Origin of the sequence: Nonomuraea sp. NPDC049624 (genome assembly GCF_040675255.1) — a bacterium.
GTDB lineage: Bacteria > Actinomycetota > Actinomycetes > Streptosporangiales > Streptosporangiaceae > Nonomuraea.
Map to the genome: position 1 here is coordinate 1,075,198 of NZ_JBFAOR010000001.1, position 56,510 is coordinate 1,131,707.

A 56,510-nucleotide genomic window follows, 5' to 3' on the forward strand; every position below is an offset into this window, starting at 1 on the left:
CGAGGGAGTGCCGGCGTCTGGAGGAGCGGCGGGAGCGCAGCGACCAGAGCGGGGGAAGGCGGCGGCGTTTGGCGACCGAGCCGCCGAACGCAGTGAGGCCATGAGCAGGGAGTGAGGCCATGGACTCAGAAGTAGCGCCAGCGCAGGACGTTCGGGTAGAAGAGCTCCAGGCCGGGGGTCTCCGCGATGGCCTGCTCGGCCACCTCGGGGGCGAACTCGATGCGCAGCACGGCCTCCAGGTCGGCCCGGCGCTCGAAGGTCATCGTGAGGTCGAGCGGCCGCCGCTGCCAGCCCTGGCGGACCCAGAACGCCTCCACCTCGCGCGCCGAGTACGTCGGCACCGTGCGGGAGAACCAGCGGCCGAACGGGCCGCGGGTGGCGTCGAGGTCGATGACGAACGCGGCGCCGCCGCGGCGGACGACGCGGGACAGCTCGCGCAGGCCGGGCTCGCAGCCGGGGCCGAAGAAGTAGGCCCAGCGGGCCATGGCCACGTCGACGCTGGCGTCGGCCAGCGGGAGGTCCTGGGCGGCGGCGGCGTGCACCGAGACGTTGGGCAGGTTCGCGCAGCGGCGGCGGGCCAGGCCGGCCAGGTCGCCGTGGGGCTCGACGCCGATCACGGAGGCCGCGTCGGCGGCCAGGACGGGCAGGTGGAAGCCGGTGCCGCAGCCGATGTCGAGCACGGTCGCGCCGGCCCAGGGACGCAGCTCGCGCATCGCGGCGTCGGCCGCGCCCTGGGGGTCCACGGCGCGGTTCTCCAGCTCGTAGACCTGGGGAGCGTTCCAGATGTTCGGGCTGGGGATCGCGCCTCTGGCTATCCGTGGCATGGCCCCAACCGTAGCGGGGTTCTGGGGAGCGTCTTTGGGGTGGGATGGGGGGTTGGGTAGGGCTATCTGGTGGGGCTCACGCGCCAGAGGCGCTTCTCCGGCTTAGGCTGGCAACGTGGCTGATGTCATCCGCGTGCCCAATGCGAAGATCGCATTGTCCACCGCCTCGGTATATCCAGAACGCACTCCCGACGCGTTCGAACTGGCCGCGCGCCTGGGCTACGACGGTGTCGAGATCATGGTCGGCGCCGATCCGGTGAGCCAGGACATCGACGTGATCGAGCGGCTGTCCGAGCACTATCAGGTGCCCGTCCTGGCGATCCACGCGCCCTGCCTGCTCGTGACGCAGCGGGTGTGGGGCAGAGACCCCTGGGCCAAGCTGGTCAGGGCGCAGAAGGCCGCTGAGCGCCTCGGCGCCTCGACCGTCGTGGTGCACCCGCCGTTCCGCTGGCAGCGCGACTACGCCCGCGACTTCGAGAACGGCCTGGCCCGCATGCGTGACGAGACCGATGTCACGTTCGCGGTCGAGAACATGTTCCCGCTGCGCGCCAGGGGCAACGACGTGGTGCCGTACTCGCCCGACTGGAACCCGATCGACTACGACTTCCCGCAGGTCACCCTCGACCTGTCGCACACCGCGGTGTCCGGCTCCGACGCCATGGAGATGGCCACCAAGCTCGGCGACCGGCTCGCCCACCTCCACCTGGCCGACGGCATGGGCGTGACCAACAAGGACGAGCACCTGGTCCCCGGCAGGGGCAACCAGCCGTGCGCCCAGATCCTGGAACGCCTGGCGAACTCCGGCTACGGCGGCCTGGTGGTGCTGGAGATCAACACCCGCAAGGCGGCCAGCCGCACCGAGCGCGTCGACGACCTGGCCGAGGCGCTCGCCTTCGCCCGTCTGCACCTGGCGGCGGCCCGATGAACGTGGGGCCGACCAGGAACGTGGGGCCGACCAGAGACCTCGCGCGGGTCTTCGACAGCGTGGCCGACGCCTACGACGCGGGCCGCCCGTCCTATCCCGACGAGATGTACCGCGTGCTCACCGAGGTGACCGGGATCGAGCTCGACGGCGCCACCACGATCGACGTGGGCGCGGGCACGGGCATCCTGACGCACGCGCTGCGGGCTCGCGGCTCCCGGGTGATCGCGGTCGATCCGGGGGCGGAGATGCTGGCCCGGCTGGTCACGCGGATCGACGGCGAGCCGCCCGCGGTCGCCGCGGTGATCGCCGACGGCAACGCGCTGCCGCTGGCCGACGGGGTGGCCGACCTGGTGACGTACGCCCAGTCGTGGCACTGGCTCGATCCGGTCGTCTCGATCGCTGAGGCCAGGCGGGTGCTGCGGCCCGGCGGCGCGATCGCGGGCTGCTGGAACCTGCACCACGCGGCGCAGGCCGAGTGGCTGGCCGCCTACGAGGCGCGGCTGGCCGAGGCGGTGCCCACGTACTGGGGGCCGGCGGTCGAGGAGTGGTCGGTGCCGCCGATCGCCGCGGCCTTCGAGGTGGTCCAGGAGCGCTGGATCCCGTGGACGCGGCTGGTCGGCATCGAGGACTTCCTGCTCGACCTGCGCTCCCACTCGTACATGGCGGCGCTGTCGCCGGAGGCGGCCGACGAGCTGGTCGGGCGGCAGCGCGGGGAGCTCAGGAAGGCTTTCCCGGAGGGCGTGCTGTCGGTGCCGATGCGGGTGTACCTGGCGGTGGGCCGGTGACCGGCGGGGCGCGGCCATGAGCAACGTACGACGCCGGCCCGGCCGCAGGCCCGGGTCGGCCGACACGCGCGGCGAGATCCTGACGGCGGCGCGGCGGGTGTTCGCCGAGAAGGGCTTCGACAAGGCCACCGTGCGCGGGATCGCGCGGGAGGCCAAGGTCGACCCGGCTCTGGTCCACCACTACTTCGAGACCAAGGAGGGCATGTTCGCGGCGGCCATGCAGTTGCCGATCACCCCCGACGAGGTCGTCCCGCTGTTGCTGGACGGCCCGCGCGAGGAGATCGGCGAGCGGCTGGTGCGGATGATCCTGCGGGTGACCGCCGAGCCGGCGACCCGCGAGCCGATGATCGCCCTGATGCGCTCGGCGCTCACGAACGAGCAGGCGGCGGCGATGTTCCGCGAGTTCATCACCAACGCGCTGCTCTTCCAGGTGGCCGACCGCCTTGGTGTTCCGCACCTACGCATCGAGGCGGCTTTTGGCCAGATGTACGGCGTGATCATGGGTCGCTACGTGATCCAATTGGAGCCGCTGGCCAGCGCCGATCCGGAGGAACTGGTCGAGCTGATCGCGCCGACCATACAGAGGTACTTCACGGCGTAGAGCATTGTTCTGTATAGGGCACTGACCATAGGGTATGGATGTCATCCCGGGAAGTTACTGGCCGGTAAGCTTCCTGGAAACACGTGTCCGTATGCTGGCAGCCATCGTCGTCTGTGGGAGGACCCCGTGCTCTGGGTAGCGATCATCGGGCTGGTCATGACCGTCCTGGCGGTGGCCGTCGCCGGCCGCAGGGTGTTGTTCCTGTTCAAGCTGGCGACCTCCGGGCCACCAGCGCCCGAACGCGTCGAGTACGCCAAGGAGCACGCCGCCGACGAGCTCAAGGCCCAGCTCGTCGAGGTCTTCGGCCAGAAGAAGCTGCTGAAGTGGACGCCGTCCGGCACGGCCCACTTCTTCGTCATGTGGGCGTTCTTCATCCTGCTGACCGTCTACATCGAGGCGTACGGCGCGATCATCCAGGGCGCGATCACCGGCGAGCCCGACTTCCACATCCCGCTCATCGGCACCTGGGGCGTGCTCGGCTTCCTCCAGGACTTCATCGCGGTCGCGTGTCTGCTCGGCCTGGTCGCCTTCGCGATCATCCGGGTCAAGAACTCGCCCAAGACGCTGGGCCGCAAGTCGCGTTTCTCCGGCTCGCACCTCGGCGGCGCGTGGCTCGTCCTGTTCATGATCTTCAACATCATCTGGACGCTGTTCCTGGCCCGCGGCGCCTCGGCGGCCAACGGCAACTTCCCCTACTCCTCCGGCGCGTTCGTCTCCCTGGCGCTCGGCGACGCGCTGCCGGCCAGCCCGCTGCTGGAGGAGATCGCGCTGCTCCTGCACATCGGCTTCATGCTGGTGTTCCTGGTCATCGTGGTGAACTCCAAGCACCTGCACATCTTCACCGCGCCGCTCAACGTGCTGTTCTCCCGGCGTCCCAACGGGCTCGGCGCCGCGTCGGAGCTGCGCGTCGACGGCAAGCTCGTCGACTTCGAGGACGAGGAGCTCGACGCCGAGCGCCTGGGCCGCGGCAAGATCGGCGACACCACCTGGAAGGGCTTCCTCGACTTCTACTCCTGCACCGAGTGCGGCCGCTGTCAGTCGCAGTGCCCGGCCTGGAACACCGACAAGCCGCTCTCGCCCAAGATGCTCATCCTCGACCAGCGCGACCACGCCTTCAAGGTGGCCCCGTACCTGATGGCCGCGAGCACCGAGCACGCCGACACCGACGTGCTCGCGCTGCTGGAGAAGCCGCTCGTCGGCGAGGACGGCGTCATCCACCCCGACGTGCTGTGGTCGTGCACCAACTGCGGCGCCTGCGTCGAGCAGTGCCCGGTGGACATCGAGCACATCGACCACATCCTCGACATGCGCCGCTACCAGGTCATGGTGGAGTCGTCGTTCCCGTCCGAGGCGGGGGTGATGGTGAAGAACCTGGAGAACAAGGGCAACCCGTGGGGCATGTCCGAGATGAAGCGGGCCGACTGGATCGAGGAGCTCGACTTCGAGGTCGAGCTGGTCGAGGAGAAGATGCCCGAGGACGCTGAGTACCTGTTCTGGGTGGGCTGCGCCGGCGCCCTGGAGGACCGCGCCAAGAAGACCACCAAGGCGGTCGCCGAGCTGCTGCACATCGCGGGCGTGAAGTTCGCGGTGCTCGGCCCGATGGAGGCGTGCACCGGCGACCCGGCCCGCCGTCTGGGCATGGAGTACCTGTTCAACATGCTCGCCCAGCAGAACATCGAGACGCTCAACGAGGCCGGCGTCAAGAAGATCGTCGCGACCTGCCCCCACTGCTTCAACACGCTGGCCAACGAGTACCCGCAGCTCGGCGGCACCTACGAGGTCGTGCACCACACGCAGCTGCTGTCGAAACTGGTGGACGAGGGCCTGCTCACCCCGGTCACGCCGATCGAGGAGAAGATCACTTACCACGACCCGTGCTTCCTCGGCCGCCACAACAAGGTCTACTCCCAGCCCCGCGACATCATGTCGAAGGTGCCCGGCGTCCAGACCCAGGAGATGCACCGCCACAAGGACCGCGGCTTCTGCTGCGGCGCGGGCGGCGCGCGCATGTGGATGGAGGAGCGCATCGGCAAGCGCATCAACACCGAGCGGGTCGACGAGGCGCTCACCACGAATCCCGACACCGTCTCGACCGCGTGCCCGTTCTGCATGGTGATGCTCGGCGACGCGATCAACGAGAAGAAGAACAACGGCGAGGCCAAGGAATCGCTGGAAGTCGTGGACGTCGCGCAGCTGTTGATCAAATCGGTCAAGGGCGCTTCCTGACCACGAAAAGTCGGACTCCTCTACAGGCTCTGTAGAGGAGTTCCGCACGTCACGGGCCTCCTCGCTGGAAATCTCCCATCCACATAACGGGAAAATCACGGTAACCTCAACGTCGCATGGCCTTATTCGACGGGGAGGGGGCTAGTGATGCGCGTCGTGGTCACGGACGCCGAAGTCACCCTGGCCGACGTGCTCTCCCTGCGACTCGCCATCGATGAGCCCCTGCGTGACGGCACCGAGCTCGTGCTGCGCCATCGCGCCACGGGGGTCGAGCGCGACGTGCGCCTGGGCCGCACCGGAAGCCGGACGCGGGAGGCCACGCTGGCCGTCTCGCTGGCGCCGCTGGAGCTGACCGCCGGCCGCTGGGACGCCTACCTGCGGCACGAGGGCAGCCGCAGCAGGCTGCGCAGCGTCGACCCGGGGTTCTCGCTCGACCACCTCGACGCGTACGCGCTGTGCCGGCGGACGCTGGCCTACCGGTCGTACCGGACGCGGAACGGGTTTCTGGCCCTGAAGATAGCCGACGCCGCGCCGGTGGCCGAGGTGCGGGCGATCTGGTTCAGGGAGGGCCGGTTCGAGGTGACGGGGCTGCTGGCGTACACCGGGCTGGAGGACGACGACGCGCGCCGCGAGGCCACGCTCACCCTCGACCGCAGGCCGACCAGGGAACGGGTGTCGGCCAACGCCACCGTCCAGGGGGTGCGCTTCCACGCGGCGGTGTCGCTGGTGAACGTGGTCGAGGCCGACCCCGACACGGCCGGCACCTGGGAGCCCGCGCTGGAGGTCGAGGGCGTGCCCACGCCGCTGCGGCTCGGCGCCTGGCTCGACGACGTCGACGGCAAACGAAGACGGCTGCACTATCCCTCGGCCGAGATCGACGGCGTGCCCGTCCGGCCCTGTTACACCGCCGACGACGAGCTGCGCATCGAGGTGGGCGGATGAAGGTCAGCCTGGTCCTCGCCTCGGCGTACGGCATGCGCGGCGACGTGCGCGCGACGCTCAACCTCGCCACCGCCCTGTCCGAGCGGCACGAGGTCGAGGTCATCAGCGTCCGGCGGCAGAAGGAGAAGCCGTTCTTCCCCGTCGGCTCCAAGGTGGCCATGCGCAGCCTGGTCGACGCCCGTCCGGGGGTGCGCCACCTGCTGCCGCGCGGCCAGATGCGCACCGAGATGGCGCTCTGGCGGCTGCTGCGCGGGCTCAGGTCCGACGTGCTGATCACCACCCGGCCGGGCATCGGCGTCCAGGTGGCGCGGCATGCTCCACGTGAAACCATCAAGATCGCCAGGGAGTGGGGGCGGCCCGCCGTCCCCGGGCCCGTGCAGCGGCTCTATCCGCGCCTCGACGCCGTCGTGACGGCCACGGAGTCGGCCCAGGAGGAGTGGGGCAGGCTGCTCGGCGACGGGTCCGCCGTCCACTCCGTGCCGGACGCGCTGCCGGGCGGCCCGTGGCCGCGGTCGCGGATGGACAACCGGATCGTGGCGGCCGGGGGCCGGTGGGTGTCGGTCAAGGCGTACGACCGGCTGATCAGGGCGTTCGCGATCGTGGCGGACAAGCGTCCCGACTGGCGGCTGCGGCTCTACGGCGGCGGCCCGGAGGAGCGGCGGCTGCGGTCCCTGGTGAACGAGCTCGACCTGCACAACCACGTCTACTTCATGGGCGTCACGCCCGACCTGGCGGGGGAGTTCGCCAAGGCGTCGATCGTGGCCAACCCCTCCCGCAGCGAAGACCTGGGCATGACCGTGCTGGAGGCCATGGGGTGCGGGGTGCCGGTGGTGGCCTTCGAGGGCGCCCGGGGGCCCAGGGAGTTCGTGGCGACCGGCTACAACGGCGTGCTGGTGCCCGAGAGCGAGAGCGAGGCGCAGCACTTCGCGGGCGCGCTGCTCGCGCTCATCGACGACGAGCGCCGCCGGCGCTCGCTCGCGGCCGGAGCCCTCGACACCGCCGTCCGTCATTCGGCCGAGGAAGTCGCCGAACAGTGGGAGAAGCTGCTGTCAGATCTCCGCTAGCTCATACGGGTTACGGGTACCGTAGAAGCATGCATGGGTACAGCGGAGACAAGCAGGCATATCTGACGCGCCTCCGGCGAATCGAGGGCCAGATCAGGGGCCTGCAGCGCATGGTCGACGACGATGCCTACTGCATCGACGTGCTCACCCAGGTCTCCGCGGCCACGCGGGCCCTTCAGGCCGTGGCGCTCGGGCTGCTGGAGGAGCACATCTCCCACTGCGTCGCCGACGCGATCAACACGGGCGGCCCGGAGGCCGAGGCGAAGGTGAAGGAGGCGTCGGCCGCCATCGCCCGCCTGGTCAAGTCGTAGGGGGTCGCCTCCTCCATACGTAGGAGAGGCACACCCTCGATTGACTAGTTACCTGTAATAGCCGGGAACCACTGTCCCGGACCCCACAGGAGCCCGGGACAGGTAATTTTCGATGGTCTTCAGCGACTCGCCGAAGTCCGCAATCCGAGCGCGTCGTCGAGTTCGTCCAAGGTCAGCCGCCGCTCGCTGACAGCCACGGCCGTGAGCACCTCGGCGTAGAGCGCAATCTCGTCCAACGCGACACGGTCGTGGACCCGAGAGTCCAGGTCGTCGTGCCCCACCGCGTCGTCCTTCCTTCCGCAGCCCACACCCTCTACGAGGTTACGGCGAGGGCCCTTCCGGCGACATGGCCCATCGGAGTCATTCCTTTCGGCGTCACGGGGGCCCCACAGGGATCATTTCCCGAAGTCGAGATCACAATTCAGCGAATTGCCCGGTGACTGAAGTGATAGAGGGATATAGGCGGAGTAAGGGTGAAATAGCGGTAATAGCGCGTTACGGGTGGCCGATGTGGTGGTCGTCGCGTTCGTGGATCAGCTCACGGACCAGCGCGCTCTGGCCGGCCAGGCCGTGCTGCGGCACCTTGGCGCCGGTCAGCCGGCCCCACGCCAGGCAGGTGGCGTACGCGGCGCCCAGCACGGCCGCCTTGCTCTCCCGGTCGGGCGGCGTCACCACCGCCGGCTGCGGCACGGGCGCCCCGCCCGGACGCACGGCGAAGCCCTCCGGCTCGGTGCGCTCGGCGGCCGACGTGCCCGTCAGCCCGGCACGCTCCAACTCCACGTACGCCCGCCGCAACCGGTGGTTCAGCCGCTCGGGCAACATCCTCCTGGAGTCCGACAGGTCGGCCAGGTACGCCGCCGCCGCCCCGGACGCGTCCTTCACGAAGCCCAGCGCCTCGACCAGGTCGTACACCGAGTGGGCGAAGTACGCGTCGGGATCGGTCTCGGGCAGCAGGGCCAGGGCCAGCCGCGGCGGGCAGCGGTCGAGCCAGGCCCGGCGCACCGCGTCGTCGCCCCGCGCGGCCGTGGCGTCGTCGCGGCCGGGCCGGCGCAGCACCGGCTCCACCATCGTGAGCAGCGCCAGCGCCCGCGGCCTGAACCGGATGTCGGACAGCAGCACCTGGGCGGTGTCGGCGATCAGCGCGGCCAGCCGGAGCGCGGCCCGCGGACGGCCGGCGCGGGTGCGCTCGGACACCAGCGTGACCAGGTCGAGCAGCGGCGGCGCGGGCAGCCAGCGCACCCATTCGTCGCCGGGCAGCGAGCGGCGCAGGTACTCGCCGAACAGGGTGATCAGACGTTCGTTGCCGTCGAAGGCCGGCGCGTACGCGCACCACATGATCGTCCCCCAGACGGCGGCGACCGTGCTCGGCACGTCGGCGGCGAAGATCTCCCCGAAGGCGGTCAGCGGGTAGTCCAGCTCCGACTTGCGCCCGGCGCCGCGGACCATCTCCGCGATCTGCTCGGTCACCACCGGCAGCACGTCGGGGCCGATGAACGCCTGGGTCGAGCCGGGCTCGGCGGCGAAGTCGGGCCCGGTGGGCACCACCTGGTCCGGCAGCGCGGCCGTGGCGTGCCCCACCTTGCGCGCCCGTTCGCCCCTGGGCGGCGGCGCGGGGTGCCAGCGGCCGTCGCCGGGGTCGTGCAGGTGCCAGCGCGCGTACGCGCCGTAGAGCCAGCGGTCGCCGTCCTGGGTCACCAGGACCCTGGCCGCCAGGACGTGCGCGCGGTCGGGCACGGACAGGCCCTGCCAGCGCGGGTCCGCGACCATCGCGCGGACCTCCGCCTCTGCCGAGGTGAACGCATCCCAGGGGCGCACGGCCGTCATCGTACTGGGCCGCCCGACGGCACCCGTCGGCATTTCACGGCAGAATGTCCGCTATGAGGGCAAAGGTGGCAGGGATGTTGGCAGTGGCGGGTGTGGTGAGCGGCTGCGGGACCGCCGCGGCGCCCACTCCCACCGGTCCCGGCGTGCTCACCGTCCAGAACGCCCAGGCGCCCGCGCCCGGCGGCGAGGTCGGATCGGCCTCCAGCGAGTTCGCCGACGCCGCGGAGCTGGCCGTGTGGAGCAAGCTGAGCGACACCGAGAAGGACGTCGACAGGATCGCCAAGCTCGACGTGAACAAGACCGCCAAGGGCGCACTCTACCTGGAGCCGAAGACCTCCACCTGGTACGACGGCTTCCGCGGCCCCTTCGTCTACCAGGAACTGGCCGGGGACATCGTCATGCACGCCCGGGTCAAGGTCACCGGCAAGAAGGGCGGCAGGCCCGCGCGCAAGTTCTCGCTCGGCGGGCTCATGGCCCGCCAGCCCGGCACGTACGACAAGCCCGCGTGGATGTCCGTCACCACCGGCACCGCCGACGCGGCCGGGCAGGTGGAGGCCAAGTTCACCCAGGACGGCAGCTCCAAGCCGCTGGAGATGGCGGTCAAGGACGGCTGGGTGGACCTCGTCCTGGCCAGGCTCGGCCGGGTCGCCGTCGCGCTTTACAAGGAGGACGGCGGCGCCTGGAAGGTGGCCAGACGCTGGCCCTCGAACCTGCCCGAGGTGCTGCAATGGGGTGTCACCGCCTACACCGACTGGGACAGCTACGGCGCGCTGAAGAAGGACGCCGCCAAGGCCAACGCCAAGCAGATCAAGGGGGTGCCCGACCTCAAGCTGACCGTCGACTTCGTCCGCTTCCTCCGCCCCGAGCTGCCGGAGTACGCCGACCCGCTCAACACCGCCTCGGTGTCGGACCAGGTCCTGATCAAACTGCTGACGCCTGCCGGTGCCTGACCGCCTTGGCTATGTAGTTGTCCGGCGTGCGGGCGAAGGAGGCCCGGTCGTCGTCGGTGAGCTCGCGCACGATCCTGCCGGGCACGCCGGCGACCAGCACCCCGGACGGGATCTTCTTGCCCGGCCCCACCAGCGCTCCCGCGGCGACCAGCGTGCCCGCGCCCACCCGGGCGCCGCCGAGCACGATCGCGCCGATGCCGACCAGCGCGCCGGTCTCGACGTGCGCGCCGTGGACCATGGCCTTGTGGCCCAGGCTGACCCGGTCCTCCAGGATCGCCGGCTGGCCGGCGTCGGCGTGCAGGCAGCACAGATCCTGTACGTTGCACTCCTCGCCGATCTCGATCCGCTCGTCGTCCCCGCGGAGGACGGAGCCGTACCAGATGCTGGAGGCCCGGCCCACCCGCACACTTCCGACCACGACGGCGCCGGGCGCGATGTACGCCTCCGGGTGGAGGTCCGGCACTGCCCCGTCGTCCAACGCTGCTATGTACATTCGTCCAATCGTAATTCCCGCCCCAGGTGTGGCGTTCCGGTTGCGGACGTGGGCAGATGGCAGGAAAGTCGTTTCCTGACGTCTCGTCGTCAGACCCTCACAACCCGCAGTTTTCCCCCGCCTCACGCAAACCCTTAGGTAACCCCCATGACAAACCAGCACGAGAGCATTCCCGATCTGATGCAAGAGGACACCTTCGAAGTCGTGATGCGCGGCTACAACCGCCGTCAGGTGCACGACTACATGATCCGTACCCGGAACCAGATCCGGGATCTGGAAGAGCGGCTGGCGCGGGCGATCGACCAGGCGGAGCAGGGCCGGGTCGAGCTGGCGGAGGCCAGGCGGCGGATGGTCGAGGCGCCCCAGAGCTACGAGGACCTCAGCCCGAGGCTCGCGCAGATCCTGAAGCTGGGCGAGGAGGAGGCCGCGGCCAAGCGCGCCGACGCGGAGGCCGAGGCGACCGCCGTGCGGGAGAGCGCCAGGGCCGAGGCCGAGCGGCTGGTGACGACGTCGCGCGAGACGTCCGACAAGATGCTGACCTCGGCGCAGGCGGAGGCCGAGCGGCGGGTGGCCGAGGCCACGCAGGCGGCCGAGCGCATGCTGGCCCAGGCCGGCGCGGACGCCGAGGAGCAGCTCGGGTCGGCCCGCAGCGAGGCCGAGGGCCTGCTGCGCGACGCGCACGCCGAGGCCGAGCGGCTGGTCGGCGGGGCGCAGGCCGAGGCGGAGCGCATGATGGCGGCCGCCCACGCGCAGGCCGAGCAGCTGGTGGCGGGGGCGCACGCGGAGGCCGAGTCGATGCTGGCGGCGGCGCGTCAGCGCACGGCCACGCTCGACGAGCACGCAGGGCGCCGGGTGGAGTACCTGACCAACACCCACACCGAGGTCGTGCGGCGGCTGACCGAGATCGGCTCGGTGCTCGGCGACCTCATGCGCACCGAGGCGGCGGCCGGGCAGCTCGTGCCGGAGTCGGCGCTGCCGCCCGCGCCGGTCGCCGCCCAGCAGCCGGCGGCCGTCCCGGCGCCCGCGCCGGAGCCCGCCATCGAGGCCGCGCCGGCCCCGCAGCCGGTCCCGCAGCAGTCCGTGCAGGACGACGTGCGGGTCATCGTCGAGGAGGACGAGGAGAAGCCGAGGGAGGGCGTCTCCGACGACACCGACGTGCACATCCTGCGGCTGGGCGAGTACCACAGCTAGCGGGTGAAGGGGCGGGGAGCGGAAGCCCCCGCCCCCGATAGGGTCGGAGACTTCCGCGTTCGTGGCCCCGTTGGGGGCCCGGTGCCGGGGCCGCCGAGACGCTGGACCCGGCACCGGGCTGCTCGCGTGCGAGCCGCGGAACGCTCCACGGCCCGCAGTCAGGGAGGAGCGGGGCCGGCCCACCAGCGGGGCTGCCGGCCGGTCCGTTCCTCCTGGTCCCGGAGCTGGTCGCGCAGGCCGTCCGGGTCGTCCGCGTCGATGGTCATCGCACATCCGGCCGCGCGCTGCGCCGCGTCGAGCGGATGGTGCCGCGTGGCCCACCAGCGGCCCGCGTCGCTCCGCCAGATGGTCCACCTGGGGTACTCCCGGGCGATCTCGGCAAGATGCCGGTCAACGGACATCCGCGCACCTCTCCCGGGCCCCAGGCGAAGGTTCCATCTCCTGAACGGTTCCATCTCCTTAGAAGATGAGGGACCTCTCTAGAGAAATCAATGATCGTGATGGACAGGTCAACCTATCGCTTGACAGATCGGGTTGAACTAGGCGTCGAAGTCGTACTGGAGTACGTATGCCGCCGAGTCCAGGACCATCTCGTTGAGCTCGACGGGTCTGCCGCCCGCCGTGTACGCGGTGCGGGCGATGACGATGACGGGGGTTCCGCCGGGCAGGTCGAGCAGCCCGGTCTCGCGGGGGCCGGGCATGCGGGCCCGCACCTCCTCGGTGAAGTGGGCCGGGGGCAGGCCCAGGTCGCCGAGTCTGGCGTAGACGCCGCCCGGCCCGGTGTCGGGCAGGGTGATGGCGCTGCCCTGGACCAGGCGGGCGGGGAAGGAGGAGGTCGCCAGCTGCACGGGCCGCCCGTCCACGGAGTAGCGGCGCCGACGCACCCACACCTCGCCGCTCTCCAGGACGCCCGCCACCTCCTCCGACGCCCGCTCCAGCACCACCTCCACCTGGTCCACGGTGAAGGGACGGCCACGGGTGTCGGCGTCCCAGATGGCACGGCCCTGACCCCACTGCTCTCGTGACAGGCGGCGCGAGCCGTGTCTGCGGATCGGTTTGAACAGGCGCACGTAGACCCCCGAACCTCGTTTGGGCACCGCCAGCCCTTCGTTGATCAGTACGGCAAGCGCCTGCCTGGCGGTGGCGCGTGCGACTGCGTAGTCGGCCATGAGCGCGTTCTCGCCCGGTAGGCGGTCCCCGTCGCGCAGTTCGCCGGACAGGATCCGGGCGCGGAGGCCGTCGGCGATGCGGCGATAAATAGGGGGCTCGTGGGGTACCGGGGATTCAGACACGTTTCGATCACCCTCTGTCACCAACCAGGTTGTGGCGTCTCCAGAGAACTTGCCCCGTCTTGTCCACGATCGCACAGATACAGAGGTTGGTCCCGAGCTTCTTTTGAGCTGATCGTGCCTGTGTGATGAATGCGAGGACGTTTATGCAGACCGTTACCGTGGAACGGTCCCGGCCGCTATCCGGGGGGCCCACCAGCGGCGAGTAACCGAGGCGGCGAGCACCGCGCCCGCGGTGTTCATGATCACGTCGTCCACGGAGGAGAACCGGCCCAGTCTCAGGGCGTACTGGAGGAACTCGACCGTGACCGAAAAGGCCGCCGCCACGGCCGCAACCCGGCCGTAGGAGGCCATCGCGGCGGTCCGTACGGGCAGCAGGGCGCCCAGCGCGGCGAACACCAGCAGATTGCCCCCGACCTGCACCGCGACCGTCTCCCACGGGGCCCCGGCGAGATCGGCGAGGTCCATGAACGGGACGAGACCGACGCCCGCCCGGCCGGTGGACGGCGTGAGGATCATCCACACCCACGGCGCGGTCCCGACGACGACGCCGACGTCGGCGAGCGAGGTGCGCAGCGGCGCCGGATGCCCGGCGCGGGCCCGGCGGCGGGCGAGCAGGATGATCGCCAGGACGGCCACGGGAAGCGCTAAAACCCCAGCGATAATGATATTTCCCCACAATTCCCATGTGCGCGCCATTTGGTCATCATCCTGGGCGGCCGAGGGGTACCGGAAGGTGTCTGTACGGACAGGTCCGCCAGGGCCCGGCTGAGGGGTGGCTCACTGTCACCGCCACCACCGGGGCCTGACGGGCCGGCGCGGTTCCCGCCCCCGCCGGACTGTTGTCTCAGCGTCGCCCGACGATCTATACCGGGAGTGAGGCTAGAGGAGGCTGCTGTGCTGACCCATTTCATCGGCGGGCTGCCGGTGGCGGCTGGCCATGCGTTCCCGGTCCACGACCCGGTGACGGGCGGGGTGATCAGGCAGGTGCACGAGGCCGACCCGGAGGTGGTCGACCGGGCGGTGCGCGCGGCCAGGGAGGCGGCGCGCGACTGGGCGGGGCTGCCGGTGGCCGAGCGGGCCGGATGGCTGCGCCGCCTCGCCGAGGGCATCGAGGTCCGCTTCGACGACCTCGTCACGGCCGAGATCGCCGACACCGGCAAGCCGCTCGGCCAGACCCGCACGCTCGACGTGCCGCGCGGCATCGCGAACTTCCGCGCGTTCGCCGAGATCGCCTCCCAGCGCCCCGACGACGCCTTCCACCTCGCCGGCGTGCTCAGCTACACCGTGCGCAGGCCGCTCGGCGTGGTCGCCGTGATCGTGCCGTGGAACCTGCCGTTCCTGCTCATGACGTGGAAGCTGGCCCCCGCCCTCGTCGCCGGCAACACCGTGGTCGTCAAGCCGTCGGAGCACACGCCCGGCTCGGCCGCGGTCTTCGCCGAGATCTGCGCCGAGGCCGGCCTGCCCCCGGGCGTGGTCAACATCATCTTCGGGCACGGCCCGGCGGGCCAGCTCCTCGTCGAGCACCCGGGCGTGGACGGCGTGACGTTCACCGGCTCGACCGCGACCGGGACGCAGATCATGAAGACCGCCGCCGACCGGGTCAAGCCGATCTCGTTCGAGCTGGGCGGCAAGAACGCCGGCCTGGTCTTCGAGGACTGCGACCTGGGCCGGGCCGTCGAGGGCACGGTGAAGTCGGTCTTCACCAACGGCGGCCAGGTGTGCCTGTGCACCGAGCGGCTCTACGTCGAGCGCACGATCTTCGAGGACTTCTGCGGCCGGCTGGCGGCGCGCGCCCAGGAGGTCGAGCTCCAGCCGATGATCTCGGCCGGGCACCGGGAGAAGGTGCTGTCCTACTACGCCCTGGCCCGCTCGGAGGGGGCCAAGGTGCTCGCGGGAGGCGGCGTCCCGACGTTCGGTGACCACCGCGATTCCGGATATTTCGTGGAACCGACGGTAATGACAGGGTTGTCGGAGTGGTCCCGTTTCAATCGAGAGGAGATCTTCGGTCCCGTGTGCCACGTGGCTCCTTTCGACAGCGAGGCCGAGGCGATCGACCTGGCCAACGGCAGCGAGTACGGCCTGGCCGCCACCCTCTGGACCACCAACCTCGACCGCGCCCATCGCGTGGCCCAGCGCCTGGAGGCGGGGCTGGTCTGGGTCAACACCTGGTACCTGCGCGACCTGCGCACCCCGTTCGGCGGCGTGAAGCTGTCGGGCATCGGCAGGGAGGGCGGCACGCAGTCGCTCGACTTCTACTCCGAGCCCACCACGATCACCATCAAACTGGAGCAACCCGATGCATGACGAATGGTCCCTGGCCGTCGACACCCGGGGACAGGCCGCCGAGCGGCTGGTCGAGGCCGCGCGTACCGGCAAGCCCTGCGCGCCGCTCAGGGACCTCATCACCACGGTGGCCGACGCCTACGAAGTGCAGGAGATCAACACCCGGCGGGCGCTGGCGGAGGGCCGGCGGCCGGTCGGCCGGAAGATCGGCGCCACCAACCCGTTGCTGCAGCGGAAGTTCGGCATCGACCACCCCGACCACGGCATGCTCTTCGCCGACATGGCCGAGCTCGACGGCCGGCCCATCAAGGCGGAGCGGTTCCTGCAGCCGCGCGCCGAGGCCGAGGTCGCGCTGGTGTTCGGCAAGGACCTGACCGAGGGGCCGTTCACGCTGGTGGACGTGCTCAGGGCGGTGGAGTTCGCGCTGCCCGCCATCGAGATCGCCGACTCGCGCATCGCCGACTGGGACATCACGATCACCGACACGGTCGCCGACAACGCCTCCTCCGGCGCGTACGTGCTCGGCGCCACGCCGAAGCGGCTGACCGACCTCGACCTCGGCGCGGCGGCGATGACCATGACCCGCGACGGCGAGGAGGTCTCGGCCGGGTCCGGAGCCGCGTGCATGGGCAACCCGCTGAACGCCGCCCTCTGGCTGGCCGGCGCGCTGGCCGCCACCGGCCACCCGCTGCGCGCCGGGGACGTCGTCCTGACCGGCGCGCTCGGCCCGGTCGTGCCGGTCGAGGCCGGGAACGTGTTCGAGGCCAGGATCGAGGGGCTCGGATCGGTGCGGGCGGTGTTCGGCACGTGAGCCGCGAGGCCATCCGCGTCCCCGGCAAGGCCGTGCCCCGGGGGCGGTTCCCGCACGTCAAGCGCGCGGGCGACTTCCTGTACGTCTCCGGCACCAGCTCCCGCAGGCCCGACGGCAGCTTCGCGGGCGCCCGCGCGGACCGGTTCGGCGTCACCGACCTGGACATCCGCGCCCAGACGCGGGCGGTCATCGAGAACATCGGCGACCTGCTCATGGCCGCCGGAGGCTCGCTCGCGGATCTCGTACAGATCACCACGTACCTGGTAAACATGAACGACTTCAAGGGCTACAACGAGGTGTACGCCGAATTCTTCGACGAGGACGGTCCGACCAGGACCACGGTGGCGGTGCACCAGCTCCCGCACCCGCACCTGCTCATCGAGATGCAGGCCGTCGCCTACCATCCACAGGAGCGACCATGATTCCCCCCATTGACTTCACCAAGTGGATCGACGAGCACGCCCACCTGCTCAAGCCGCCGGTCGGCAACAAGGTGGTCTTCGAGGGGGCCGGCGACTTCATCGTGATGGTGGTCGGCGGGCCCAACTCCAGGACCGACTTCCACGTCGATCCGTACGAGGAGCTGTTCTACCAGGTGCGCGGCAACATGCACGTGAACGTGGTGACCGAGAACGGCCCGGAGACCGTGCACGTCAGGGAGGGGCAGATGTGGCTGCTGCCGGCGCGCATGCCGCACTCGCCGCAGCGCCCGGAGGCCGGGTCCGTCGGGCTGGTGGTGGAGCGCATCAGGCCCGAGGGCGAGCTGGAGAAGTTCCAGTGGTACTGCGCGGAGTGCGGCGCCAAGGTCCACGAGGTCGAGCTCCAGGTGCGCGACATCGTCAAGGACCTGCCGCCGGTCTTCGAGGCGTTCTACGGCGACGAGAAGGCCCGCACGTGTGACCGGTGCGGCGCGCTGCACCCCGGCAAGGGCTAGCTGGCCACCGACGCCCGCGCGCCGCGCGTGCCCGGGGCGTCGGGCGAGGGCTGAAGGGGGCTCCCATGCGCGTTGCCGTGCTGGGGCTGGTCGCGCTGATGGTCGCCGGCTGCGGCGGCGCGGTGCCCCTCGCCGCGGAGGACGAGCCCGTACGGGTCGGCGCGATCATCTCGCAGACCGGCGTGTACGCCGCCCTCGGCGACGACATGGAGACCGCCATGCGGCTCTACCTGGACGACCACCACGGCCTGCTCGGCGGCCGGCCGGCCCGGCTGGTCGTGGCCGACGACGCCGGCAGCCCGGAGATCGGCGCGGAGCAGGCCAGGAAGCTGATCGACGGCGGGGCCGACGTGCTCACCGGCCTGCTCGCCTCGCCGGTGGCCGTCTCGGTGGTCAAGGAGGCGGCCGGCACCCCGGTGGTGATCGCGAACGCGGGCGCCGACCAGCTCGGCGGGCCCGGCGTCTTCCGGGTGTCCTACACCAACCGCGCCCACGGCTACGCGGCCGGCCGGTACGCCGCCGAGCACTACGCCGGCCAGGACGTGGTGCTCATGGCCCCCGACTACTCCGCGGGCGCCGAGACCCTGACCGGCTTCGCCGAGGGATACGGCGCCGGGCCGCTCAAGCGCATCCTGACGCCGTTCGGCGGGCAGGCCGACCTGGAGCCGTACCTGGCGCGCATACCGCGCGAGGCGCGGCTTCTGTACGCCTTCTACGCGGGCGGGGAGGCGGTCGCGTTCGTCAAGGCGTTCAGGCGGTTCGGCTACGATGCCAGGATCAAGCTGCTGGCCTGCCAGAACCTGGCCGACGAGGACGTCCTGCGCGCGGTCGGCCGGGACGCCGAGGGCATGGTCAGCATCGGGCTCTGGTCGCCCGCGCTGCGGAACCCGGCCAACGCCGCGTTCGTGGCGGGGTGGCGGGCGCGTACCGGGCGGAACCCGTCCGCGGTCGCGCTGCAGAGCTGGGACGCGATGCGGCTGATCGATCGGGCGGCGGCCGCGGGCGGCGACCTGACGAGGGCGCTGGCCGGGGTGCGGGAGCTGGACGGCCCGCGGGGGTCGCTCCGCCTGGACTCGGCGCACAATCCGGTGCAGAACTGGTACGTCCGCCAGTACCAGAATGGTGTAAACCGGATAATCGCCACCATCTCGCCCTCGTAAGGAGCACAACCGGTGCTGGACCGCGACGCCTGCCTCGCCCTCGACGCCGACGATCCGCTGCGGCCGTTCAGGGACGAGTTCGCCCTGCCCGAAGGGGTCGTCTACCTCGTGGGCAACTCGCTCGGCGCGATGCCCCGCCGCGCCGCGGAACGGGTGCGCCGCACGGTCGAGGACGAGTGGGGCGGCCAGCTGGTCGGGGGCTGGAACGCGGCCGGCTGGTACGACCAGCCGCTGACCGCCGGCGACCGGCTCGCGCCGCTGATCGGGGCCGGCCCCGGCCAGGTCGTCGTGGGCAACACCACCACGATCGCCGCCTACCAGGCGCTGGCCGCCGCCGTACGGCTGCGCCCCGGCCGCAAGGTGATCGTCTCCGACCCGCGGAACTTCCCCACCGACCACTACATCGCCCAGGGCCTGGCCCGGCTGCTCGGCGACTACGAGGTGCGCGACTACGCCGAGGGCCGCTTCGACGACGCGGCCGTGGTGCTGCTGTCGGAGGTGGACTACCGCACCGGCGCCCGGCGGCATGTACCCTCGGTGACCGCCCAGGTCCAGGCGGCCGGGGCGCTCATGGTCTGGGACGTGTGCCACAGCGTGGGCGCCATGGAGGTGGACGTGTCGCAGGCCGACTTCGCGGTCGGGTGCACGTACAAGTACCTCAACGCCGGACCCGGCGCGCCCGCCTTCCTCTACGTCAACCCGCGCCACCACGCCACCGCCGAGAACGTGCTGTCCGGCTGGCACGGCCACGCCGAGCCGTTCGCCTTCGAGACCGGCTACCGCCCGGCCGAGGGCATCCGGCGCTTCGCGGTCAGCACGCCGCACGTGGTGTCCTTCGCCGCGCTGGAGGCGGCGCTGGACATCTGGGAGCGGGTGCCGATGGCGCAGGTCCGGGCCAAGAGCGTCGCCCTGACCTCGCTCTTCGTCGACCTGGTCGGCGACGCGCTCAAGCTGGTCTCGCCCGCCGAGCCGGACGCGCGCGGCAGCCAGGTCTGCTTCCACCACCCCGACGGCTACCCGGTCATGCGGGCCCTCATCGACCGGGGGGTGCACGGCGACTTCCGCGCGCCCGACGTCCTGAGGTTCGGCTTCGCGCCGCTCTACATCGGCTACGCCGACGTCCACGACGCGGCCACCACGCTGCTGGAGGTGCTGGACAAGGAGCTGTGGCGGGACGAGCGGTACGCCCGGCGGCTCGCGGTCACCTGATCGGGCGAGTCCCCTCCCTCCTGGGAGCGAGCTGGAACATCGCTGTCGTCGGCGATCCGCCGCCAGGGGGTCCCCGGCCAGGATTGTCCCATCGAAAGCCGATGTGACCTGGAGAGATCCCCATGAAGCGCACCCGTCTGGCCGCCGCCGTCCTGGCCCTGTCCGCTCTGTCCGCCCTGACCGTGGGCGCCCCCGCCCTCGCCCATGCGGAGGTGGGCGCCCACAGCGCCGCCGACGCCGTCCAGGTGCCGCCGATCAACGAGGCGGCGCTGAGGAAGAGCATCGCCGGGCTGCCCGCGGCCGACGCCACCGCGGCCGAGGTCAGGGTCAGCGGCTCGGCCGGCTCCTGGCACGGCGTCTCCGGCGTCACCGATCTGCGCGGGAAGCACCCGGCCAGGGAGGGGGCCAGGTTCCGGGCGGGCAGCGTGACCAAGGTGCTGACCACGGCGGTGGTGCTCCAGCTCGTGGCCGAGGGCAGGGTCTCCCTCGACCGCACGGTCCAGGACTACCTGCCGGGGCTGCTGCCCGCCGACTACCCGCCGGTCAAGCTGGCCCAGGTGCTCAACCACACCAGCGGCCTGCCCGCGCCGAAGTCGGAGGGCGGCTTCGAGCGGGTCTACGCCGACCGCTTCAAGACGATCACCCCGCGGGAGTACGTCCGCCAGGCCGTGCTCAACCCGATCGAGTTCACCCCCGGGACCAGGCAGCACTACCTCAACATCAACACCTTCGTCGAGGGCCTGGTGATCGAGAAGGTCACCGGCAGGTCGTACGAGCAGGAGGTCGGCGCCCGGATCCTGCGCCCGCTCGGCATGAACCAGAGCTACTTCCCCGGCAGGTCCGTCAAGATCCACGGTCGGCACAACCAGGGTTACCAGGTCGTCCCCAAGGGCTTCCCCGACTCCTTCCCCTACGGCGGCGCGTACGTCGTGGACGTCACCGAGATGGAGGTCACCTCCACCTGGGCCTCGGGCGACCTCATCACCACCACCGCCGACCTGGAGAAGTTCACCAAGGCGCTGTTCGGCGGCGAACTCGTGCCCGCCGAGCAGCTGAAGCCGATGTTCGCGGTGCCGAAGGTGACCATGTACGGCACCGACGGCGAGCCGGCCCACTACACCTCGGGGCTGACCGAGCTGACGCTGCCCGGCGGCATCGTCGCGTACGGCAAGACCGGCGCCCGCTACGGCAGCTCCGCCGGCATCGGCGCCACCCAGGACCTGAGCCGCGTCGTGGTCTTCTCGGTCAACTCCACCGACGCCAAGGCCCAGGGCCAGAACGAACGCGGCCTCGGCATCGCACTGGCGGCCTTCGCGAAGTAGGTCAGGGGCCTCATGGTGGCTTTGGTCACAGAGGTCCCTTATCGCCTCTCCTGGCGTGTTTCGGCGAACTGATCCAGATATCATGACCTCTGCCCACAAGGCACTGACGATGTTCGCCCGCGTGACCGTGCGACCTCCGCACACCCGGCGGGTCGGGCGGGAGCGCGCCCCCAGCTCCGGGAGACCCCCGCCATGCTGCTGACCTTCGCGGTCACGACGCTGATCATGATCATGATCCCCGGCCCCGACGCGGCCCTGATCATGCGCAACTCCCTCGCCCACGGCCGCGTGGCCGGCCTGCTGACCATGCTCGGCGGCCTGCTGGGCCTGTCCGTGCACGCCGCGGCCGCCGCGGTCGGCCTGTCGGCGCTGCTGGCCGCCTCGCCCACCGCCTTCACCGTGGTGCGCGCCCTCGGCATCTGCTACCTGCTCTGGCTCGGGGTGCACGCCCTGCTGTCGAGCCGGAACCGGGCCAAGGCCGTGGAGGGCGCCGCGCCCCCGACCGGCTCGCCGCTCGTGCACGTGCGCAGGGGGCTGCTGTCGAACCTGCTCAACCCCAAGGTGCTGCTGCTCTTCGTGACCTGGCTGCCGCAGTTCCTGCCCGGCCACGGCGACACCCTTGGACGGGCCCTGCTGCTGTCCGGGATCATCGCCGTGCTCTACGTGCTTTGGTTCAGCCTCTACAACGTGATCATCGACCGGGTGAGCGCGCTGCTGCGCAGGCCGCGGGTGCGGGCCAGGGTCGAGCGGGTGACCGGCGTGCTGCTGGTCGCCTTCGCGCTACGGCTGGCCGTCCAGTAGCTTGACCGCCCGTTTCGGGGCGATGGTCCGGTAGCTCTCCTCGACCCAGTCGAGCAGCACGTCGGTCTCGGGCAGCGCCGACAGGAACGGCACGGTCACCCAGCCGGCCCTGCCCAGGCCGTACCCGCTGGGGGCCGCGCCCTCGACGGTCAGCGCGTGGCCGTGCGCCTCCGACAGCAGCTTCACGCCGAACGTCGGGGCCCACTTCTCCGTCTGCTCGTCCAGGCCGAGGAACAGGAAGACCTTCTTGTTGACCTTGATGACCGTCTCGCCCCACGGATGGTCCTCGTGGGTCTCGGGCAGCCCCAGCGCGAAGGCCCGCAGTTCCGCACGTACGGTGTGCCAGTCGTCCATGTATGGACGGTACCGAAGGCGGCCCCGCGCGGTCACCGCGGCGGTCGCCGGAACTCCGTGAGCCTGGCCTCGATGGCGTCCCTGATCCGGTCCCTGGCCTCCATCCGGGGGACGCCCGACATGAGCAGGCGGTCGTAGTCGGTGTCGAGGTGCCGGACCGACGCGATCACCGCCAGCGTGATGGCGTTCTCGTCGAGCGCCCTGGCCGCCGCCGTCCGGCCCACCCGGCCGCTGCCGCGCCGGCCGGCGTGCTCGGCGATCTCGCGGGCCCGCTCGGCCGGGCAGCCAGGGAACAGCCGGGCGATCTCGGCCGCCATCGCCGCCTGGAAGGCGACGTCCTGCTCGGCCCTGCGCACCTGGTCGCGCTCGCGGCGGCGCAGCCGCGCGTCCTCGTCGGCCAGGCAGCGCTCCTCGGCCGCGGCCAGCGCGCCCTCCTCGACCAGCACGCCCTGGCGCTGGTAGACCTTGCGCCGCCGGTTGTACCGGACGACCACCGCCGACAGCCCGCTCTCCTGCTTGGCCCGCCGGCTGAGCGCCGCGTTCCCCGCCGGCAGGAACACCAGGTGGTCCAGGTCGGCGCAGCTCAGGCAGTGGGGCCGGTCGTCCTCCATGATCAGGTACGGTCCGGTGTCGCCGCAGGACGCGCACGTCCACGGGTCCTCCGAGACCACCGCCACCAGGTCGGGGGCCTTGCTCTGCCGCTGGGTGAGCCGCCGCACCCGGGCCTCGCTCAGGTCGGGCGAGAGCCAGTGGACGCGGAAGGCGTCCTGCCCGTGGCCGGAGGTGAAACGCAGGTCGCGCCGGTCGCGGGTGCCGGCCACGTACGGCGTCTCCACCGGCCGCAGCCCCTTGGCCAGGGCCCATTCCCGCAGCAGCCCGGCCGTGACGAGCAGCCGCTCCTCGTCGACCGCGGCCAGCTCGGCCAGCGTGCCGGCGCGGCCCTGCCGCCAGAGGTCCACGTGCCGGGACCGCAGCCAGCGCAACCCCGTCACGACGTCGATGAACGTCACGTAGTGACGGGTGGTCAACGCGATCTCGGCTGCTTCTGCGACCCTGCGGGCCAGGTTGGGCTTGCTCACGCGGTCCAGTCTCCCGCGCCCTTTGTCGTGAGATGGCGAGACCCGCAGCTTTCCTTTTGGCTATTGCGGCAAGTAACCCCTTCGGATCTGGCATCTTGGGGGAAATCGTGCGCCTGCTCTGGCCTGCCGTACTCATGCTGGCCACCTCGTGTGGCGTCGCCGAGGACGGCTCGCAGCCCGTCGTGACGGGCGCGTTCGGCAGCAAGCCCGTCGTCGCCATACCTCGGGGGAAGCCGGGGCGCACGCCGCGGATCACGGTGCTCTCCATGGGCAACGGCCGGCGTACGGTCCCGGGGGACGTCGTGCTCGCCGACGTGGACATCCGGCGATGGTCGGGCAACCAGCCGTATCTCAGCACCTACGACGGCAACCAGCCCACCACGGTCGTCTTCGACGGCAGGCAGGTCTCCGAGACCTGGCGGGCCTCGCTCATCGGCAGGCCGGCCGGCAGCCGGGTGATGCTGGTCAGCCCGGCGTCGGAGGCCATGGGCCCGAACGTGCCGCTGACCGGCGTCTCGCCGGCCGACACGCTGGTGGTGGTCTTCGACATCCTCGGCGGCTACCCGCCCGACGCGCGGCTCGTCGGGCGGGCCCTGCCGGCGATCCCGCCCGACCTGCGGCCGGACTCCCCGCCCCGGACCCTCATCGACGGTTCGGGACGGGACGTCACGGCGGGTTCCAAAGTGGTCATCCAGTACGTGGCCGCGTCCTGGCCGTCCCGCACGGTGGTGGACTCCTCCTACCGGAAGGGCGGTCCCAGCGCCTTCACGCTCAGGCCCGGCTCGGTGCCGCCCGCCTGGCTGGAGGCGCTGGTCGGCAGCCGGGTCGGCAGCCGGCTGGCCGTGGGGTCCCCGGGGGACAGGCCCATGCTGTACGTGATCGACGTCCTCGACACGATCACGCCGGCCTGAGCCGCCTCAGCCGCAGTGCTCGAACGGGCTGTCGTAGGCCGAGGCGCCGGCCTTGCCGCCCCACTTGACGCACGTGTTCGCGGCGGCGGCGTAGACCGGACCGGCGTAGTAGCCGTAGTTGCCGGAGTCGGTCTTCCTGGTACTGCCCTGCACCTCCAGGTAGGCGGTCGTCGCGGTCGCCGTGCCGAGCGACTTCGCCTTCATGGTGACCACGCAGTTGTTGCCGTTGGAGCCGTTGTAGAGCAGGTAGACGGTCCCGTCGGTGCCGAGCCCGGCCGAGTCGATCACGTCGTAGCCGGCGCCGCAGGCTTCCTGCGGCGTGTACGGGTTGCTGGACCCGCCGCAGTTCTTGGAGCTCAGCGTCTGCACCGGGTAGCCGAAGGTGACGCCGTTGAAGACGGCCTTCTGGATGTTCGACGGGTAGCTGGTGCCCAGCCGCACCTCGTAGTGCAGGTGAGGGCTGATGTTGTTGCCCGGCTTGCTGGTGTTGCCGACCGTGCCGATCTGCTGGCCCTGCGAGACCGACTGGCCGGCGCTGACCAGCCGGGTGTTCAGGTGGGCGTAATAGGTGGACCAGCCGCCGCCGTGGTCGATCTTGACGAGGTTGCCGTAGCCGTTGGTCGAGCCCTGGTGCGCCGAGATCGCCACCGTTCCCGAGGCGGCGGCCACGACCGGGTCGCCGAGGTCGGCGTCGGCGGTGCTGCCCCTGTTGAAGTCGATCTCCCACGACTGGTGGGCGCTGCTCGCGCTGGAGTTGCCGGTCCAGGTCTGGCCGCAGGGGAACGGCATCTGGAAGTTCGTCGCGAGGAGCTGCGCCTGGGCGGACTCCGGCTCCGGGTCGGCGAAGGCGGGGGTCGTCGTACCGAGGCCGAGTAACAAAGCCAGGCCGGCGACCATTGATCGGCTGAGCTTCATGGGGTGATCCTTTCCAGTGGGATCTGTGACACCAGAGTCCGCATTGGCCGCACAAGAATCATCCAGAACCGATACAAAGAGCTGTCAGATCTCCCGTAAAGGGGCTGATGCTGTCATGACGGTCACCTTCCACGTCCTCGGCCCGCTGGAGATCCGCTCCGCCGGCCGCCCCCTACGGATCTCCGGCGGCAAACCCCGCATGCTGCTGGCCACGTTGTTGCTGGAGGCGGGGCAGGTGGTCGGCGCCGACCGGCTCGCCGAGGTGCTCTGGCCGGGGCGTCCGCCGCGTTCGGCGCTGGCCAACGTGCGCACCTACGTCAGCTCGCTGCGGTCCCAGCTCGGCCCGGTCGGCCTGCGCGCCGCCGGGGCCGGCTACACGATCGACGTCGCCGACGGCGCGCTCGACCTGCGCCTGTTCGAGGAGCTGACGCGGCGCGGCGAGTACGGCGAGGCCCTCGCGCTCTGGCGCGGCGCGCCGCTGAGCGACCTGCCGGGCAGCCCGGTGTGGGACCGCCGGATCGAGCACCTCCACCGGCTGCGGCTGCGGGCCGCCGAGTCGCTGATCGAACGGCGCCTCAAGGCCGGCGACCACGACGGCGCCGCCGACGAGCTGCGCGGCCTGCTGGTCGAGCACCCCTACCGGGAGGACCTGTGGGGCCGGCTGCTGCTCGCCCTGCACCGCGGGGGCCGCAAGGCCGAGGCCCTGCGCACGTACGCGGCGGTCCGCGACCAGCTCGTGGACGAGCTCGGCGTCGAGCCGGGGGCCGAGCTGCGCGGGGCGTACGAGCTGATCCTGGCCGACGAGGGCCGGGCGGCGCCGGCCGTGCCCCGGCAGCTCCCGCCCGACCTGCCGGACTTCATCGGCCGGGCCGCGCCCCTGGCCGCGCTGGCCGGGACGTTCTCGGTCGCGGTGATCTCCGGCCCGCCCGGCGTGGGGAAGTCGGCCCTGGCCGTGCACGCCGCCCATCGCCTGCGCCCGGCCTTCCCCGCCGGGCAGCTCTACCTGGAGCTGGGCGGCAGGGCGCCGGGCGAGCTGCTGGCCGAGGCGTTGCGGGCGCTCGGGGTGACCGGCGCGCCGCCGACGCCCGGCGAGCGGTCGGCGCTGCTGCGGTCGCTGCTGGCCGAACGCCCGATGCTGGTCCTGCTGGACGACGCCCGCGACGCCGCCCAGGTACGCCCGCTGCTCCCCGGCAACGACAGCGCCGTGATCGTGACCAGCAGGCGGCGGATCACCGAGCTGCCCGGCGCGCTGCGCGTCGAGCTCGGCGAGCTGTCGCCGGAGGAGTCGCTGGCGCTGCTCGGCGGCGTCGCCGGGGCCGGTCGGGTGGCCCGCGAACCGGCCGACGCCCTGGCCGTCGTCACGCTGTGCGGCGGGTCGCCCCTGGCGGTCAGGGCCGCCGGGGCCCGGCTGGCGGCCCGGCCCGGCTGGTCGTTGTCGGTGCTGCGCGAGCGGCTCGAAGAGGACTGGCTGGCCGAGCTGAAGGAGGTGCGGGCCTGCCTCGACGCCGGGTACCGCAGGCTGCCGGCGGAGGCCGCCCGTACGCTGAGCACGCTCGGCGTCCTCGGGCCCGCCGCCGGGGCCCAGCCGGGCTGGGTGGTGGACGCGGCACTCGGCCGGCACGGCGCGCACGACGTCACCGACCTGCTCGTGGACGCCCACCTGCTGGACCCGGTCGGCACCGACGACGTGGGCCAGCCGCGCTACCGCGTGCCCGACCTCGTCGGCAGGCACGCCCGCGACCGCGGCCCCGACCGCGGGGCGCTGGCCCGGGTGCTGGCGGCCTGGACGGCCACCACCGAGCACGCCATGGCCCGCCTGCCCACCACCGTCTTCAGCCTGACCGCGGCCAGGGCGGCCAGGTGGCGGCTGCCCGCGCGCACGCTCGACCGGCTCACCGCCGACCCGATCACCTGGTTCGAGTCGGAGCACGAGGCGCTGGCCGGAGCCGTGGACCTGGCGGCCGAGCTGGGCCTGGCCGAGTCGGCCTGGGGGCTGGCCGCCGCCATGGTGCCCTACCTCGACCTGCACTGCCACCTCGGCACCTGGCGCCGTACGCACACCGCCGCCCTGGCCGCCGCCCGCGCCGCCGGCGACCGGTACGGCGAGGCCGCCATGCTCAGGGGCCTGGCCCAGGTCAGCCTCTACCAGGACCGGTACGAGGAGTCCGCCGAGGGCTTCACCCTCTCCCGCCAGATATTTCACGAAATAGGAGACGTCAGGGCCGAGGCGACCTCGGTCTGCGGGCTCGGCGCCGTGAACCAGTTCCGCGGCCGGCACCTCCAGTCGCTCGCGCACCTGCGCCGGGCGCTGGCCATGTTCGTCGCCTCGGAGGATCGGCACGGCGAGGCGTTCGCCCGGCAGGCCATCGGCCGGGCCTGCCTGACCTCGGGCGACCTCGTCCAGGCGGCGGAGTCGCTGGGCGAGGCCATGCGGCTGGCCCAGGAGCTCGGGGACGCCCACCGGGAGGGCTGCGTGTGCCTCCAGATGGGCCGGCTGCACCAGGCGATGTCGTTCCACCGGCACGCCCTGGAGATCTTCGAGTCACTCGGCGACCGCCACTGCGGGGCGTACGCGCTGCAGAGCCTGGCGGGCCTCCAGGCGGCGCGCGGCGACCTGACCCGCGCCTCGACCGGCCTCGAACGCTCACTGGAGGTCTTCCAGGAGCTCGGCGACCGCAGCGGCGAGGCGTCGGCCACCCAGCTGCTCGGCGAGCTGCACCGCTCGGCCGGGCGCACCGGCCTGGCCCTCGACTACCTCAGGCACGCCAGCGCCCTGCGCCGCAGCCTGCCGGTCTGAGAGAGGACGTCAGGGGCCGGAGACCAGGCGGCGGACCAGCCGCCGCAGCCGCGACTGCTGCAACGGCACGCCCTGCAGCGCGTCGAGCGCCTCGGCGGCGCTCGGCCGTTTGGCCGGGGAGTGGTCGAGCATCCGGCGCACGACGTCGGGGACGTCGGGACCGTGGGCGTCGGAGCTGGTCGGGAGCTGCCCGGTGAGCAGCTGGTAGGCGATGGCCCCCGCCGCGTAGACGTCGGACGCGGTGGTCATCCGGTCGGGACGCTCCTGGCACTCGGGCGCCACGTAGTGGGCGTCGAGCACGTTGCCCAGCTCGTGGGCCACGGTGTAGTTGCGCGGCCCCGGCTTGGCGTAGTCGAAGCCGGTCAGCACCGCGTGCCCGTCGTCGGTCACCAGCACGCACCCGGGTGTCAGCGCCCGGTGGACGACGCCGTTGGCGTGCGCGTGCGCGAGCCCGCGCAGCAGGTCCTGGATCACGCCCAGCCGGGCCCCCTTGCCCAGCGACAGGTGCAGCGCCTCGCCGTGGACGTCGTCGAGCACCAGCACGAACCGGCTCTCGTCGTCGATGGCGAAGAAGTCGCGCGAGCGCACGACGCACGGATGGGGCGGGATGCGGGCCAGCGACTGGTAGGCGTTGGCGATGCGCTGGCGCTCGGCGGCCCGCGCCTCGTGGTCGGCCAGCGGGTCGGCCTGGTAGACCCGCAGCAGCACGGTCTCGCTGCCCGGCAGCGTGGCGTTGAAGGCGCGGTACTCGGTGACCTTGGCGTCGCCGCCGAGCTGCTCCTCGACCTCCCAGTTGCCGAACCTGGGCGGCGCGGTGCTGCGGCGCACGGTGTGGTTGAGCGCGTCGAGCACCGCCGTCAGGTAGGGCCGCACGTCGGGGCTGCACCCCCGCCTGACCCGCGAGACGTCGCCCAGCGTGGCCACCAGGCCGGGCAGGTCGGTGACGTTGGGGGCGTCGCGGCCGGCCTGGTCGACCAGCTCGGCGTCGGGCGAGGTGAGCACGACCAGGCTGTCGACGTAGACGCGTTCGAGCTGGGTGGCCCTGGACACCAGCAGGCCCTTGAGCGCCTTGGCCGTGCCCCGCAGCTTGGTCACCGGAGAGCCGAACGCCTCCCGGCGCGGCGGGTACCAGCGGGTGCCGGACACCTCGATGCGGCCGCGGGTGCCCTTGACGTCGACGACCACGAGCGAGTGGGCGGTCAGCACGAGCAGGTCGACCTCGAACACGTCGTCGCCGCGCGGGACCTCGACGTTGTGCAGCAGCAGCCAGTCGGCGGGCGCGTGGTCGCGCAAGTAGGAGATCACGCGCCGTTCGGCGTCGTTGACCGGCCGTCCTCCGCCGACGATCTGTGCCATGGCCCACATCCTCCCACGGTTCTCCGTTGACAATATGCTGTCGAAATGACAGTATGTTGTCATGAAGGGAATCATTCACCACGCCGTCTACGACACCTTCGCCGACTGGGAGACCGGGCACGCGACCGCCCATCTGCGCAGCGAGCGCTTCCAGCGCGAGCCGGGGGCGTACGAGATCGTCAACGTCGGCCTGACCGGCGAGCCCGTCGTCAGCATGGGCGGCCTGCGGGTCACCCCGGGCCTGGCGCTCGACCGGCTCACGCCCGAGCGCAGCTCGCTGCTCATCCTGCCGGGGGCCGACCTGTGGGACGCGGGTGACGAGCTGGCGCCGTTCGCCCGCAAGGCGCGCGAGTTCCTGGAGGCCGGGGTGCCGGTGGCGGCCATCTGCGGCGCCACGGCCGGCCTCGCCCGCGAGGGCCTGCTCGACGACCGCGGCCACACCAGCGCGGCGCTGCCGTACCTGGGGGCCCAGCCGGGCTACGCCGGAGCCGGGCGCTACCAGGAGACGGACGCCGTGCTCGACGGCGACCTCGTCACCGCCGGCCCCACCGAGCCCGTCGCCTTCGCCCGGGAGATCTTCCGCCGGCTCGACGTCTACCGGCCCGACGTCCTCGACGCCTGGTACCGCCTGTTCGGCGAGAGCGACGCCGCGGCGTTCGAGGTGCTGATGACCGCATGACCCCCGGCGGCCCCGTCCCCGAGAACCCCCCTGCCCGCCGCGACGGGAGCGCCGGCGGGAGCGGGAGCGGTGACGGCGGTGAGAGTGCGGCGGCCGAGTTGTTGTCCGGGCTGGCTCTGGCGTCGTTCCGGCTCAACGGCCAGTTCCTGCACGTGGCGGAGGAGCTGGCCAAGCCGGCGGGCATGACGGCGGCCTGGTGGCAGGTGCTGGGCGCCGTCCTGGGGGAGCCGCTGCCCGTGGCGGGGATCGCCAGGGTGATGGGCATGACCCGCCAGGGTGTGCAACGGATCGCGGACCTGCTGGTGGAGCGGGGCCTGGCCGAATACCGGCCCAATCCCGCGCACCGGCGGGCCAAGCTGCTCCAGCCGACGGAGGCGGGCCGCGAGGCGATCGCCGGGATCGTCCCGGGCCACCGCGAGTTCGCCGACCGCCTGGTGGACGTGCTCGGCCTCGACGCCGCCCGCGAATCCCTGACCGCCCTCCACCGCCTGACCACCGCCCTGGATCACCTGATCACCCCCTCTACCACCTGACCGCCTCCTGCGCCCGTCCCCGCGCGGCGGTGCGCGGGCCTCTCCCCGCTTCCTCGCGTTCCGCCCCCTTCCTGTCCTTCGACGGGGAGGGGGCGGTTTTGGGTCGGGGGCGTTCTTGCAGGTCAGCGGGACAGCTGGCGCGACCGCCGTACCGGTAATAGCGGAACAGCCGCTCCGAGGCGATCACCTGGATAACCACTCACCTGGTCTCCACATTCGCCGAACTCGGACCCGGCGTCGTAGGTCGTTCCTCAAGTTTCGGGTGATCGTTGCCTGAACGGCAGGGCACGAACGCCCCAACATCGCCGCCGGAAGGCCAAAAGAATCCCGTTCGCCGGGCAGCCGGACCGGGATATATGCAGTGCCCCGTCGATGAGCGCGGAAACCGAGTGCCAAGAAATCGAGGCGTCCCCTTGACCTTCGTTAGGGCTTTCCGAGTTGCGATTTTCGCTGCCTGCCGCGATGGTTATTTGCGGCACCTCACAGCCCTGCACAAACGACCATGGCGCACAAATTCAGCGCCGATCCATGGAGGAAAGCAAACATGATCCGTCGCATTCTGGCCGGTGCAGCTATCGCGGTCACCGCTCTCGGCTTCTCCGCCTCCGCCGCGTCCGCGGACGTCGGCCCCAACCCGTACAACAACGGGCAGAGCATCCTGAGCCAGCTGAGCATCCTCGACGACCTGACGGCGCTGAACGATGTCGCCAACGACTCCATCAAGTACATCGACATCCTCACCCTGCTGCACCTGAACGACATCGAGGCCAACGTCCTCAACAACCAGGACAAGTACGGCGACAACAACTGAGCCTCCTCGCGTGGCGTAGGCAGGAAGACGATCGGCGGCCCGCAGGAGATATCGCGGATCCGCCCGGCCAAGGTCGCCTTCCTGGTGCCTTGAGGTGGACCGAAAGTACGGGCCGTGGCATTTCGCGAGGCCACGGCACGGGCTTGGTGCGCACCGAGCTCTGAACGCCTCGCGGCCCAGGTCGATCACTGCAGGACGACCTGGGCCGCGGGGCTCACGCATAGGCGCACCCGGCTCCGCGGGCCCGGCCGGCGAAATCAGCTCGGCGAATTCGGCTCAGCGATATCGGTTCGGCGGGCTCGGCCTAGGCGTCGGAACGGCCCGGGCTCGGGCGTACGACGCCCAGGAAGCGCGGCCGTTCCAGCGCGTCGAGCCGGACGAATTCGCCGCTGAAGGGCGCGTGCACGATCTGCGTGCCGTCCACCGCGAGCGCCACGTGCTCGGGGCCGGGGGTGGCGACGTCGCTGTCGTAGAACACCAGGTCGCCGGGCTGGATCTCCTCCCGCGGTATCCGGATCCCGGAGCGCCACTGCTCGTACGTCGTCGTCCCGATGGCCACGCCGGCCCGCGCCCACGCGTACTCGGTCAGGCCCGAGCAGTCGAATCCCCAGGTCCTGGCCCCTTTGCCGATGCCGAATCCGGGGCCGCCAGGACCGCCGCCGCCCCACGAGTACGGGACGCCGATCATCTCTATCGCCGCCCGCAGCGCGATCGAGCCCGCCGCCGACCGGACGGCCGGAGCCTGCGCGCGGCACCCGTGCGGATGGCAGCCCGTGGCGCCCTGCGCGGGCATCGAATGGGAAACGCACACAATGGTGTGCGCCAATGCAATCGCCAACAATCGCAGTAGTCCGTTCATGGCATATTCGGCACCCCCGCGTGGCCGGCCGCGCCACCGGTACGGCACGGCGTTTCAAGCGACTTCTCCCGATTACCTGCTCCGGGAGTATGGGGATAAAACAACCTGCCGTGCCCGACGAGTCACACTATTTCGGGGCATTTCGGGATGTCTTTCGCCCGATCGACGGCCAAGGAATAAGTGCGGGTACTTGACTTTGCCTTAGCATATTTTCCTTGCGGCCCGCCGCGGCCCCACGAGATCGTTATTCGCGAAAATCCTGCCACTCGGGAGGCGGGTAATAAATGATGACGCGCACCGCTGCGCCGATTCCGATGAAAGGGAAGTAAAAAATGATGCGTCGCATTCTCACCGGTGCAGCCATCGCCGGCGCGCTGTTCGGGTTCACCGCCACGAGCGCCTCGGCCGACGTCGGCCCCAACGCCTACAACGGCGGCAAGGCCATCCTGAGCCAGCTGTCCATCCTGGACGACCTGACGCTGGCCAACGACGTCCTCAACGACTCCGTCAAGTACATCGACGTCCTCACCGCCCTGCACCTCCAGGACATCGAGCTCAACGTCCTGGACGCCCAGAGCAACTACGGCGACAACAACTGAGACCGCTGACCGGCGGCGGCCCGTCCGCGCGCCCGTCAGGCTGACCTGAAGGCGTTCCGGCAGCCACGACCCTCGTGGCGGCACCTTGCCGAACGCCCGCGGATCGGCCGCGGCGGGACGCGTGCGGGCCCCGCCGAGAGGACGGTCCGAAGCCGGCCCAGCCCTGCGTGCTGGGCCGGCTTCGTGCGTCTGCGGAGACCGGTGCAACTCTTCATTATTGGGCTGCAATTCGGTCATTTTCTCCTGAACATTACATAGCGAAACATACTTCGTGTAACCTGGTTTCGGGTTAATCGTCAGCGCGGCGAAGGAACCGCGACCTCCTCAGGGCGGCCACCACGGCCGGGGGGAAGCTTGACGGTCATCCCACCGGCAACCCCCTGTCCATAGCTGTTGGGGGGTGCGCACGTCGTGAACGATCTCGAAGAGCGGCTGCTCTATCAGGACGGGCAGCTCAGCATCACGCTGCGGGTCGCTCCCGGAGCCCCGGCCGTCGCCCTGTCCGGGGAGATCGACGTCACCAACAGCCCCGCGCTCGCCAGCACGCTGTCCGGCTCGCGCGGGGGCAGCACGTACATCGTGGTCGACATCGGCGAGCTGACCTTCGTCGACCTGTCCGGGCTGCGGGTGCTGGCGCTGCCCGCGCTGCCCCCGGACGAACGGTGGATCCGGCTGCACAACGTCACGCCGCACCTGCGACGGCTGCTGCGCATGATGGGCTGGTTCTACGCCCCGCGCCCGTACGACGTGCCGCTGTAGACCAGGCTCGCCGCCGACGTGCCGAGCCCGCGGGGGCCGGACAGCCGGAAGGCCGGCGGCCGGTGGTGCCGGCGCAGGGACGGCTCGTCGTAGCGCAGACAACCGCGGTGCCAGTTGAGAACGCCGGTCAGCCAGTGGCGGCAGTCGGCCAGGTACGCGTCGAGCGCCTGCCGCGCCGCGCAGTCGAGCCCGAGGTCGTCGCACAGGATCGGCAGCTCGTGCGCGGCGATGTGCTGGAACTGCTTCATCCGCGAGGTCAGCAGGTCGTTGACGATGCCGAGCGCGGCCGGGTAGTCGCAGTCGAAGAAGTTCTGGACCACCAGGATGCAGTTGTGCAGCTCGCCCTCGAACTCGATCTCCTTCTGGTACGAGAAGATGTCGTTCATCAACATCCCGCAGTCCATGACCGCGTTCTCCAGGGCCCGCATCGGGCCGCTCTCGTACAGCGCCTCGGGCAGCGCGTACGCGTGCCGCAGCCGGCACAGGCTCATCGTCAGCTCGGAGCCGAAGGTGAGCCGGCGCATCTCCAGGTAGTCCACCGGGTCGGGGATGTGCCCGGCGGCCTCGTTGCCCAGCTCCCAGAGCCAGCCCTCGCACATCGTCACGACCGACCGCCGCAGCTGCGCGCGGGCGCCGGCCGGCATCGGCCCCGCCGTACGCGCCCACAGGTCGGCCAGGCCGCGTTCGAGCGCGCTCAGCGGCGGCGGCGCCGGCGTGCCGTCCAGCGGCATGAACGCCGAGAGCCTGGACACCGTGACCTTGGCCGCCGCCAGGTTGCCCGACCGGCCGAAGACGACGGGGAAGTAGTCGTCGCCGTAGGTGCCCCAGCACAACCAGTACGAGGCCAGGTCCAGCTCCTCGGGGGTGGCGTCGGGATGCAGGCCGGCCGCGCACAACGGCAGGTCGTAGTCGGCCAGCTTCTCGGCGTCCCAGACCGCCGAGCCCACGACGCCCGGCTGGGCCTCCAGCAGGCCCATGGACGCGCACCAGGTCACCGCGTTGCGCCGGGCCCGGTCGAGGTGGGGGGACAGGCGCAGCTCGAAGGGCACGTACAGCTCGGGGATCTGCGAGGGGCCGACGCGCCGCCGCCCGGTGTGGGCGAAGTTGCGCAGCCGCTTGGCCCCCGTGCCGGCGATCAGCGACTTCGGGCCGAGCGGCCGGGCCGTCTTCGCGCCCTTGTTCATGTAGCGGCTCGACCGCAGATGCCACTCGTGCCCGCCGGACTGCCAGTCCTGCAGCCCCTTGACGTAGGCCAGCACGCCCATCGCCGACAGCGGATCGACGGCGTGCTCGACGAAGAGCGGGCCCAGCTCGCCCAGCGCGGTGTGCTCGAACTGCTGCATGCGCGAGGTGAGCAGGTCGTTGACGGCGTCGGCGGCCTCCTGCGTCGTGCACCCGAGGAACGTCTCCAGCACCAGCACGCCGTTGCTCAGCTCGCCCTCGTCCCTGACCTCGCGCTCGTAGGAGAACAGGTCGTTGCGCAGGTGCACGGCGTCGGAGAAGCTGTCCTTCAGCACCCGCAGCGGCCTGGTGCCGGCCAGCCGGGCGGGGATCTCGGCCCGCACCGCGTGCTCGACCAGCCCCGCCGACCAGGGGGCGCCGCCCACTTTGCGGCGCATCTCGATGTACTCGACCGGGTTGGCGATCCGGCCCTCGTTGATGTTGGACAGCTCCCAGATCGACTCGTTGAGCAGGTGGCGGGTGCTCTCGGCGAACCGCCGCCGCCAGTCGGCCGACATGCCCGGCACCGTGCGCAGCCACAGGTCGGCCAGGCCCGCCTCGACCGGGTTGGCCGGCTCCGGCATGGACAGGTCGGCGCCCATCGGCATGAACCGGGGAAGCCGGTCGAGGTGCCGCTTGCCGCCCCGGAGGTCGCCGGAGCGCTTGAAGACCTCCAGGAAGTGGTCGTCGAAGAAGAACACCCAGACGTACCAGTCGGTGATCAGGCACAGCTCGGCGCCGTCGCAGTCGGGGTGGGTGTAGGCGCACATCAGGGAGTAGTCGTGGCCGTCGAGGTCGGCCTCCTCCCAGACGCCCGATCCCTCCAGCATGCCCATCTCGCGCGCCCACTGCTTGGCGTGCGTACGGGCCTCCTCCAGGTGCGGGTTGAGCCGCGCCGGGTACGGCATGTAGAAATCGGGCAGCTCGAACGGCTGAGCCATCAGCTCGCGACCTCCACGTCCTCCAGCACCCCGAGCGCGTCGGGCACCAGCACCGCGCACGAGTAGTAGGCGCTGACCAGGTACGACATGACCGCCTTCCGGTCGATGCCGGTGAGCTTCACACTGAGCCCCGGCTCCCGCTCGTCGGGCACGCCGGTCTGGAACAGGCCCACGACGCCCTGGTCCTTCTCGCCGGTGCGCATGCACAGGATCGAGGTGGTGCCCGCCCGGCTGATCGGGATCTTGTCGCACGGCAGGATGGGCACCCCCCGCCACGACTGCACGGGCACGCCCTCGATCTCGACGGTGTCGGGATAGACGCCCCGCGCGCTGCACTGCCGGCCGAAGGCCGCGATGGCCCGCGGGTGGGCCAGGAAGAACCGCGACTTCTTGCGCCGGCTGACCAGGTCGTCCAGGTCGTCGGGGGTGGGCGGCCCGGTCAGCGTGCGGATGCGCTGGCTCGGGTCGACGTTGTGCAGCAGGCCGAAGTCGCGGTTGTTGACCAGCTCGCGCTCCTGCGACTCGCGCACCGCCTGGACGGTGAGCCTGAGCTGCTGCTCGGTCTGGTCCATCGGGTCGGAGAACAGGTCCGCGACCCGGGTGTGCACGCGCAGCACGGTCTGCGAGACGCTGAGCTCGTACTCGCGCGGGCCCGGGTCGTAGTCCACGAACGTGCCCGGCAGCGTGTGCTCGCCCCGGTGGCCGGCCGACAGCTCGATGGCCGCCTCGCCGTGCTTGGTCTGGGCGGCCGCCCGCCGGGCGCGGTGGCGGTCGAGCAGGTCGCGCAGGACGGGCGTGCTCTCGGCCAGCGCGCGCAGCTCCTCCCACGGCAGGGCCAGCACCGTGCACCTGGTGCCGGCCTCCAGCGTGTCGTGCCGTACGGCCCGTTCGCCCGGCGGTTCGGTCCCGGCGTGGTCGCCCTCGCCGAGGGTGCCGAGCACCAGGCGGTTGCCGTAGTCGCCCGGCTGGAACCGGGTGACCCGGCCGTCGGCGACCAGGATGATCTCGTCAGCCGGCCGTCCGGCCCGCGCGATCGTGTCGCCGGGGGCGTACTCCCGCTGCTCGAACAGGCCCGCGAGGGTGTCGAGCAGACGGTCGTCGTCGAGCCCGTGCAGCGGCGGCAGCTCGGTCAGGCTCGGCGGCACCACCCGCACCCGGGCGCCGGTGCGCGAGAAGCTGACCCGGCCACCGCCGACCATGTAGGTGAGCCGCCGGTTCACCCGATAGGTGCCGGCGGTGTCCACCCACGGGAGCATCCGCAGCAACCAGCGGGAGGAGATCTCCTGCATCTGCGGAGGCGTCTTGGTCGTCGTGGCGAGTTTCCGCGCCGCGGCGGTATCCAGGCTCAGCCGCTGATCCGACTCCGTCAACACAAACACCACCAATTCTTGGACCGGACGGACGAAGGGGCTGCTAGCCGTTCCTGCCGAGCTCGACGTCCTCCAGGACGCCGAGCGCGTCGGGCACCAGGACGGCGGCCGAGTAGTAGGCGCTGACCAGGTAGGAGATGATCGCCTTCTCGTTGATGTTCATGAAGCGCACCGACAGGCTGGGCTGGTACTCGTCGGGGATGCCGGTCTGGTGCAGGCCGACGACGCCCTGGTTCTCCTGGCCCGTCCGCATGAGCAGGAACGACGTGGTGCGCTTGCCGGTGACCGGGATCTTGCTGCACGGGAAGATCGGCACGCCCCGCCAGGCCGGGATGCGGTGGCCGTTGACCTCGCTGGCCTGCGGGTAGAGGCCGCGCTTGCTGCACTCCCTGCCGAACGCGGCGATGGCCTGCGGGTGCGCCAGGAAGAAGGCCGGCTCCTTCCAGACCACGGCCAGCAGGTCGTCGAGGTCGTCGGGCGTGGGCGGGCCGGAACGGGTGCGGATGCGCTGGCTGAAGTCGGCGTTGTGCAGCAGGCCGAACTCCCGGTTGTTGATCAGCTCGTGCTCCTGGCGCTCGCGCAGGGCCTCGATCGTGAGGCGGAGCTGCTGGTCGAGCTGGCTCATCGGCTGGTTGTACAGGTCGGAGACCCGGCTGTGCACCCGCAGGACCGTCTGGGCGACGCTCAGCTCGTACTCGCGGGGGGACTGCTCGTAGTCCACGAACGTGCCGGGCAGCGCGACCTCGCCGGAGTGGCCGGAGGCCATGTCGATCGCGGCCTCGCCGTAGGCGTTCTGGGCGTGGTCGCCGGCCGCCTGCCGGCTCTGGATGTGCTCGCGCAGCGACGGGGACTGCTCGGCCAGCTGCTCGAAGGTCTGCCTGGACAGGGTGAGCACGGTGGTGTGCGTCTTGGCCGTGGCGGTGAAGTCGTAGGTGCCGCCGCCGGTCAGCGCCTGCTCGCCGAAGTGGTCGCCGTCGGCCAGCACGCCGAGGTTCTGCTCGTCGCCGTAGGCGCCCTGCCCCACCTTGCCGACCCGGCCGTGGGCGATCAGCACGAGCTGGTCGGCCGGGTCGTCCTCCCTGACGATGGCCTCGCCCGGCTCGACCTCGCGCTGCTGGAAGCGGTCGGCCAGCGCTTCGAGCACCTCCATGTCGTCGAAGCCGCGCAGCATGGGCAGCTCCGTCAGCTCAGCGGGGATGACCCGCACGTCGGAGCCGGTCGTGGAGAACGTTATGCGCCCGTCGCCGAGCGTGTACGTCAGGCGCCTGTTGACCCGGAACACGCCACCGGAGCACTGCACCCAGGGCAGCAGCCGCAGCAGCCACCTGGAGGTGATCTCCTGCATCTGCGGGGGTGTCTTGGTGGTGGTCGCGAGCTGTTTGGCGGCCTCGGTACTGAGGCTGAGCTGCCCGTTGCCGTTCACGGGCGCGCTGGAGTCGGTGGTTTCTGTCATGGTGCACCGCCAATCTCGGTGTGGGGTCTAGCCGGGGTTGCGGGAGGAACGGAGTTCCAGGGGGAGGGAGAAGGTGAGCGTCTCCTCGGTCACGGTCACGGGCTCCACGTCGGTGTAGCCGTGGCCGGCGAGCCAGCCGAGCAGGTCCTCGACCAGCACGTCGGGCACGGACGCGCCGGAGCTGACCCCGATCGTGCCCACGCCGCCGAGCCATCGCGGGTCGGCGTCGGCGGCGCGGTCGACCAGGTGGGCGGCGGGCGCGCCGGCGTGCAGCGCGACCTCGACCAGCCGCCGGGAGTTGGAGGAGTTGGCCGAGCCGACGACGATGACCAGGTCGCAGCGGGGGGCGATGCGGGTGATCGCCTCCTGGCGGTTCTGGCTGGCGTAGCAGATGTCGTCGCTCGGCGGGTCGGCCAGCTGGGGGAAACGGCCGCGCAGCTCGGCGACGGCGCCCATGGTCTCGTCGACCGACAGGGTGGTCTGCGACAGCCAGGTCATGCGCGCCGCGCCGCTCGCGGTGACCTCGTGGGGCCTGGCCGGATCGACGACGTGGATGCGGCCGGGCGCCTCGCCGAGGGTGCCCTCGACCTCCTCGTGCTCGGCGTGGCCGATGAGCACGATCTCGTGACCGGCCTCGGCCAGCCGCACCGCCTCCTTGTGCACCTTGGTGACCAGAGGGCAGGTGGCGTCGATCGTGCGCAGGCCGCGGCCCCCGGCCTCCTGCCGGACCGCGGGGGAGACGCCGTGGGCCGAGAAGATCACCAGCGCGCCGTCCGGCACCTCGTCGAGCTCCTCGACGAACACCGCCCCGCGTTCGGTGAGGTCGGCCACCACGAACGTGTTGTGCACGATCTGCTTGCGCACGTAGACCGGTGGCCCGAAGCGCCGCAGCGCCTCCTCCACGGAGAAGATGGCCCGTTCGACGCCCGCGCAGTAACCGCGCGGGGCCGCGAGCAGTACGCGTCCCATCGGAGAGCCCCCTACTTGGTACGGTGCGCGAGCTGGTCGGCCAGGACGGACAGCGCGCCGCCGGCCTCGGGCCCGATCGGCGCCCGGGCCAGGGCGGCCGTGGCCTCGCCCACGCGTTCGTCGATCATCGACTCGACCTGGTCGAGCGCGCCGGTGTCGATGAGGATGGTGCGCAGCCCGGCCGCCTGCTCCTCGGTGAGCGCCGGGTTGCCGTGCCAGGCGCGCAGGTAGCCGAGCTGCGCGGGCGAGGCGTGCGCCACGGCGTGCGCGATCAGCACCGTGTGCTTGCCCTCGCGCAGGTCGTCGAGCGCGGACTTGCCGGTCTCGGCCGCCGAGCCGAACGTGCCCAGCACGTCGTCGCGCAGCTGGAACGCCTCGCCGAGCGGCACGCCGAACCGGGAGAAGGCGTCGAGCAGCTCGGGTGAGGCGCCGGCCAGGGCGCCGCCGATCTGCAACGGCCGCTCGACGGTGTACTTGGCCGTCTTGTAGCGGATCACCGTGAGCGCCTCCGGCACGCTCGCGCCGGCGCGGAGCTGGGCGAGGATGTCGAGGTACTGGCCGCTGATGACCTCGGTGCGCATGGCGTCGAAGAGGTGGTGGGCGGCCCGCAGGCGGACGGGCTCGACGCCGCACGACGACAGCAGGGTGTCGGACCAAGCCAGGCTGAGCGTGCCGAGCAGGATGCCGCCGGCGTGCCCGAACGCCTCCGCGGACGGGCCGCGGTGGAGGTCGGCGAGGTTGCGGTGGATGGTCGCCCGGCCCCGGCGCAGCTCGCTGCCGTCCATGATGTCGTCGTGGATGAGCAGCCCGGCGTGGCACAGCTCCAGGGCCGCCGCGGCGCTGACGATCTCGTCGCAGTCGGCGCCGCCCGCGCCCCGCCAGCCCCAGTAGCACAGCAGGGGACGGATGCGCTTGCCGCCGCCGAGGATGAACTCGGTCAGCAGCCGGTAGGCCGTCTGGACGTCGGGATCGGAGACGGGCGCGCGCCACGTCTCCAGGAAGTCGGCGAGGCGTCGCTCGATCCGCGATCCGAGGTAGTGCTGAGTGAAGCTCACCGGCATCCGCTCGGCTCCTTCTGGTCGGGACGCACTACCAATAGTTACTACTTGAATACAGAGCGTGTAAAGTGTCTTGGGCCTTTCAACTATTCTTTTGGCTCACCGCAACACCGTCAGGGGATGTCATGACGACCCTGTTGCCGTACGTTTCCACTCCCCAAGACCTGCGTGCCCTGCCCGCCGAGCTGCTGCCCGGCCTCGCCCGCGAGATCCGCGAGTTCCTGGTCGAGAAGGTGAGCGTCCGCGGCGGGCACCTCGGCTCCAATCTCGGCGTCGTCGAGCTCACGATCGCCCTCCACCGCGTCTTCGACTCGCCCGGCGACGCCATCGTCTTCGACACCGGGCACCAGGCGTACGTCCACAAGATCCTGACCGGGCGGCGCGACTCCTTCGACGCCCTGCGCTGCCGGGGCGGCCTCAGCGGCTACCCGAGCCGGGACGAGTCCGTGCACGACCACGTCGACAACTCCCACGCCTCCACCGCGCTCGCCTACGCCGACGGCCTGGCCAAGGCGCGCCTGCTGACCGGCGACGCCGACCGGGCGGTGGTCGCCGTGGTCGGCGACGGCGCGCTGACCGGCGGGATGGCCTGGGAGGCGCTCAACAACCTGGGCGCCGCCCGTCACCGGCCGGTCGTCGTCGTGCTCAACGACAACGGCCGCTCCTACGCCCCCACCCACGGCGGCATCGCCGACCACCTCGCCCGGCTGCGCACGGCCGCCGACGTGACCGTCTTCGAGCAGCTCGGCCTGCGCTACCTGGGCCCGGTCGACGGCCACGACATCGCCGCGCTCGAAGGGGTCCTGCGCGCCGCCCGCGAGCTGCGCGTCCCCGTCGTGGTCCACTGCGTCACCCGCAAGGGCCGCGGCTACGACCCGGCCGAGCGCGACCACGACGAGCACCTGCACGCGATCCCGGCCACCGACCCGGCCACCGGCCGTCCGCTCGCCGCCGGCTCCGTCACCTGGACCGACGCGTTCGCCCGCCACCTGTGCGTGCTCGGCGAGCGCCGCGACGACCTGGTGGCCGTCACCGCCGCGATGCCGGGGCCGACCGGGCTGGCCTGCTTCGGCCGGCGCTTCCCCGGCCGCATGTTCGACGTCGGCATCGCCGAGCAGCAGGCGCTGGCCTCGGCGGCGGGCATGGCCATGGCGGGCCTGCACCCCGTGGTCGCCGTCTACGCGACGTTCCTCGGGCGCGCCCTGGACCAGGTGCTGATGGACGTCGCCCTGCACCGGCTGCCGGTGACGCTGGTGCTCGACCGGGCCGGGCTCACCGGCCCCGACGGGCCCAGCCACCACGGCATGTGGGACCTGGCGGCGCTGGCCATGGTGCCCGGCATGCGGGTGGCCGCGCCGCGCGACGCCCACCGGCTGTGCGAGCTGCTGGAGGAGGCGGTCGAGCACCCCGGCCCGACCGCGCTGCGCTTCCCCAAGGCGGTCGCCGGCCCCCAGCTCCCGCGCGTGGGGCGGGTGGGCGACGTCGACGTGCTCTTCGCGGGCGGCCCCGACGTGCTGCTGGTGGCGGTCGGGCCGATGGCCGGGCCGTGCCTGGGCGCGGCGGCCATGTTGTCGGCCGCCGGGATCGGCGTGACCGTGGTCGATCCCCGCTGGGTGATCCCGGTCCCGGCCGGTCTGCGCGGGCCGGCCGCGGCCGCCCGGCTGGTGGTGACCGTCGAGGACGGCCTGGCCGCCTGCGGGGCCGGCGCCCTGCTCCGGCAGGAGTGCGGCCCCGGGCGGCACATCGTCAACCTCGGCCTGCCGCGCGAGTTCGTCGCGCACGGGAGCCGGGCCGGGTTGCTCGCCGAGGCCGGGCTCACCGGCCAGGGCATCGCGCACACCGTTCGAAGGGAGCTGGACAGGTGGCCGCTGTAGATCTCGGACTGCCGGTGCGACATCGGGCGCGCAGGGCGTCCAGGCAGGTGATGGTGGGGTCCGTGCCGGTGGGGGGCGACGCGCCCGTCTCGGTGCAGTCGATGACGACGACGGTGACGGCCGACGTCAACGCCACGTTGCAGCAGATCGCCGAGCTGACGGCGGCGGGCTGCCAGATCGTCCGCGTCGCGGTGCCGACCCAGGACGACGCCGACGCGCTGCCGGCGATCGCGCGCAAGTCGCAGATCCCGGTCGTCGCCGACATCCACTTCCAGCCGCGGTACGTCTTCGCCGCCATCGAGGCGGGGTGCGCGGCGGTCCGGGTCAATCCCGGGAACATCAAGAGATTCGACGACAAGGTGGGCGAGATCGCACGGGCCGCGTCCGCGGCGGGGGTGTCGATCCGCATCGGCGTCAACGCCGGTTCGCTCGACCCCCGCCTGCTGGCCAAGCACGGCAGGGCCACGCCGGCCGCGCTGGTGGAGTCGGCGCTGTGGGAGTGCTCGTTGTTCGAGGAGCACGGCTTCCGCGACATCAAGCTCTCCGTCAAGCACCACGACCCGCAGGTGATGACGGCGGCCTACCGGATGCTGGCCCGCAGCTGCGACTACCCGCTGCACCTCGGCGTCACCGAGGCCGGGCCGCTCATGCAGGGCACGATCAAGTCGGCGGTGGCGTTCGGCATCCTGCTCGACGAGGGCATCGGCGACACGATCCGCGTCTCGCTGTCCGCGCCGCCGGTGGAGGAGGTCAAGGTCGGGATCGGGATCCTGGAGTCCCTGGGGCTGCGGCGGCGCAGGCTGGAGATCGTCTCCTGCCCGTCGTGCGGGCGGGCCCAGGTCGACGTGTACGGGCTGGCCGAACGGGTCGCCGCGGCGCTCGACGGGTTCCCCCACCCGCTGCGGGTGGCGGTGATGGGCTGCGTGGTCAACGGGCCGGGCGAGGCCAGGGAGGCGGACCTGGGGGTGGCCTCGGGCAACGGCAAGGGGCAGATCTTCGTCAGGGGCGAGGTGGTCCGCACCGTCCCGGAGTCGCGGATCGTGGAGACGCTGGTCGAGGAGGCCCTGCGGCTGGCCGGAGAGGCGTCCTGACGGCCGCTTGAAGCGCATGGGCCGGGCGATGTCCCTGACGGAGGAGTGGGACATCGCCCGGCCGCGCGGTCCAGGTCGTGAGGGGGTATCTCCGCCCTGGACGTCTAGGGGGTCAGACGCGCTGCCAGAGAGCCGGCACGTTCGGCGGCTCCCAGCCGGGCTGGGCGGTGTGCCCCTGGAGGCAGCGGTAGGTCGAGCCGCCGTACGTCACCGTCGCGCCGGCCGCGTACGTCGTGCCCGCCGCCCACGTGCCGCCGACGGTGGTCGTGACCGTCGGCGTGCTGGTCGGGCCGGGGCCGCCGCCCTGGGTGGCGAGGGTCAGGCCGTAGGTGGACAGGATCTCGTTGACCGGCTGGAAGTACGTCGTGCCGCCGGAGCTGCAGTTGCCCGAGCCGCCCGACGTCACGCCCTGGGCCTGGTCGCCGGAGATGAACGAGCCGCCGGAGTCGCCGGGCTCGGCGCAGACGTTGGTCCGCGTCACGCCGGAGACGGTGCCCTCCTGGTAGGTGACGCTGGTGTTGAGCTGCTGGACCGAGCCGCAGTGGTAACCGGTGGTCGATCCGGCGCGGCAGACGGCCGAGCCCACCTGGGCGACGGTCGAGCCGCGTACGGGCAGGATGCCGGCGCTGTAGCCGTTCACCACGCCGGTCGGGGTCCACTGGCCGTTGACCTCGACCCAGGAGTAGTCGTTGCCCGGGAAGGACGAGCCGCGGAACGTGCCCATGGCGACCCGGTTGGAGCCGGACGTGCTGGACCCGGCGGTGCCGCAGTGGCCGGCGCTGACGAAGCCGCCCTGCGAGCCGGCCTTGGTCACCGAGAAGCCGACGGAGCAGCGGGTGCCGGAGCCGATGTAGTAGGCGTCGCCGCCGCGGACGTCGTAGAACAGCGTGGGCTTCTCGGCCGAGCGCACGACCTGGACGGCGGAGGCGTCCGCGCCGCTGGCCTTCACCCAGGCGGCGGCCTTGGCGGGGTTGGAGCTGAGGACGACGACGGTGTTGTTGACGACGTCCACGTACCAGACGGGGGCGGTCTTCGGGGCCTTGGCCGAGGCGGCGTCGAGCCTGGCCTTGACCCCGTCGAGGCTGCTCAGCGAGCGGGCGACCACGCGGGCCTGCACACCGGCCTTGGTGATGGCGGCCACCTGCGCCGGGTCGGTGGTGGCGGTGACCGGGGTGGAGGTGGGGCCGGTCACCCAGGAGCCGGCGTAGGAGGCGCCTAACTGGGCGCGCAGGGTGGGTTCGAGGCCGGCCGCGGCGGCCTCGTTGACCAGGCGGGCCTCGGCCTGCTGGCCGGTGATGCCGAGGTCCCGGCTCATGGCGTCGACCAGGCCCTGCGGGGGGTCGGCGACGGCTTCTGCGTTGCTGCGGGCGATGGAGTAGGGGGTCTCGTCCTGGGCCGTGGCGCCCTTCGCCGCGAAGGCCAGGGCCGGGACGCTGATCATGGTGACGGCGATCGCGATGCCCGCCGTCACGGTCTTCCTGGGGAGCATGTGCACGTCTCCTCGCGTACAGGGGGGTGTCTGCACGGTACGAGTCCGAATACGAGGAGTGGTCGTCTCAAAACACCCCTATCACGGTGTTATGGGGCAAACCGTTTGGAGCCTTATGTGGGGGTATGCGGGATTTGTGCCGTCCGAATCCCATCTGGAGGCGTCATGAAGGCCGTCACCTGGCACGGCAAGCGGGACGTACGGGTCGAGGAGGTCCCCGATCCGGCCATCAAGGAGCCCAACGACGCGGTGATCAGGGTGACCAGCACCGGCATCTGCGGCTCCGACCTGCACCTGTACGAGGTGCTCGGGCCCTTCATGGCCGAGGGCGACATCCTCGGCCACGAGCCCATGGGCGTCGTCGAGGCCGTCGGGGCCGCCGTCACCGACATCAAACCCGGCGACCGCGTGGTCATCCCGTTCAACATCGCCTGCGGCCACTGCCACATGTGCGGCCTGGAGCTGTACGCGCAGTGCGAGACCACGCAGGTGAAGGAGCAGGGCATGGGCGCCGCGCTGTTCGGCTACACCAGGCTGTACGGCCAGGTGCCCGGCGGCCAGGCCGAGTACCTGCGCGTGCCCGAGGCCCAGTTCGGCCCGATCAAGGTGCCCGAGGGCCCGCCGGACGAGCGCTTCCTGTTCCTGTCCGACGTGCTGCCGACCGCCTGGCAGGCCGTGGACTACGCGGAGATCCCGGACGGCGGCAGCCTCACCGTCTTCGGCCTCGGCCCCATCGGCCAGATGTGCGCCCGCATCGCCCGCCACCTCGGCCACCGCGTGATCGGCGTGGACGGCGTCACCGAACGCCTGGAGATGGCCCGCCGCCACGGCATCGAGGTCGTGGACGGCAGCGAGACCTCCGACGTGCCCGGGGCGATCCGCGAGCTCACCTCGGGCCGCGGCACCGACTCGGTGATCGACGCCGTCGGCATGGAGGCCCACGGCTCGCCGGCCGCCAAGATCGCCCAGACGCTCACCGGGCTGCTGCCCGACGCGGTGGCCGCGCCGCTGATGTCCCACGCGGGCGTCGACCGGCTGGCCGCGCTCAACCAGGCCATCGACACCGTCCGCCGGGGCGGCGTCATCTCCGTCATCGGCGTCTACGGCGGCATGACCGACCCGATGCCGATGCTGCGCATGTTCGACAAGGGCATCACGCTGCGGATGGGCCAGGCCCACGTGCGGCGGTGGATCAACCGGATCATGCCGCTGGTCACCGACGACTCCGACCCGCTCGGCGTCATGGACCTGACCACCCACCGCATGCCGCTGGAGGAGGCGCCGCAGGCGTACGAGATGTTCCAGAAGAAGGCGGACGGTGCGATAAAGCTCGTGCTACAGCCCTGACCAGGGGTTTCACCCTCCGGAGCGCGGGCAGCGGTGCGGTCATGAGAGTCGTGGTGGTCGGGGCTACCGGCAATGTCGGCACGAGCGTCGTACGCGCGCTCGCCGCGGATGACAACGTGACGTCGATCGTGGGCGTGGCCCGCCGGCTGCCGGGATGGCGCATCGACCGCACCGAGTGGCGGCAGGCCGACGTCGCCACCGGCGACCTGTCCCGCATCTTCGAGGGCGCCGACGCCGTCGTGCACCTCGCGTGGCTGTTCCAGCCCACCAGGGACCCGGCCGTGACCTGGCGGGCGAACGTGCTGGGCAGCATGCGGGTGTTCCGCGCGGTGGCCGAGGCCGGGGTGCCCGCGCTGGTCCACGCCTCCTCGGTCGGGGCGTACTCGCCGGGCCCCAAGGACCGTCCGGTGGACGAGAGCTGGCCCACGCACGGCTGGCCGGGCGCCGCGTACGGCCGGGAGAAGGCGTACGTCGAGCGGGTGCTCGACGTCTTCGAGCACGACCACCCGGCGATCCGCGTGGTGCGGATGCGGCCGGGGTTCATCTTCCAGCGGGCGGCGGCCACCGAGCAGCGCCGCCTGTTCGCCGGGCCGTTCCTGCCGCGCCGGCTGATCCGGCCCGGCCGCATCCCGTTCGTGCCCGACGTGCCCGGACTGCGGCTCCAGGTGCTGCACGCCGACGACGCGGCCGAGGCGTACCGGCTGGCGGTGACCAGGACGGTGTCGGGGGCCTTCAACCTGGCCGCCGAACCCGTGCTCGACCCCGCCGACCTGGCCAAACTCCTCGGCACGCGGACGATACCGGTCACGCCCTGGCTGGCCAGGACGCTGATGTCGGCCGGCTGGCACCTGCGGCTGGTGCCCGCCTCGCCCGGCCTGCTCGAACTGGCCCTGCGCATCCCCGTCATGAAGACCGACAGGGCCAGGGACGTCCTGGGCTGGCGGCCGCGGCACTCCTCCTGGGACGCCATGCGCGAGCTGCTGGACGGCCTGCACGACGGCGCCGGCATGGAGACCCCGCCGCTGGCCCCCGACGGCGGCCCGCTGGGCCGGGTCAAGGAGCTGGCCACAGGGGTCGGCACCCATCCCTGATCCGCAGGTGTAGGGCCGCCCGGCCGGGGAAGGGGACGGTTCTCTACGCAAGGTCCAGAGGCGTGGCCTGCGTGTCGTGACGACACGAAGGAGCGCCATGGCCCTTCTCCTGACCCAGGTCTTCACCCTCCACGACGTCACCAAGCTGCGCCGCGCGGTCGCCGAGCAGGCGGAGAGCAGCGGGCTGCGCGACGGCCGGCTCGACGACTTCGTGCTCGCCGTGCACGAGAGCGTGGTCAACGCCGTGGAGCACGCGGGCGGGCGCGGGCACCTGACGTTGTGGACGGTCGACGGCGTCATCCGCTCGGAGACGACGGACCAGGGGACGGGCATCCCGCAGGCCTACCTCGACGGGGACGTCCAGCCGTCCAGCCTCTCCTACACCGGCCGCGGCATCTACCTGATCCGGCGGTTGTGCGACGTCGTGGACGTCCGCACCGGCCCGGACGGCACCACGGTCCGGCTCACCATGCGGCTGCCGCACGCGTCCGTCCCGCCGAGCTCCATGAAACGGATCCGGGTCACCGGCGGCGGCGGGCCCTCCGGGCACTTCCCGGTCTGAGCGCGGGCGCGCCCGACCGCGCCCGACCGCGCTGCCACGGCCCCGGGTAGGCTCGGCAGGAGACGGAAGGGGCCACTACGTGAGCGGCGGAAACAATCCCCCCGAGATCATCTCCCCGGTCCGCCGCATCGGGCGGCGGGAGTTCGATTTCGAACGCCAGATCGCCATCATGGCCATCGTCAACAGGACCCCCAACTCCTTCCACGACCAGGGGCGCACGTACGAGCTCGACCGCGCGGTCGCGGCCTGCGCGCGGGCCGTCGAGGAGGGCGCCGACTGGGTGGACATCGGCGGGTTCGCCTTCAGCGCCGCCCAGGCCGCGATCGGCGTCGAGGAGGAGATCGAACGGGTGGTCCCGGTGATCGCCGAGGTCAGGGCCGCCACCGACGCCGTCATCTCGGTCGACACCCACCGCCCCGAGGTCGCCAGGGCGGCCGTCGAGGCCGGCGCCGACGTCATCAACGACACCAACGGCCTGCGCGAGCCCGGCCTGGCCGAGGTCGCGGCCGAGACCGGCGCCAGCGTGGTCGTCACCCACAGCCTCGGCGGCCCCGGCCGGCGGGTCTTCCGCCCGAGCTACGACGACGTCGTCGCCGAGGTCGCCGGCTTCCTGCGCGAGCGGGTCGCCTTCGCGCTCAAGGCCGGCATCGCCCCCGACCGGATCATCATCGACCCGGGCCACGACCTGAACAAGAACACCTTCCACTCCCTGGAGCTGACCCGGCGGCTGGAGGAGATCACCGCGATCGGCTATCCCACCCTGGTCGCGCTGTCGAACAAGGACTTCATCGGCGAGACCATCGACCGTCCGCAGGGTGAGCGCAAGGAGGGGACGATCGCCGCGAACGTCGTCTCCATCCTCAAGGGCGCCCGGATCCTGCGGGTGCACGACGTCGCCGCGACGGTGGCGTCCGTGCGCATGACCGAGGCCGTGCTCGGCTGGCGCGGGCCGGTCGCGCCGAGCCACAACCTGGCGTGAGAGGAGCCGCGTCCGTGACCGACCGCAAGCCGGCGGGCATGCCGTTCGAGAGCTGGATCGACCGGCAGATCCGCGAGGCGGCCGAGCGTGGGGAGTTCGACGACCTGCCGGGCGCGGGCAAGCCGCTGCCCGGCCTCGACCGGCCGCACGACGAGATGTGGTGGATCAAGCAGAAGCTGGAGAGCGAGGGGCTGTCCATGCCGCTGCCCCCGACGCTGGCGCTGCGCAAGGAGGCCGAGGAGGCGCTGCGGCAGGCCCGCGGGGCCCGGTCCGAGACCGAGGTGCGGCAGATCCTCGAAGAGGTCAACGAGAAGATCCGCGAGGCGATCAGGAAGGGCCTGCCGGGGCCGCCGCTCAACCTGATGCCCTTCGACGTCGATCACGTCGTGTCGGAGTGGCGCGCGAGCCGCTGAGCGGCGCACCCGCCGATGCGGAAGGGGCCCGGGCGCCGGCCCGGGCCCCTTCGCCGGACGAGGGGCCCGGGTCAGGCGGGCCCCTCGGTCGGAGGCCGGGGGCCCCGGAGCCCCCGGCCGGCTCGGTGAGCTAGCTGACCGGCGGGTAGGCGTTCCTGACCAGCTCCTGGAACTGGGCGGAGAACCACTGGCCGGACAGCGGGGCGCCGCCGAGGGCGCCCGACATGTTGTTGCCGTTGAGGTTGTTGCCGGTGTAGGTCGGGTCGCACATCCGGTCGAACTTCTTGCCCTCGTCGTTCGGGATGTCGGTGCTGGCGCCGTCGGACTCGCCCGGCGGCTTGATCCAGACGTAGGCGTCGAAACCGGCCTCGGGGCTGGCCGTCGGCCGCGCGCCGAGACCCGCGCCGCTCTGGTTGCACCAGTTGCCGGCGTGGATGCGCCGGTCGACGCGTGACTGGTTGACGAAGGTGTTCACGTCCGTCGAGGTGCTCGCGCCGCTCGGACGGGCGGTGCCGCCCCAGCCGTTGCGCGAGGTGTCGACCAGCATGCCGAGCCCGGACTTGAAGCCCTTGTTGACCAGCGCGGTGCGCAGAGCCGTGGCGAAGGTGGACTCGTCCACGTAGTAGTTCCAGTCGATCCACTTGGACTGGCGGACGGTCTGGCCGTTCACCATGGTGTTGATCGTGAAGTAGGGCTCCTTGGTGGCGGAGTAGTTGGCGGTGTTGACGATGAAGCCGTCCACGCTGTCCACGCCGGCCGTGGTGCCCGCGGCCATGTTGTAGAAGAGGTTCACGGCGGGGCCGAAGTTCGAGTCCCAGCCGAGCCAGGCGTGGTGGGCGGCGTCCACGTAGGTGTAGACGTTGGTGATGGCGTGCAGCTTGTTGAGCGCGTACCGGACGCCGTCGACGTAGCCGCCGGCCTGGTTGGCCTCGGCGCACTTCGGGAAGTTGTTGATGTTGGTGATCAGGTTGGGCAGCGAGTCGGGCTCGATGATCGTGACGATGCGCAGGTTGGCGTACTTGGGGTCGCGCAGGATGTTCGCGATCACGTCGATGTACTCGGCCTTGTAGCGGTTGAAGCCGTTCTCGGCGATCAGCAGCTCGCCGTTGGAGGCCAGCGCCGAGCAGTCGCGGTTGGGCAGGTCGTAGACGACGAACTGCACGGTCAGCGGGGCCGAGCCGTTGAGCGCGTCCTGGGCCACGGCCTCGTCCAGGTGGGCTTGGAGGCCCATGGCCGAGGAGGAGCCGGCGATGGCCGCGATGCGGTCCAGCCACACGGCGGTGGAGGTGTTGGCGACGGCGGCGCCGCCGGGCTCGGCCGCGGCCTTGGCCTTCCACTGCGGGTTCACGTAGCCGGTGGCGCCGGCGTACGGGTTCTCCACGTGGCCGGTGGGCGGCTGGCCGTCGTCGTCGGCCTCGGTGGCGGTGACCGTCTTGCTGGTCAGGCCGGTGGCGGCGACCGTGAAGGGACGGGTGCCGTTGGCCGTGTCGGCGTCCTGGGCGGCGGCCAGGGTGACCGTCTGGGCGGTGTTCCAGTTGGCGGGCGTGAAGGTGAGCGAGCCGCCGGCGGAGACGGTCAGGTCGGCGTCGCCGCTGCCCGCCGTCGAGGTGACGGTCACGTTCGCGGACGGCTGCGCGGCCAGCTTGACCGTGTACGCCGCCGTCCCGCCCTCGGGCACGGTCACCGACGTGGGCGTCACGAGCAGCGCCTGCTCCACGACCGCGTCGTCGTCCACCTCGGTGGCGTTGACGGTGGCCGAGGTGACGCCGGTGCCGCCGACGGAGAAGGCCGCCGTGCCCGCGGTGGTGTCGGCGTCCTGGGCGGCGGCCAGGGTGACCGTCTGGGCGGTGTTCCAGTTGGCGGGCGTGAAGGTGAGCGAGCCGCCCGCGCTGACGGTCAGGTCGGTGTCACCGCTGGTCCGCTGGGTGGTGACGGTGACGTTGGAGGAGGGGGCGGCGGACAGCTTGGCGGTGAAGGTGGCGGTGCCGCCCTCGTTGACCGCGACCGAGCTGGCGGAGGTGACCACCGCGGGGGTGGTGGGGTTGACGCCGCCGCAGGTCACGCCGTTCACGGTGAAGGAGGTGGGCGGGTTGTTGCTGCCCGTCCAGGTGCCGTTGAAGCCCATGGTGGTGGAGGCGCCGGTGGCCAGGCTGCCGTTGTAGGGCATGTTCGTCGCGGTGACGTGCGTGCCCGACTGCGTCCAGTTGGCGCTCCAGCCGGTCGGGGTGTACTTCTGGCCGGTGTCGGGGAAGTCGAAGCCCAGCGTCCACGAGGTGATCGGGTCGCCGGTGTTCTTCAACGTGATGTTCGCGGTGAAACCGCCCTGACCGGGGCTGCTCGTCCACGAGTTGGCGGAGTAGGTCACGTCGCAGTTCACCGCGGCGCTGGCGGCCGTGGTCTGGCCGACGACGAGCCCGAGGGCCGCGACGCTCGCGGCGGTCATGGTCACGGCCCATCGGCGTGGGCCGCTGTGGAGTCTCACTAGCGATCATCTCCAGAACGTCAGTTGGCTGGGAGCGCTCCCATAGTGAGACGCCCTCCCGGCCCTGTAAATGAGTGCGGCTCCGCGGCGGGCGTTCCCGGGCCGCATGCTCGCCGAATGCCCCGTAACGTGGATGAAACTTTCATCATCGGCAGCCTGGTGAGAGGAAACGCGGGGGCCGGCGGACGGGCGATCCGTTGACATACGCCGCCGGTCACCCACAATCCCCCTTGGGAGCGCTCCCACACCCCCTACTCCCATGGAGATCCCTTGAAACACAGACCTCCTTCCCGCCTTTCCCGCCTGTCGAGGCGGCTCGCCGCAGCCGTGACGCTCGTGCTCGCGGCGGGCACGACCACGACCCTCGCGGCGCTGCCCGCGCACGCGGCCGTCGCCTGCGACGTGACGTACACCGCCAACCAGTGGACGAGCGGCCCCGGCCAGGGCGGGTTCACCGCCAACCTGACCCTGAAGAACACCGGCGACCCGATCAGCTCGTGGACGCTGGGCTTCGACTTCCCGACCGCGGGCCAGAAGTACACGCCCACCGGCTGGAGCGCCAACTGGACGCAGTCGGGCACCCACGTCACGGCGACCAACATGCCGTGGAACGGCAGCCTGGCCACCGGCGCCTCGACCACGCTCGGCTTCAACGGCACCTGGACGGGCAGCAACCCGAGCCCGACCTCGTTCACCGTGAACGGCGTGACCTGCGGCGGCGCCAACACCCCGCCCACGGTCGCGCTGACCTCGCCCACCGCCGGCCAGACGTTCACCGCCCCGGCCACCGTGGCCATCGCCGCGAACGCCGCCGACACCGACGGCACGGTCTCCAAGGTCGACTTCTACCAGGGCTCCACGCTGCTCGGCACCGACACCTCGGCGCCGTACGGCTACACCTGGCAGAACGTGGCCGCGGGCAGCTACTCGATCACCGCGAAGGCCACCGACAACGGCGGCGCGACCACGACCTCGGCCCCCGTCGGGATCACCGTCGCGCAGGACACCGGGCCCGCCCTCGTGGTGAGCCCGACCACGATCTCCGTGCCGGAGAAGGGGACCGCGGGCTTCGGCGTGAAGCTCTCGCAGGCGCCCGCCGCGAACGTGACCGTCACCACCGCCCGCACCAGCGGCGACGCCGACCTGACCGTCAGCGCGGGCGGCTCGCTCACCTTCACCCCGGCCAACTGGAACACCGTCCAGAACGTCACCCTGGCGGCGGCGGACGACGCCGACACCACCAGCGGCACCGCCGAGTTCACGGTAAGCGCGACCGGCTACACCCCGGTCAAGGTCACCGCCAGCGAGGCGGACGACGACCTGGGCGGCGACAACGAGTACGTCAAGCGGTTCGTCGAGATGTACAACGAACTGCACGACCCGGCCAACGGGTACTTCTCGCCCGACGGCGTGCCGTACCACTCGGTGGAGACGTTCATGGTCGAGGCGCCCGACCACGGGCACGAGACCACGTCCGAGGCCTACAGCTACTACCTGTGGCTGGAGGCGACCTACGGGCAGGTGACCGGCGACTGGGCGAAGTTCAACAACGCGTGGGCCTCGATGGAGAAGTACATCATCCCCTCGACCGCCGACCAGCCGACGAACTCCTTCTACAACCCCGCCAAGCCGGCCACGTACGCCGGTGAGTGGAACGACATCAAGCAGTACCCGACGCAGCTCGACTCCGGGGTGTCCGTGGGCTCGGACCCGCTGGCCAACGAGCTGAAGAGCGCGTACAACACCAGTGACGTCTACGGCATGCACTGGCTGCTCGACGTCGACAACACCTACGGCTTCGGCCGCTGCGGCGACGGCACGAGCAAGAACACCTACATCAACACCTACCAGCGCGGCCCGGAGGAGTCGGTCTTCGAGACCATCCCGCAGCCGTCCTGCGACACGTTCAAGTTCGGCGGCCCCAACGGCTACCTCGACCTGTTCACCAAGGACAGCAACTACGCCAAGCAGTGGAAGTACACCAACGCCCCCGACGCCGACGCGCGGGCCGTCCAGGCGGCGTACTGGGCGCAGACGTGGGCCAAGCAGCAGGGCAAGGAGTCGCAGATCTCCACGTCGGTCGCCAAGGCCGCCAAGATGGGCGACTACCTGCGGTACGCGATGTACGACAAGTACTTCAAGAAGCCCGGCTGCACCAGCACCTCGTGTGCCGCGGGCACCGGCAAGGACGCCTCCAACTACCTGCTGTCCTGGTACTACGCCTGGGGCGGCGCGAGCGACACCAGCGCAGGCTGGGCCTGGCGCATCGGCTCCAGCCACAACCACTCCGGCTACCAGAACCCGCTCGCGGCCTGGGCGCTGGCCAACGTGGCCGAGCTGAAGCCCAAGAGCGGCACCGGCGCGGCCGACTGGAGCACCAGCCTGACCCGCCAGCTGCAGTTCTACACCTGGCTGCAGTCGGCCGAGGGCGCCATCGCGGGCGGCGCGACCAACAGCTGGGAGGGCCACTACGCCAGCCCGCCGGCCGGGCTGCCGAAGTTCCACGGCATGACCTACGACTGGCAGCCCGTCTACCACGACCCGCCGTCGAACCAGTGGTTCGGGTTCCAGGCGTGGACCATGGAGCGGGTGGCCGAGCTCTACTACGCCTCGGGCAACGCCGACGCCAAGGCGCTGCTGGACAAGTGGGTCACCTGGGCGATGGCCAACACCAAGATCAACGCGGACGGCACGTACGAGATGCCGTCGACGCTGAAGTGGACCGGCCAGCCCGCCGGTGACTTCAGCGCCACGAGCGGCATGCCGCCGGCCAACCCCGGCCTGCACGTGACGGTCGCCGACTACACCAACGACGTCGGCGTGGCCGGCTCGTACGCCAAGGCCCTGATGTACTACGCGGCCAAGGCGAACAACGCCGCGGCCAGGACCATGGCCAAGGCGCTGCTGGACGGCGTGTGGAAGAACCGCGACGCCAAGGGCGTGTCGGTGTCGGAGACCAAGACCGACTACAAGCGGCTGAACGACCCGGTCTACGTGCCCCCGGGCTGGACCGGCAAGATGCCGAACGGCGACACGATCAACTCCAGCTCGACGTTCATGTCCATCAGGTCGTTCTACAAGAACGACCCCGACTGGCCCGAGGTGAACGCCTACCTCCAGGGCACCGGCCCGGCTCCGACGTTCAACTACCACCGCTTCTGGGCGCAGGTGGACGTGGCCGTGGCCCTGGCCGAGTACGGGCGGCTCTTCCCGTGAGAAAGCCGGCGATGATCGCCGCGGCGTCGCTGGTCCTGCCCCTGCTCGCAGGGGTGGGGCCGGTGGCCCACGCGGCCGCGCCCGCCTTCGCCTACGGTGAGGCGCTGCAGAAGTCGCTGTGGTTCTACGAGGCCCAGCAGTCGGGCGACCTGCCCGCCTGGAACCGCGTCTCCTGGCGCGGCGACTCGGGCCTGAACGACGGCAAGGACGCCGGGCTGGACCTGACCGGAGGCTGGTACGACGCGGGCGACCACGTCAAGTTCGGCTTCCCGATGGCCTTCTCGGCCACGATGCTGGCCTGGGGCGGCGTGGAGTACCGCGACGCCTACGCGGGCTCCGGCCAGCTCACCCACCTGCTGAACAACCTGAGGTTCGTCAACGACTACTTCGTCAAGGCCCACCCGTCGGCCAGCGTGTTGTACGGGCAGGTCGGCAACGGCGGCACCGACCACGCCTGGTGGGGGCCGGCCGAGGCCATGCAGATGAACCGGCCCGCCTACAAGATCGACGCGTCCTGCGGCGGCTCGGACCTGGCGGGGGAGACGGCGGCGGCGATGGCGGCCTCGTCGATCGTCTTCCGCCCGACCGATCCGGCGTATGCCGACAAGCTGGTGACGCACGCCAAGCAGCTCTACTCCTTCGCCGACACGGTCAGGAAGAAGTACAGCGACTGCATCAGCGACGCCCAGGGCTACTACAACTCCTGGAGCGGCTACAACGACGAGCTGGTCTGGGGGGCGATCTGGCTCTACCGGGCCACGAACGACGCCGCCTACCTGGCCAAGGCCGAGGCCGGTTACGACAACCTGGGCAACGAACCACAGACCACGACGAAGTCGTACAAGTGGACGATCGCCTGGGACGACAAGTCGTACGGCGCGTACGTGCTGCTGCACAAGCTCACCGGCAAGCAGAAGTACCTGGACGACGCCGACCGCTGGCTCGACTGGTGGACGGTCGGCGTCAACGGCTCCAAGGTCAAATACTCGCCGGGCGGCCAGGCCGTGCTGGACCGGTGGGGGTCGCTGCGGTACGCGGCCAACACCTCGTTCGTCGCGCTCGTGCACAGCGACTCGATCAGCGACCCCGAGCGCAAGGCCCGCTACCACGACTTCGCGGTCCGGCAGATCAACTACGCGCTCGGCGACAACCCGCGCAACTCCTCGTACCTGATCGGGTTCGGGGCCAACCCGCCGAAGAACCCGCACCACCGCACCGCGCACGGCTCGTGGACCGACCAGATCACCAACCCGGTCAACAGCCGCCACACCCTGTACGGCGCGCTGGTCGGCGGCCCGCCCGACCCCGACGACGTCTACGCCGACAAACGCGACGACTACGTGATGAACGAGGT

At 71.3% G+C, this 56,510-nt stretch carries 52 protein-coding genes (1 of these 52 running past the window's edge); 33 read left to right on the plus strand and 19 right to left on the minus strand.

What is annotated here, in order from left to right; all coding sequences use genetic code 11:
• Positions 1–125: 125 nt before the first annotated feature.
• Complete coding sequence (locus tag AB0J76_RS05630) at positions 126–824, minus strand: class I SAM-dependent methyltransferase (protein ID WP_352327384.1); 699 nt, start codon at positions 822–824, stop codon at positions 126–128.
• Between the two features lie 115 nt (positions 825–939).
• On the opposite strand from AB0J76_RS05630, the gene AB0J76_RS05635 reads away from it, so the two are divergent.
• From AB0J76_RS05635 to AB0J76_RS05665, 7 genes are all read left to right on the plus strand, one after another.
• The gene (locus AB0J76_RS05635) at positions 940–1,749 is read left to right on the plus strand and encodes a sugar phosphate isomerase/epimerase (protein WP_352327383.1); all 810 of its coding nucleotides are present in this window, start codon (positions 940–942) and stop codon (positions 1,747–1,749) included.
• Entirely contained in the window at positions 1,746–2,534 is a 789-nt protein-coding gene (locus AB0J76_RS05640; RefSeq protein ID WP_352327382.1) for a class I SAM-dependent methyltransferase, read from the plus strand. Before AB0J76_RS05635 ends, AB0J76_RS05640 begins: the two co-directional genes overlap by 4 nt.
• Positions 2,535–2,550: 16 nt before the next feature.
• Entirely contained in the window at positions 2,551–3,135 is a 585-nt protein-coding gene (locus AB0J76_RS05645; protein WP_352327381.1) for a TetR family transcriptional regulator, read from the plus strand.
• A 126-nt stretch (positions 3,136–3,261) separates the two neighbouring features.
• On the plus strand, positions 3,262–5,361 hold the full coding sequence (locus tag AB0J76_RS05650) for a (Fe-S)-binding protein (protein ID WP_352327380.1): 2,100 nt from the start codon (positions 3,262–3,264) through the stop codon (positions 5,359–5,361).
• A gap of 147 nt (positions 5,362–5,508) precedes the next feature.
• Positions 5,509–6,303, plus strand: coding sequence for a hypothetical protein (locus AB0J76_RS05655; RefSeq protein ID WP_352327379.1), 795 nt, complete (start codon positions 5,509–5,511; stop codon positions 6,301–6,303).
• Positions 6,300–7,367: a glycosyltransferase gene (locus AB0J76_RS05660; protein ID WP_352327378.1), complete on the plus strand. Its 1,068-nt coding sequence runs from the start codon at positions 6,300–6,302 to the stop codon at positions 7,365–7,367. The genes AB0J76_RS05655 and AB0J76_RS05660 overlap by 4 nt, the downstream gene beginning before the upstream one ends.
• Positions 7,368–7,396: 29 nt before the next feature.
• Positions 7,397–7,678 (plus strand): metal-sensitive transcriptional regulator, encoded by a 282-nt coding sequence (locus AB0J76_RS05665; protein WP_352327377.1) that lies wholly within the window; start codon positions 7,397–7,399, stop codon positions 7,676–7,678.
• A 119-nt stretch (positions 7,679–7,797) separates the two neighbouring features.
• Here AB0J76_RS05665 and AB0J76_RS05670 read toward each other — a convergent pair whose 3' ends face one another.
• A complete protein-coding gene (locus AB0J76_RS05670) occupies positions 7,798–7,959 on the minus strand; it encodes a hypothetical protein (RefSeq protein ID WP_020540796.1) in 162 nt (53 codons plus the stop codon).
• A 214-nt stretch (positions 7,960–8,173) separates the two neighbouring features.
• A complete protein-coding gene (locus AB0J76_RS05675; protein ID WP_352327385.1) occupies positions 8,174–9,502 on the minus strand; it encodes a hypothetical protein in 1,329 nt (442 codons plus the stop codon).
• Positions 9,503–9,576: 74 nt separating this feature from the next.
• On the opposite strand from AB0J76_RS05675, the gene AB0J76_RS05680 reads away from it, so the two are divergent.
• The gene (locus AB0J76_RS05680; RefSeq protein WP_352327376.1) at positions 9,577–10,452 is read left to right on the plus strand and encodes a hypothetical protein; all 876 of its coding nucleotides are present in this window, start codon (positions 9,577–9,579) and stop codon (positions 10,450–10,452) included.
• Here the strand turns inward: AB0J76_RS05680 and AB0J76_RS05685 are convergent.
• Positions 10,424–10,945 (minus strand): gamma carbonic anhydrase family protein, encoded by a 522-nt coding sequence (locus tag AB0J76_RS05685; RefSeq protein WP_352327375.1) that lies wholly within the window; start codon positions 10,943–10,945, stop codon positions 10,424–10,426. The genes AB0J76_RS05680 and AB0J76_RS05685 overlap by 29 nt on opposite strands.
• 147 nt (positions 10,946–11,092) lie before the next feature.
• On the opposite strand from AB0J76_RS05685, the gene AB0J76_RS05690 reads away from it, so the two are divergent.
• Positions 11,093–12,136, plus strand: a complete 1,044-nt coding sequence (locus AB0J76_RS05690; protein WP_352327374.1) for a hypothetical protein — start codon at positions 11,093–11,095, stop codon at positions 12,134–12,136.
• 158 nt (positions 12,137–12,294) lie between these two features.
• On the opposite strand, the gene AB0J76_RS05695 is transcribed toward AB0J76_RS05690, so the two are convergent.
• From AB0J76_RS05695 to AB0J76_RS05705, 3 genes are all read right to left on the minus strand, one after another.
• The gene (locus tag AB0J76_RS05695; protein WP_352322973.1) at positions 12,295–12,537 is read right to left on the minus strand and encodes a hypothetical protein; all 243 of its coding nucleotides are present in this window, start codon (positions 12,535–12,537) and stop codon (positions 12,295–12,297) included.
• Positions 12,538–12,675: 138 nt separating this feature from the next.
• Complete coding sequence (locus AB0J76_RS05700; protein WP_352322974.1) at positions 12,676–13,428, minus strand: GntR family transcriptional regulator; 753 nt, start codon at positions 13,426–13,428, stop codon at positions 12,676–12,678.
• A gap of 153 nt (positions 13,429–13,581) precedes the next feature.
• Positions 13,582–14,064, minus strand: a complete 483-nt coding sequence (locus AB0J76_RS05705) for a VanZ family protein (protein ID WP_352322975.1) — start codon at positions 14,062–14,064, stop codon at positions 13,582–13,584.
• A 258-nt stretch (positions 14,065–14,322) separates the two neighbouring features.
• On the opposite strand from AB0J76_RS05705, the gene AB0J76_RS05710 reads away from it, so the two are divergent.
• The 8 genes from AB0J76_RS05710 (at position 14,323) to AB0J76_RS05745 (ending at position 21,948) form a co-directional block, all read left to right on the plus strand.
• Complete coding sequence (locus tag AB0J76_RS05710; protein ID WP_352322976.1) at positions 14,323–15,732, plus strand: aldehyde dehydrogenase family protein; 1,410 nt, start codon at positions 14,323–14,325, stop codon at positions 15,730–15,732.
• The gene (locus tag AB0J76_RS05715; protein ID WP_352322977.1) at positions 15,725–16,522 is read left to right on the plus strand and encodes a fumarylacetoacetate hydrolase family protein; all 798 of its coding nucleotides are present in this window, start codon (positions 15,725–15,727) and stop codon (positions 16,520–16,522) included. The genes AB0J76_RS05710 and AB0J76_RS05715 overlap by 8 nt, the downstream gene beginning before the upstream one ends.
• Positions 16,519–16,944: a RidA family protein gene (locus AB0J76_RS05720; RefSeq protein ID WP_352322978.1), complete on the plus strand. Its 426-nt coding sequence runs from the start codon at positions 16,519–16,521 to the stop codon at positions 16,942–16,944. Before AB0J76_RS05715 ends, AB0J76_RS05720 begins: the two co-directional genes overlap by 4 nt.
• Entirely contained in the window at positions 16,941–17,456 is a 516-nt protein-coding gene (locus AB0J76_RS05725) for a 3-hydroxyanthranilate 3,4-dioxygenase (protein WP_352322979.1), read from the plus strand. The genes AB0J76_RS05720 and AB0J76_RS05725 overlap by 4 nt, the downstream gene beginning before the upstream one ends.
• Positions 17,457–17,521: 65 nt before the next feature.
• Entirely contained in the window at positions 17,522–18,616 is a 1,095-nt protein-coding gene (locus tag AB0J76_RS05730; RefSeq protein ID WP_352322980.1) for an ABC transporter substrate-binding protein, read from the plus strand.
• A 12-nt stretch (positions 18,617–18,628) separates the two neighbouring features.
• The gene (gene kynU, locus AB0J76_RS05735) at positions 18,629–19,825 is read left to right on the plus strand and encodes a kynureninase (RefSeq protein WP_352322981.1); all 1,197 of its coding nucleotides are present in this window, start codon (positions 18,629–18,631) and stop codon (positions 19,823–19,825) included.
• Between the two features lie 122 nt (positions 19,826–19,947).
• Positions 19,948–21,147, plus strand: coding sequence for a serine hydrolase domain-containing protein (locus AB0J76_RS05740; protein ID WP_352322982.1), 1,200 nt, complete (start codon positions 19,948–19,950; stop codon positions 21,145–21,147).
• A gap of 192 nt (positions 21,148–21,339) precedes the next feature.
• A complete protein-coding gene (locus tag AB0J76_RS05745) occupies positions 21,340–21,948 on the plus strand; it encodes a LysE family translocator (protein WP_352322983.1) in 609 nt (202 codons plus the stop codon).
• Here the strand turns inward: AB0J76_RS05745 and AB0J76_RS05750 are convergent.
• Together AB0J76_RS05750 and AB0J76_RS05755 are read right to left on the minus strand one after the other, a co-directional pair.
• Positions 21,928–22,302: an MmcQ/YjbR family DNA-binding protein gene (locus AB0J76_RS05750; RefSeq protein ID WP_352322984.1), complete on the minus strand. Its 375-nt coding sequence runs from the start codon at positions 22,300–22,302 to the stop codon at positions 21,928–21,930. The genes AB0J76_RS05745 and AB0J76_RS05750 overlap by 21 nt on opposite strands.
• 32 nt (positions 22,303–22,334) lie before the next feature.
• Positions 22,335–23,381 carry a DUF2293 domain-containing protein gene (locus tag AB0J76_RS05755; RefSeq protein ID WP_352322985.1) on the minus strand — a complete coding sequence of 349 codons (1,047 nt, stop codon included), beginning with the start codon at positions 23,379–23,381 and terminating at the stop codon, positions 22,335–22,337.
• Positions 23,382–23,488: 107 nt separating this feature from the next.
• Between AB0J76_RS05755 and AB0J76_RS05760 the strand changes: the two genes are divergently transcribed.
• Entirely contained in the window at positions 23,489–24,292 is an 804-nt protein-coding gene (locus AB0J76_RS05760) for an FKBP-type peptidyl-prolyl cis-trans isomerase (protein ID WP_352322986.1), read from the plus strand.
• A 6-nt stretch (positions 24,293–24,298) separates the two neighbouring features.
• On the opposite strand, the gene AB0J76_RS05765 is transcribed toward AB0J76_RS05760, so the two are convergent.
• Positions 24,299–25,207 (minus strand): M23 family metallopeptidase, encoded by a 909-nt coding sequence (locus tag AB0J76_RS05765; RefSeq protein WP_352322987.1) that lies wholly within the window; start codon positions 25,205–25,207, stop codon positions 24,299–24,301.
• Positions 25,208–25,322: 115 nt separating this feature from the next.
• Between AB0J76_RS05765 and AB0J76_RS05770 the strand changes: the two genes are divergently transcribed.
• Positions 25,323–28,004, plus strand: a complete 2,682-nt coding sequence (locus AB0J76_RS05770) for a BTAD domain-containing putative transcriptional regulator (protein ID WP_352322988.1) — start codon at positions 25,323–25,325, stop codon at positions 28,002–28,004.
• Positions 28,005–28,013: 9 nt separating this feature from the next.
• Here AB0J76_RS05770 and AB0J76_RS05775 read toward each other — a convergent pair whose 3' ends face one another.
• The gene (locus AB0J76_RS05775) at positions 28,014–29,360 is read right to left on the minus strand and encodes an NERD domain-containing protein kinase family protein (RefSeq protein WP_352322989.1); all 1,347 of its coding nucleotides are present in this window, start codon (positions 29,358–29,360) and stop codon (positions 28,014–28,016) included.
• Between the two features lie 61 nt (positions 29,361–29,421).
• Between AB0J76_RS05775 and AB0J76_RS05780 the strand changes: the two genes are divergently transcribed.
• From AB0J76_RS05780 to AB0J76_RS05790, 3 genes are all read left to right on the plus strand, one after another.
• Positions 29,422–30,039, plus strand: coding sequence for a type 1 glutamine amidotransferase family protein (locus AB0J76_RS05780; RefSeq protein WP_352322990.1), 618 nt, complete (start codon positions 29,422–29,424; stop codon positions 30,037–30,039).
• Entirely contained in the window at positions 30,036–30,572 is a 537-nt protein-coding gene (locus tag AB0J76_RS05785; protein WP_352322991.1) for a MarR family winged helix-turn-helix transcriptional regulator, read from the plus strand. Before AB0J76_RS05780 ends, AB0J76_RS05785 begins: the two co-directional genes overlap by 4 nt.
• Before the next feature lie 544 nt (positions 30,573–31,116).
• A complete protein-coding gene (locus AB0J76_RS05790; protein ID WP_352322992.1) occupies positions 31,117–31,383 on the plus strand; it encodes a hypothetical protein in 267 nt (88 codons plus the stop codon).
• A gap of 304 nt (positions 31,384–31,687) precedes the next feature.
• On the opposite strand, the gene AB0J76_RS05795 is transcribed toward AB0J76_RS05790, so the two are convergent.
• Positions 31,688–32,176, minus strand: coding sequence for a C40 family peptidase (locus AB0J76_RS05795; protein ID WP_352322993.1), 489 nt, complete (start codon positions 32,174–32,176; stop codon positions 31,688–31,690).
• Between the two features lie 398 nt (positions 32,177–32,574).
• Here AB0J76_RS05795 and AB0J76_RS05800 point away from each other — a divergent pair, with 398 nt between their 5' ends.
• Positions 32,575–32,841: a hypothetical protein gene (locus tag AB0J76_RS05800; protein ID WP_352322994.1), complete on the plus strand. Its 267-nt coding sequence runs from the start codon at positions 32,575–32,577 to the stop codon at positions 32,839–32,841.
• 411 nt (positions 32,842–33,252) lie between these two features.
• A complete protein-coding gene (locus AB0J76_RS05805; RefSeq protein ID WP_352322995.1) occupies positions 33,253–33,600 on the plus strand; it encodes an STAS domain-containing protein in 348 nt (115 codons plus the stop codon).
• Here AB0J76_RS05805 and AB0J76_RS05810 read toward each other — a convergent pair.
• The 5 genes from AB0J76_RS05810 to AB0J76_RS05830 are packed head-to-tail and all read right to left on the minus strand — an operon-like array spanning position 33,567 to position 40,609.
• On the minus strand, positions 33,567–35,762 hold the full coding sequence (locus AB0J76_RS05810; RefSeq protein ID WP_352322996.1) for a terpene synthase family protein: 2,196 nt from the start codon (positions 35,760–35,762) through the stop codon (positions 33,567–33,569). The two genes, AB0J76_RS05805 and AB0J76_RS05810, sit on opposite strands and share 34 nt — an antisense overlap.
• The gene (locus AB0J76_RS05815) at positions 35,762–37,132 is read right to left on the minus strand and encodes a family 2B encapsulin nanocompartment shell protein (protein ID WP_352322997.1); all 1,371 of its coding nucleotides are present in this window, start codon (positions 37,130–37,132) and stop codon (positions 35,762–35,764) included. Before AB0J76_RS05815 ends, AB0J76_RS05810 begins: the two co-directional genes overlap by 1 nt.
• Positions 37,133–37,175: 43 nt before the next feature.
• Positions 37,176–38,585, minus strand: coding sequence for a family 2B encapsulin nanocompartment shell protein (locus AB0J76_RS05820; protein ID WP_352322998.1), 1,410 nt, complete (start codon positions 38,583–38,585; stop codon positions 37,176–37,178).
• 27 nt (positions 38,586–38,612) lie between these two features.
• The gene (locus AB0J76_RS05825) at positions 38,613–39,554 is read right to left on the minus strand and encodes a 4-hydroxy-3-methylbut-2-enyl diphosphate reductase (RefSeq protein ID WP_352322999.1); all 942 of its coding nucleotides are present in this window, start codon (positions 39,552–39,554) and stop codon (positions 38,613–38,615) included.
• An 11-nt stretch (positions 39,555–39,565) separates the two neighbouring features.
• Entirely contained in the window at positions 39,566–40,609 is a 1,044-nt protein-coding gene (locus AB0J76_RS05830; protein ID WP_352323000.1) for a polyprenyl synthetase family protein, read from the minus strand.
• Positions 40,610–40,737: 128 nt separating this feature from the next.
• Between AB0J76_RS05830 and AB0J76_RS05835 the strand changes: the two genes are divergently transcribed.
• Positions 40,738–42,486 carry a 1-deoxy-D-xylulose-5-phosphate synthase gene (locus AB0J76_RS05835; protein WP_352323001.1) on the plus strand — a complete coding sequence of 583 codons (1,749 nt, stop codon included), beginning with the start codon at positions 40,738–40,740 and terminating at the stop codon, positions 42,484–42,486.
• Positions 42,474–43,577: a flavodoxin-dependent (E)-4-hydroxy-3-methylbut-2-enyl-diphosphate synthase gene (ispG, locus tag AB0J76_RS05840; protein WP_352323002.1), complete on the plus strand. Its 1,104-nt coding sequence runs from the start codon at positions 42,474–42,476 to the stop codon at positions 43,575–43,577. Before AB0J76_RS05835 ends, ispG begins: the two co-directional genes overlap by 13 nt.
• Positions 43,578–43,689: 112 nt before the next feature.
• On the opposite strand, the gene AB0J76_RS05845 is transcribed toward ispG, so the two are convergent.
• The gene (locus AB0J76_RS05845) at positions 43,690–45,066 is read right to left on the minus strand and encodes a carbohydrate-binding protein (protein ID WP_352323003.1); all 1,377 of its coding nucleotides are present in this window, start codon (positions 45,064–45,066) and stop codon (positions 43,690–43,692) included.
• A 165-nt stretch (positions 45,067–45,231) separates the two neighbouring features.
• On the opposite strand from AB0J76_RS05845, the gene AB0J76_RS05850 reads away from it, so the two are divergent.
• From AB0J76_RS05850 to AB0J76_RS05870, 5 genes are all read left to right on the plus strand, one after another.
• The gene (locus AB0J76_RS05850) at positions 45,232–46,413 is read left to right on the plus strand and encodes a zinc-dependent alcohol dehydrogenase (RefSeq protein ID WP_352323004.1); all 1,182 of its coding nucleotides are present in this window, start codon (positions 45,232–45,234) and stop codon (positions 46,411–46,413) included.
• Positions 46,414–46,454: 41 nt separating this feature from the next.
• Complete coding sequence (locus AB0J76_RS05855; protein WP_352323005.1) at positions 46,455–47,504, plus strand: NAD-dependent epimerase/dehydratase family protein; 1,050 nt, start codon at positions 46,455–46,457, stop codon at positions 47,502–47,504.
• Between the two features lie 97 nt (positions 47,505–47,601).
• Entirely contained in the window at positions 47,602–48,066 is a 465-nt protein-coding gene (locus AB0J76_RS05860; protein WP_352323006.1) for an ATP-binding protein, read from the plus strand.
• Positions 48,067–48,145: 79 nt separating this feature from the next.
• Positions 48,146–49,045 carry a dihydropteroate synthase gene (folP, locus tag AB0J76_RS05865; protein WP_352323007.1) on the plus strand — a complete coding sequence of 300 codons (900 nt, stop codon included), beginning with the start codon at positions 48,146–48,148 and terminating at the stop codon, positions 49,043–49,045.
• 14 nt (positions 49,046–49,059) lie between these two features.
• Positions 49,060–49,458 carry a DUF1992 domain-containing protein gene (locus AB0J76_RS05870; RefSeq protein ID WP_352323008.1) on the plus strand — a complete coding sequence of 133 codons (399 nt, stop codon included), beginning with the start codon at positions 49,060–49,062 and terminating at the stop codon, positions 49,456–49,458.
• A gap of 130 nt (positions 49,459–49,588) precedes the next feature.
• Here AB0J76_RS05870 and AB0J76_RS05875 read toward each other — a convergent pair whose 3' ends face one another.
• Entirely contained in the window at positions 49,589–51,901 is a 2,313-nt protein-coding gene (locus tag AB0J76_RS05875) for a glycoside hydrolase family 6 protein (protein ID WP_352327869.1), read from the minus strand.
• Positions 51,902–52,267: 366 nt separating this feature from the next.
• Between AB0J76_RS05875 and AB0J76_RS05880 the strand changes: the two genes are divergently transcribed.
• Together AB0J76_RS05880 and AB0J76_RS05885 are read left to right on the plus strand one after the other, a co-directional pair.
• Complete coding sequence (locus AB0J76_RS05880) at positions 52,268–55,156, plus strand: glycoside hydrolase family 48 protein (RefSeq protein WP_352327870.1); 2,889 nt, start codon at positions 52,268–52,270, stop codon at positions 55,154–55,156.
• An 11-nt stretch (positions 55,157–55,167) separates the two neighbouring features.
• On the plus strand, positions 55,168–56,510 hold the 5' portion of the coding sequence (locus tag AB0J76_RS05885) for a glycoside hydrolase family 9 protein (RefSeq protein WP_352327873.1). Its footprint extends 1,138 nt past the window's final position; 1,343 of the gene's 2,481 nt are visible here — the first part of the coding sequence; it begins with the start codon at positions 55,168–55,170; the stop codon falls past the right edge of the window.

Bases quoted from the DNA above. Each gene is read 5' to 3' on its own strand.
- AB0J76_RS05745 (WP_352322983.1), top strand. From the start codon at position 21,340: ATGCTGCTGACCTTCGCGGTCACGACGCTGATCATGATCATGATCCCC.
- AB0J76_RS05725 (WP_352322979.1), top strand. From the start codon at position 16,941: ATGATTCCCCCCATTGACTTCACCAAGTGGATCGACGAGCACGCCCAC.
- AB0J76_RS05655 (WP_352327379.1), top strand. From the start codon at position 5,509: ATGCGCGTCGTGGTCACGGACGCCGAAGTCACCCTGGCCGACGTGCTC.
- AB0J76_RS05790 (WP_352322992.1), top strand. From the start codon at position 31,117: ATGATCCGTCGCATTCTGGCCGGTGCAGCTATCGCGGTCACCGCTCTC.
- AB0J76_RS05855 (WP_352323005.1), top strand. From the start codon at position 46,455: ATGAGAGTCGTGGTGGTCGGGGCTACCGGCAATGTCGGCACGAGCGTC.
- AB0J76_RS05740 (WP_352322982.1), top strand. From the start codon at position 19,948: ATGAAGCGCACCCGTCTGGCCGCCGCCGTCCTGGCCCTGTCCGCTCTG.
- AB0J76_RS05695 (WP_352322973.1), bottom strand. From the start codon at position 12,537: ATGTCCGTTGACCGGCATCTTGCCGAGATCGCCCGGGAGTACCCCAGG.
- AB0J76_RS05860 (WP_352323006.1), top strand. From the start codon at position 47,602: ATGGCCCTTCTCCTGACCCAGGTCTTCACCCTCCACGACGTCACCAAG.
- AB0J76_RS05825 (WP_352322999.1), bottom strand. From the start codon at position 39,554: ATGGGACGCGTACTGCTCGCGGCCCCGCGCGGTTACTGCGCGGGCGTC.
- AB0J76_RS05640 (WP_352327382.1), top strand. From the start codon at position 1,746: ATGAACGTGGGGCCGACCAGGAACGTGGGGCCGACCAGAGACCTCGCG.
- AB0J76_RS05675 (WP_352327385.1), bottom strand. From the start codon at position 9,502: ATGACGGCCGTGCGCCCCTGGGATGCGTTCACCTCGGCAGAGGCGGAG.
- AB0J76_RS05665 (WP_352327377.1), top strand. From the start codon at position 7,397: ATGCATGGGTACAGCGGAGACAAGCAGGCATATCTGACGCGCCTCCGG.
- AB0J76_RS05770 (WP_352322988.1), top strand. From the start codon at position 25,323: ATGACGGTCACCTTCCACGTCCTCGGCCCGCTGGAGATCCGCTCCGCC.
- AB0J76_RS05690 (WP_352327374.1), top strand. From the start codon at position 11,093: ATGACAAACCAGCACGAGAGCATTCCCGATCTGATGCAAGAGGACACC.
- AB0J76_RS05875 (WP_352327869.1), bottom strand. From the start codon at position 51,901: ATGACCGCCGCGAGCGTCGCGGCCCTCGGGCTCGTCGTCGGCCAGACC.
- AB0J76_RS05795 (WP_352322993.1), bottom strand. From the start codon at position 32,176: ATGCCCGCGCAGGGCGCCACGGGCTGCCATCCGCACGGGTGCCGCGCG.
- AB0J76_RS05645 (WP_352327381.1), top strand. From the start codon at position 2,551: ATGAGCAACGTACGACGCCGGCCCGGCCGCAGGCCCGGGTCGGCCGAC.
- AB0J76_RS05820 (WP_352322998.1), bottom strand. From the start codon at position 38,585: ATGACAGAAACCACCGACTCCAGCGCGCCCGTGAACGGCAACGGGCAG.
- AB0J76_RS05800 (WP_352322994.1), top strand. From the start codon at position 32,575: ATGATGCGTCGCATTCTCACCGGTGCAGCCATCGCCGGCGCGCTGTTC.
- AB0J76_RS05715 (WP_352322977.1), top strand. From the start codon at position 15,725: ATGCATGACGAATGGTCCCTGGCCGTCGACACCCGGGGACAGGCCGCC.
- AB0J76_RS05775 (WP_352322989.1), bottom strand. From the start codon at position 29,360: ATGGCACAGATCGTCGGCGGAGGACGGCCGGTCAACGACGCCGAACGG.
- AB0J76_RS05785 (WP_352322991.1), top strand. From the start codon at position 30,036: ATGACCCCCGGCGGCCCCGTCCCCGAGAACCCCCCTGCCCGCCGCGAC.
- AB0J76_RS05660 (WP_352327378.1), top strand. From the start codon at position 6,300: ATGAAGGTCAGCCTGGTCCTCGCCTCGGCGTACGGCATGCGCGGCGAC.
- AB0J76_RS05730 (WP_352322980.1), top strand. From the start codon at position 17,522: ATGCGCGTTGCCGTGCTGGGGCTGGTCGCGCTGATGGTCGCCGGCTGC.
- AB0J76_RS05680 (WP_352327376.1), top strand. From the start codon at position 9,577: ATGTTGGCAGTGGCGGGTGTGGTGAGCGGCTGCGGGACCGCCGCGGCG.
- AB0J76_RS05630 (WP_352327384.1), bottom strand. From the start codon at position 824: ATGCCACGGATAGCCAGAGGCGCGATCCCCAGCCCGAACATCTGGAAC.
- AB0J76_RS05780 (WP_352322990.1), top strand. From the start codon at position 29,422: ATGAAGGGAATCATTCACCACGCCGTCTACGACACCTTCGCCGACTGG.
- AB0J76_RS05750 (WP_352322984.1), bottom strand. From the start codon at position 22,302: ATGGACGACTGGCACACCGTACGTGCGGAACTGCGGGCCTTCGCGCTG.
- AB0J76_RS05810 (WP_352322996.1), bottom strand. From the start codon at position 35,762: ATGGCTCAGCCGTTCGAGCTGCCCGATTTCTACATGCCGTACCCGGCG.
- AB0J76_RS05685 (WP_352327375.1), bottom strand. From the start codon at position 10,945: ATGTACATAGCAGCGTTGGACGACGGGGCAGTGCCGGACCTCCACCCG.
- AB0J76_RS05850 (WP_352323004.1), top strand. From the start codon at position 45,232: ATGAAGGCCGTCACCTGGCACGGCAAGCGGGACGTACGGGTCGAGGAG.
- AB0J76_RS05835 (WP_352323001.1), top strand. From the start codon at position 40,738: ATGACGACCCTGTTGCCGTACGTTTCCACTCCCCAAGACCTGCGTGCC.
- AB0J76_RS05845 (WP_352323003.1), bottom strand. From the start codon at position 45,066: ATGCTCCCCAGGAAGACCGTGACGGCGGGCATCGCGATCGCCGTCACC.
- AB0J76_RS05765 (WP_352322987.1), bottom strand. From the start codon at position 25,207: ATGAAGCTCAGCCGATCAATGGTCGCCGGCCTGGCTTTGTTACTCGGC.